The following is a 57671-nucleotide window of genomic DNA, read 5'->3' on the forward strand; positions in this document are numbered from 1 at the left end:
GGTGATCTTTGCCTCGCTGTCCGCGTAAAAAACAAGCCGGCCGTCAATCAGTTCGGCCGCCAGCCATAGCCGCGACTGGCAGTCATTGATCAAATTATCATCCGTCCGCTCCGCTTCTGACAGACGGGGCATTTCGCTGCCGAAAGCGATGAGCCGCTCGTATCGGTCAAACCACTCATTTAACGGGGCGAATTCTTCGATTATCTGATCCTGAATGTCATCTATTCCCGCCAAAACATCCCTTTCACACAAGCATCGCTTTCGCCCTGCCGATCCCGTTTACCAGCATATCAATATCCTCAGGAGTATTATAAAGCGCGAAGCTTGCCCGGATGGTGCCGGTGATGCCGAAATGCCGCATCACGGGTTCTGCGCAGTGCATGCCGGTGCGAATGGCAATCCCCAGTTTGTCAAGCAGCACGCCCACGTCATAGTGATGGACGCCTTCGATATTAAACGACACCACGCCGCAGCGCGGCATTAGATTCCCGTAAACCGTCAGGCCCTCTATCTGACTCAATTGCCGGAGTGCATAGTCCAGAAGGTCATGCTCATAATCCGTTATGGCATCAAACCCGATGCCCTGGATATATTCGATGGCCGCCGCGACGCTCACCGCACCCGCGATATTCGGGGTGCCGGCTTCAAACTTAAGGGGCAGGTCCGCGAACGTGGTTTCATCAAACCGAACCCGGTCAATCATTCCCCCGCCGGTCTGATAGGGGGGCATGGCCTCGAGGTATTTCTCCTTGCCATAGAGAACCCCGATACCGGTTTCCGCATATATTTTATGACCGGAAAAAACCAGGAAATCGCAGTCAAGCGCCTGCACATCAATGGGCAGACGGGCGGCGGACTGGGCCGCGTCCACCAGTACCGGGATATTGGCCTGATGCGCGGTTTCCACGATTTCCCGGATGGGATTTACGATGCCGAGGGCGTTTGAGACATGTGCGCACGCGATCAGCTTGGTCCTCTCTGTGATCAACTCTGACAGCTTTTCAATTAATAAGCCGCCGTCCGGGCCCATGGGCAAAACTTTAAGCCGGGCCCCCCGGCGCAGGCAAACCACCTGCCAGGGCACAAGATTGGAATGATGCTCCATTTCGCTGATGATGATCTCATCTCCGGGATTGATAAACGCATGGGCAAACGAGTCGGCCAGAAGATTGATGGCGCCGGTGGTGCCGCTGGTAAAAATGATCTCCTCCGCGGATGCGGCATGAATAAAATGCTGAACGGCGTGCCGGGCGTTTTCATAGGCCTCGCTGGCCGCCTCGCTTAAGAAGTGAACGCCGCGGTGAATATTGCTGTTTTCCTGGGTATAAAAAGAGACGATCCGGTCCAGCACCGCTTGCGGTTTATGCGTGGTGGCGGCGTTATCCAGGTATACCAGCGGCCGGCCGTAAATTTTTTGCCCGAGGATGGGAAAATCGGACTGGATGTTTTCCGGAGCCATCATTTTTCCGGCCGGCATCTTTTTATTCATGCTAATCATGATAGACTCCCCGTTTCACGAGGATTATTCGGGTCATTGCTCCATTCGAACCACCCGCCGTCGTAAACCGCCACCTGCGGCCATCCCATCAGCCAGGCATTGAACCAGGCTTCGCTGCCCCGCCAGCCGGTGCCGCAGTAAAAAGCGAGGTGTTTATCCGGCGTGATGCCGGCGGCTTTCCAGATCGCTTCGATCTCATGGAACTCCCGCGTGGTATGGTCCAGATTCCGGTAGTTTTCCATGTGATAGGCGTCGCTTCCGCAGTCGGCAAAAACCGCCCCGGGAATCCGGCCTTTAGCGGCAATATAATTGTAGCCGCTCACTTCGCCGATATATTCGGGATAGCTGCGTACGCAGACCAGGTCGGCATCCGGGGCGGAAAGCATCTCCCTGGCCCCTGGCGTATCCACGGCAAGCTGCGGATTGGCCGGTATATCCGCCCCGAAATCCGAAACCGGCTGTTTGGCCTCATCCGCCGTGCTGACCGGAAAACCGGCATCCTGCCAGGACTGGAATCCGCCGTTTAAGACGCGAACATCCTTAACACCGGCATAGATCATGAGAAACGCCGTGCGGATGGCCCCGAGATGGCCGGCCGCGCTTCCCGGAAATTGATCGGCATTATCCGGGTGCATGAACTTGCCGTACACCACAACGGTGGTATCCGCAGTAATGCCGTGTTCCTGAAATGCCTTTTTTAACTCATCCGGGCTCCGGCGGTTCCACGTGTCCGTGTCCTCCAGTGCCCGGGTGTCCATGTCAACGGCGCCGGGGATATGCCCGCTTAAATAGGCATCCCGGTTGCGGTAATGGGCGTGCACGACCACATAGTTGTCGTTATCGTATTCTGCGGGCGTCCTGCCTGAAATCAGATCATTTCCCCATTCGGCGGAGACGAGGTGTTTATAGTTGGCCAGTTTTTCCATGGGCAGCCCGTCATTTACCGCCCATTCTTCAGGAAAATGCGGATAAAGGGAAACATTCGGATACCCCGCCCTGACAAATAATTCGGCCACCGGCCGGCTGTCCTGCAGAGAATTGCCGTAAACAATCAGCTCATCATCGGGCTTAATCTCTTTCTGCCGGACGATTTCAATCCAGTCCATGTAATCCGCCCATTTGGCCGGCAAGGATTTGGCGCCCCGGATATGGCCGCCCCTTGACGCCCCCGCAAGCTTCCAGCCGTTGTACGCCTCCACCGGCCGGACATCGATGATTTTCGCGTTGTTTCGGCTGCGGCTAACCAGTTCCTCTGTCGATATTTCCCTTAACTGCGTCATGTGACTTCCTCGCCCCGAAATGAAAATCCATATTTTAGCCCTTGACCGTCTCCACAATAAAAATATCATTTTCATCCGGGGCTTCAAACAAAGGCCCTGTCAATTCATCCCCCGGCACCGCCGGGATGCGGATATAATCGGCTTCCGCGAGACGGTGTTTTCTATTTTTTTTCTCAGGTGCGCGCCCATTTAAAAGATTTACCCATCCAGCCGAGCAGCTTCTCCGGCGCATTGGCTTTTTTCCATTCTCCGGCGGCGAATTTGTTCGCCTCGGCGAGTGTCGGATAGACGTGGATGGTACCCAGTATTTTGTTTAAGCCCAGTCCGTGTTTCATGGCCAGCACATATTCGGCGATCACATCGCCTGCATGGACGCCGACAATGGTGACGCCCAGAATTTTATCGGTCTTTTTCCGGGTTAATACCTTAATAAAGCCGCTTTCCTCGGATTCCGCAATGGCCCGGTCCAGTTCCTTTAAATCGTAGCGGGTCATTTGATATTCAATCCCCTTTTCCATGGCCTGGACCTCGTTTAACCCCACCCGGGCCACTTCCGGGTCGGTAAACGTGGTCCACGGGATGACCCGGTAATCGATCTTGAATTTTTTGAATTTGCCGAATAAGGCGTTTACGGCGGCAAACCAGGCCTGGTGGGCCGCTGTATGCGTAAACTGATAGGGCCCGGCCACATCCCCGGCACAGAATATATTGGGGATCCGGGTCCGGAGATATTCATCAACGGCAATGGTTCCGTCCGGATTGAGCGTGACACCTAACTCCTCAAGGCCAAAGCCCCCGGTATTGGCTTTCCGGCCGACGGCCACCAGGATCGCGTCGAACCCCACCCGGACCGTCTGTCCGTCGTGTTCACATAAAAGCGTTTTTTCCCCGTTTTGCACCTCAACCGCCTTTGCCTGGTGATCGGTCAGGACGGCAATGCCTTCGGATTCAAACTGCTCCCGCATGAATTCGGCAACGTTCGGATCCTCCCGGCCCATGATCTGGGCGGCCATCTCCACCTGGGTGACCTGGGAACCAAGACGGGAAAAGGTCTGCGCCATTTCGCATCCGATGGGCCCGCCGCCCAAAACCACCAAACGGGGCGGCAGTTCTGTCAGCTGCCATACCGTATCCGAAGTCAGGTAGTCGACCTGGTCAAGACCCGGAATCGGCGGAACAAACGGCCGGGCGCCGGTGGCCACCACGATGTTCCGGGTGGTGAGGGTTTTTCCGTTAACAGAGACGCGATAGGGCGTCTCGATTCTGGCTTCGCCCGTATAGCAGTCAACGCCCAGCTCTGTGTAGCGCTCCACGGAATCGTGCGGTTCTATTTTTTGAATAATGCCCTTCACCCGATCCATAATACCGGCGAATTCGTAGTCCGCATGGGCGCTCTTCAAGCCGAAATCCCGGGCCCGCCGGGTGTAGTTTATAATTTTGGCGCTTTTGATAAGGGACTTGCTCGGCACACAGCCCGTGTTCAGACAATCCCCGCCCATTTTGTGCTTTTCAATCAACGCCACTTTCGCCTTAACCGTTGCCGCGATATAGGCGGAAACCAACCCGGCCGATCCCCCGCCGATCACCACCATATTATAATCCGCGGATTTCGGCTTCCGGTATGCCGCCATAACGCGCCTCCGTTTAATGAATCCGGTAAATATTTTGGCAATCCAGGGAAACAGGCCCAGCAGCACAAAGGACAGAATCAGATCCGGGGAAAGGATACCGCCGGTGGATTCGATCTGGGCCAGCTGGGTGCCGGCATTGACATAGACAATGGTTCCCGGCAGCATGCCGATCTGGCTGACCCCGTAAAACATCCCGGCCCGAATCGGGGTCAGCGCCATGGCCAGGTTGATCACAAAAAACGGAAAAATCGGAACCAGCCGCAGGGTAAACAGATAGAACATCCCGTCTTTTTCAATGCCCTTGTTGATCGTCTTCAGCTTTTCCTTAAACCGGGCCTGGACATAGTCCTTGAATAAAAAACGGGCCGCCAGGAAGGCCAGGGTGGCGCCAATTGTGCTGGCAAAGGAAACCACGACGGTGCCCGCGAGCAGGCCGAATATGGCGCCGCCGGCCAGCGTCATCACCGCCGCACCCGGCAGCGATAAGGCGGCCATGACAATGTAGACCGCCATATATATACCAATGGTGAGCAGCATGTGGGCTTCGTAAAATTTCATCAATGCCGTCTGCTGGTCCTTTAGGGTCGCCAACGTGAAATAGCGGCCCAGGTCCAGGGTGAAAAACAGGGCGGCAAGCACCAAAATAACAAGGATAATAAGCCATCTGGTCCAGTTTCGTTTTCGGGTATGCAGATTCTCCATGGGGGAAGCGCCTATTTTTGGGTTTTTCAGGTTGATGCCGATTATCCGGATGTCCTCCGAAATATGAAACCGACTGGTTCTCGGCTCAGCCGGCAAAAAATTTATCCGCTTGAAGCAGCTTTAAAGCGTCTTCAAATAGGCAGTAATCGCATCAATCTGCTCTTCGGTCAGTTTATCCTCGAATGAGGGCATCTTTTCATAGGGATCGACGAGCTGGCTGCGCACGTTTTCAGCAGTTGCCGCACGCCCGCTTTCCGGCAGGTTTTCCCGTTCAAAAAGCCCCTTCAGGCCCGGACCGAACTTGGTTTCTTGGCTGTCGGTGAAATGACAGCCCACACAGCCTTTTGACTGAAAAAGTTTGGCGCCTTGATCCGATGGCGTTTCCGCTGTCACCCAGGACCGGAGCCCTGCCAGCACGATGATTGACACGGCAATAACACTTAAGGTACTGAGTGTCGCCTGTTTAAGCTGAACTTTTCGCATAACGGTTTTCTCCTTTAATTAGAATTAATCCAGGAATGAAAAAATCTCGATGCGGATCTGCCGGTGCGCCACGCCCATATTCAACAGCGCATTAACCACACCGGTGACCAGCGGCGGGGGCCCGCAGACGTAGAAGGTTTTGCCGGAAAGATCCGGGCCGCAGTAGCGGGTGATTTTTTCAGCATCAATATGGCCGCGCTCCCCGCTCCAATCCTCTTCCGGGGTGGACAGCACGTGCACTACTTTCAGCCGAGGTGTGCCGCCGGCCTCGATTTCCTCAATCTCCCGGCGGAATGCGATCTGTTCGGTATTCGGGTTGCCGTATAACAGCAGCACGGACCGGTTCTCCTTTTTATCGCGCATGTACCGGAGCATGCTCATCAGCGGCGTAATTCCGATACCGCCGGCCACGAATACCAGATCGGTTTCCCCGGGATGCAGGACATGGGAGAACCGGCCGAACGGCCCCTGCACCGCCGCCTTGTCGCCGGGCCGGGTATCCTTTATGGTGGCGGTAAAATCGCCCAGGGCCTTGATCGTGGAAGAGACAAAATTTTTTTCCATCGGGCTGGAAGAAATGGTCCAGTGGTGTTCTTCCACCGGAAGACCGCGGCCCCGGTAAAAGGTGATGAACTGGAACTGGCCGGGCAGATAGTCGTAGACGCGCCCGCCTTCCGGCGGCGAGAGCTTCACCGTCCAGACATTGGGGGCCTCGGATGTAACGTCAACCACCTGCCATGGCCGCTTTTTGAGGCTAATCGGCCGGATAAACCGATGCCAGACATACAAACCAAGGGCAATGATCAGCAAGGCGATCCAAAGGCCCCGCATCAGCGGATGCTGCAGATCGTCCCCGGCCACCAGGGAATGGGTGAACGCCATGACGATAAGCACCGGCGCCAGGATATCATGGATCAGGCGCCAGGCCTCGAACTGCAGCTTTAACCGGTATGAATAAAGACTGATGGCGATATTGGCCAAAAGCAGCAGCAGGCCGATCTTTCCCAGCCAAATGAACCAGGGCTGATCCAGCGAAATCAATAGATCCACGCGGCCCGAGCCGGCGGCCAGAAGCAGCGGATGCAGCACCAGAAAGGCGACGGCCGTCATTCCCATGTATTTGTGAAACCGGAGCAGAATATCCAGGCCGAACGGGCGTTCGATCCATTTAATCCGGGCGGCCAGCAGCACCTGGCCGAAAATGAGCATAAACGCCGCAAGCGCCGTATTTCGGCCCAGTTCATAGACGATCCCCTGGGTAACCCCGCCCGCGATCGTGACGATCACCATCGGAAGAATGATGATACCGATATAAAGCAGTATCCGAGATACTCCCCCAACCATAAAGACTCCTCTTCCTCTTTTACGAACTGACTCTATTCAGAGGACCACGGACTTCGAAAATCCGGGTAAAGCGTCAGCCCGCCGTCCACATAAAGGGTCTGCCCGGTGATATAGGCGGCGTCATCCGAGGCCAGAAAGGCAGCCGCAGCCCCCATTTCATCAGCTTCACCCGCCCGGCCCATGGGAATGTGGCTGAGCACCTGATCCCGCTTGTCCGGATCATCCACCCAAGCGCGGTTGATGGGCGTAATCGTGGCGCCCGGGGCCACCGCATTGACCCGGATGCCGCGGTCGGCAAACTCAAGAGCCAGGGTGCGCGTCAGGTTCTGCATCCCGCCCTTGCTCATTGAGTAGCCGAGATAACGGGGCTTGGGGATTACCTGGTGCACACTGGATATATTGATAATCACGCCGGGTTTGCCGGTATCCAAAAAATGGCGGATGGCCTCCTGTGCGCAGTAAACCGCACCCTTGAGGTTCACATCCAGAACCGCCGCGATGTTTTCCGGCTTTGCCGCATCCGAGTTTTCGGATATCTGAATGCCCGCATTGTTGATCAGCACATCAATGCCCCCCAGGCTGTCAACAGCAGTGGCAAACATGGCCGCCACCTGGTCCGGACTGGCGACATCCGCCTGGACGAGCGCGTCGCGGACGCCCTGCTGATTAACCTTGTTGACGCAGTCTTGGATCTGCTGTTCGGTTTCGGCGGCTTCTTCCGGCTGCTTGCGGTAATTAATGGCGATATTGGTCCCGTATTCCGAAAACCGGACGGCGATGGCCTGTCCGATGCCCGAGGTGCCGCCGGTAACCAGCACGTTTTTCCCTTTGAGTCCCCGCATTTTTTCCCCTCTAATACTGCTCCCCCACCCGGATCGCACATCCGATCACATCACTGTCTGTTTCAAATGCAAGTGGCGCCAGCTTTTCCGGTGATTGAAGAATGGAAAAGGCCGCGACATAGCCCGCGCAGGTCCATGTCTGGTAGCACCGGGCTTCCCGGCCCACCAGGCGGCTTTTTCTGCCGTCGTAATATTCCGGCCATTCGTCGGCTTCCAGGCGCTTTTCCGCAATTTCCAGGGCGCTCCGGCAATCCTCTGCTCTGCCGGCTTTAACCCCGGCCGCCGCCAAAAGCCACAGCAAAAAGGGCCAGGCACCGCCGTTGTGATACGACCAGGAAATGTTTTTCAAATCAGACCCGGTCACGGCCTCCCAATGGGTTCCTGTGATGGCCGGATAGCAGACTTTAACCGGCATATGTCCGATCAGGTCCGCCCACCGGGCCTGGAAAAGATTCATCACCGCATCCGCTTTTTCCGAATCCGCTAGGGATGAAATCACCGCCATGAGATTGCCCGCGGTAAAAAACCGGAAATCCATCCGGCCCGGCCCCAGGTTGCCGGCAAAATAGCCCGCCTCCGCGGGCAGCCATTCAAACAGCCAGTCCGGGATGGAATCCGGATAGATATTGAACTGATTGACCGTGTCCGCGCCGTAGCCTTCCACCGCGTAGCGGTACATGGCAGAAAGCTGGCGGAAATCCATCCAGTAATTATTGCGGATGTGATAGGTCAAATGCCCCAACCGCTCCCGGACGGCTTCCGCATAGACCTCGTTTTCCGCATCATCTGCTTCCAAAAGCTCCCGGGCCGCGCGCAAAGCCATGTAAAATAGGGCCTGAATATCCATGGGATAGCCGTATACGCCCATGCGGCGGTCGATCATGAATGAACCGTCCGGCACAAACAGGGTGGGGAACATATCAAACCGGTTGGTAAGGGCCAGTTCCAGTATCAGCCGGATGGCCCGCTGAAATTCCGGGCGGCTTGAAAGCTCCCGGTCGCCGGTCGCACTCACATAAACCCGCAGGATATAGAGCCACCAGAATCCGGAATCTACGGGCGCCACCCGGGCAATCGCCTTTTCCCCGAAATCCGGGATGAGGTGCTCTTTCCCGGACGCATCCGTGTCCACCTTGAAGCTTGCCGGCATCAAACCTTCCCCGGCCCGGAAGCAGTCCAACTGCTTTTCCCGGCTCTGCAGCTCCACCGCAATGGAGAGGAAGTTTTTCACAACATCCGCTCTGCCGTTTAAGAGAAAGGCAATGGCGGATACGGCAAAATCCCGGGTGAACACCTGGTCGTAATTCAATGCCGAAACCGCCGGATCCCTTGCCGCCACTGTGCCCACGGGTTTTCCATCATAGGCGACGACCGCATCTTCCAGTATGCGCCACGCCTTATTGAAAAGCTCCGTATCCATAAAGCTATAAGGCCCTCACCACCGCCCTTACCGGGGCGCCGTCGCTTTCTGCCAGCCGGATGGGCAGACAGATCATTTCATAGTTACCGGGCGAAACGGCGTCCATGTAAAGCCCTTCAATTACCCAGATACCGGCCCCGAGCAGCGCCCGGTGCGCTTCGGCCTCGTTTTTGCCATACCCGGCGACAGACAGGTAATCCACACCGATGGTCCGAACCCTGCTTTCGGCCAGAAAGCGGGCGGCATCTGTTTCCAGGTAAACAAAGTCGGCTGTAAACGGCTCATCCGGCCAGTTTCGGGTCGAATTACGGGTTTTAAACAAAATCCGCTCGCCTGGCAGAATATTTTCTTCTGCCAGGACTTCCTCCCGGACTAATTCCGGGTCGGTGATCTCTATAACCCGGGCCGGCCCGATCAATGCGGAAAACGGGATTTCCTCAATACTTTTTCCGTTTTCATAGAAATGCAGCGGCGCGTCCACATGGGTCCCGGAATGGGCGCTCATATTGATTTGGGTAAGATTTGCGCCGTCGCCGTTTTCCATATCCGAGACCCGTGTAATGCGCACCGGCGGATCCCCCGGCCAGGAGGCCATACCGGTGCGCAGCGGGACTGAAATGTCAATCCATTCGGACATCACGGACTACTTCGGCTCGGTCACCACGTAGTCGCCGCCGCCCATTGATTCGTGGCAGGAAATGCAGCCCGCGACCTTGCCGGCCTTCATGACGCTGCCGTCCGACCCCAGTTTCGCCCAGTGCCAGTCATCGGCATTGGGATCATACCCGGCGGCCTTGTACATGGTGGTAATGGCCATCAAGGACTTCTTGTCCTTGCCATAATTTTCCTTGACCAGTATCGCCCCGTCCGGCATGGGCTCACCGTTTTTGGCCGCCTGATAGGCCGCATCATTGGCATAGAGCTTCAAATACGCCCCGTGCGGGCTTTGTCCCGGATACATCCCTTCATAACCCGGAAAGAATTTCCAATCCGTGTAGTCATGGGTCTTTGTAATGTAGCTCCATACAGAATCCGCATCCGGAGACGGCATGCCGCCGCCGGTATGGGCGGTGTTCTGGAAGGCAAGCACCGCAAAACCGGCCATAAAAATAACAGCAAGTACAGAGATTTTCTTTTTCATGATCATACCTCCTTTAGTTTAGACTCTCTCGGGCTATCAGTTTTAGGCGGGGCTATTCCAGCGGCTCCATCTGACCCAGCACCGTGGGGACCAGTTCCGAAACCGTGGGATGAATGTGCACCGCCCGTTGAACAACCTTATAAGATACATCCGCATACATGATATCCGTTATCAAATGTATCGCCTCATCCCCGCCGACGCCTAATATGGCGGCGCCGAGGATTTTTTCCGTTTCCGCATCCACGAGTACCTTAATAAAGCCGCGAGTATCCCCTTTTGCCTGAGCGCGGTTAACCCGGGTCATCGGGCGTTTGCCGACCAGCGCTTTTCGGCCCGAATCCCGGACCTGCTGCTCGGTCATACCCACACGGCCTAAAGGCGGTTCGGTATAAAGCGCGTAAGTGGGGATTCGGTCGGTCACACGCCGGGGATCACTGTCCAGCAGGTTGGCTGATACGATTTCGCTGTCATTGTAGGCCGTATGTGTAAATGCGCCTTGGCCGTTGCAGTCGCCCAGCGCCCAGATGCCGGCCACAGATGTGCGAAGCTGGTCATCCACCACAACATAGCCCCGCTCATCAAGTTCCAGCCTGACTTTTTCGCCGCCCAGGTCATCCGTGTTGGGCCTGCGGCCGACGGCGACCAGCAGGTGCGAGCCATTCACCTCTTTTCCCCCGTTTCGACAATCAAGCTGAAGGGAAACCTCGTCTCCCTTTTTGCCGACCCCGATGCATTCGGCGTTCAACCGGACGTTCACGCCTTCCCCGGCAAGAATGTCATGCACGGCATCCGACACATCCTTATCTTCACGGCCGATCAGCCTCGGGCCTTTTTCGATCACGGTCACTTCGCTGCCGAAACGGCGAAACATCTGGGCGAATTCCAGGCCCACGTAGCTGCCGCCGATGATCACCAGGTGCGCGGGCAGCTCTTCCAGCCGCATCATGTCCGAATTGGTCAGATAATCCACTTCCGAAAGGCCCGGCAGTGGAGGGACAAAGGCCCGGGCCCCGACATTGATAAATATCTTATCCGCGCTCAGACGCTGTTCACCGACCCTTACGGTGCGGGTATCTTCAAACCGGGCGTGCCCCTTGTAAACGCTCAGGTTCGGCAGATCCGTCATCCACTGCGGAATCTGATCGTTTGTCGTACCCACGATGGCGTCTTTTCTCGCCTTGACCTGTTTCAAATCCACCCGGACATCGCCATTCACCGTCACCCCGTAATCCGCGGCGTGCCTGGCCATATGGGCGGCCTTTGCGCTGGCGATCATGGTTTTGGTGGGGATGCACCCCGTGTTCACGCAGGTGCCGTAAAAAAGGTGGCGCTCTATGATGGCGGTCCGATACCCCGCCTGTGTCAGCCGCACGGCTAGCGCAGGCCCCGCCTGACCGGTCCCGATAATGATGGCGTCAAACTGCTCCATTGCTCCCCCTCGAGCGTTTTATTGGATCGATCATCAAGGATAAATCTTTGCTGCTGTAAATATCGGTAATCCCAAACATTAAAAATGCAATGCCTATGGGAGAAAATGAATACTATTTGCAGTTATATGGCTCATCAGATGGCTCTCAAAAACAATAACGTGATTGTATACCTGAGATTAATCATCGCGCCAGAAATTACCAATATTTTAGAATCATTTTTCCAAAAAAATATATAACAAGCTAAAAAATCGATAAATAATAAATATCCATAATTGACAGGCCAAATGTTTTTCGCGTGAACAATAGTCTATTGACAATTACGTAAGCGTATGCTTAATTTTAAGATATGGAACATACAACAAACAAACATCTAAATCAAATTGGGGAAATTGCGGAAAAAGCCGGTGTTACGCCCCGGACCGTCAGGTATTACATGGAAGAAGGGTTTATTGAACCCGCGGGAAGGAGTGCCGGCGGATTCTACTTGTTTACCCCGGAGACCGCGGAAACCGTTTTCCTCGTGCAGAGACTGAAAGACGCCGGACTGGCGTTAAAGGACATTAAAGCCATTTACCGGGCCCGGCAAAACGGACAGACCGGGAGCGAGGCGTACAGAGAAGTCTTCGCCCATCTTAAAAAACAAAAGGCATTGGTTGAACAGAAAATCGCGGACTACCGGCAGCTGAAGGCGGAAATCGAGGAAGCGATGGAAATGGTGGCCCACTGCGACGGCTGCCAGCTTAAACCAACGCGCGAAAACTGTGCATCCTGTCCAGTAGTGAAAAACGCAAAAAAAATCCCGCTTCCGGTAAAGGCCATCTTATGACTCCCGGGAGCAGAATAAGGCGTTAAATCTTTTTTACCGTCGTCGGTATCAAGACGATTTTTATTCGGCTATCGAAATCTTTGGGGCTATTTCCCCAATAGCCCCAATTTCGAGCATATTTGCCAACGCATCTCCCCTCACCATTTTTTCAACTTGACGCTTTTCACACAATTCTCTATTTTTACGGATCTTGAAGATTTACGGATTTTTGGAAGATTTAACAAGCTATGTAATCAAGGGCTCATTTGAGAGCCTCGCTGAATTTAGAGAATAATGAACGCCTTTTATCGCAACTGGTTTCTTGCCAGCCGGCCGTGGTCCTTTATCATGACCGCCATCTCTATCGGGGTGGGCGGCGCGATTGCTGCCATTGACGGCCATTTTTTCTGGGGGCTTTTCGGGCTGACGCTTCTGGGCGGGGTCTTTCTGCATGCGGCCACCAACCTGATCAATGACTACTACGACGTCCGAAGCGGGGTCGATACCGTGGATGTCTCAACCGCCATATACCGGCCCCATCCCCTGGTGGAGGGAAAAATCCTGGCATCCAGCGTGCACATGGCCGCCTATATTCTCTTTTTCGCGGGCGCGGTCATCGGTTTTTGGCTGGCCGCCACCCGGGGCTGGCCGATTCTTATCATCGGCGCGGTCGGCGTTGCCGCCAGCATCGCCTACACAGCCCCGCCGATCAGCTATAAATACATCGGCCTTGGGGAGTTCTCCGTCTTTCTGATGTGGGGGCCGCTGATGGTTGAAGGCACCTATTATGTGCAGCAGCAGGCCTTTAGTTCTGAGGCGCTCTGGATCAGCATTCCCTTCGGCGTGATCGTGGCCCTGGTGCTGCTGGCCAATAACCTGCGTGATATCGCGCACGACAAAAGCCGCCATATCCGAACCATCGCTATTGTCCTGGGCGCACAAAAAGGCTTCTATCTTTATACCGGTTTGGTCTGCCTGGCCTATGCCTGCATTCTGCTGCTGATTATCGCCGGAGTGCTGTCTTTTTGGTCTTTGATTGTCTTTCTCTCCCTGCCGATTGCGGTCAAGCTACTTCGCCTTATGCGGGAAAAGATCCCTGATGATGCCGATGCCCGGACCGCGCAGCTGGATACGGCATTCGGCATACTGCTCCTTATCTCCCTGGTTCTGGAGGCCCTGATTTGAGCACATCGCCATTTAACTGGAAACCGGTCGCCGGCACCGTACTTTTGGCAGCCGGCCTCTGGTTTGTCACCTTCTACCTGGACTGGGGGGTGTTCTGGTTCAAGATTTCTGTATCCGCGCTGCTGCTGGCCGCGCTCTCCTTTCTGCTCCAGCCGAGGGGGGCGTTCCGGTTTTCGCTGAACCTTAAATCCATCGGCCTGGGGCTTTTCTCCGCCATCCTGCTCTATCTCATATTCTGGGCGGGCAAATCCGTCTCCACCATGATCTTTCCGTTTGCCGGCGATCAGATCGGCGCCATCTACGGCAAGGGTGAAGGCACGCCGGTATGGGTGATTTCTTTATTACTCTTTTTTGTGACCGGCCCATGCGAGGAGATTTACTGGCGGAATTTTCTTCAGAAAAAACTCATGCTCCGATTCGGCGGCTTAGGCGGCTGGCTTCTGGCCACCCTCCTCTATGCAGGCGTGCACATCTGGTCGTTCAACTTCATGCTGACCGGGGCGGCGGCGGTGGCCGGCGCCTTCTGGGGGGCCATGTACTGGCGGCTAAATGACATTTCGCCGGTCATTATCTCGCACGCCATCTGGAGTACGTTTATCTTCGCGGTTATGCCGATTCCTTAAGTCGAAGTCTTCCGAAGCCCGATATAGACGGTAAACACCAGCGGCAGCAGGGAGACGGCGGCACCGGCAAAAAATGAAGTGCGGACGACGGCATCCTTTACAAAAAGGGCGAAAAACGGCGGGGAGACGGTCTGGCCCAGATATATCAAAAGCGTAAACACGGAAAGCACCCCGGCCCGCAGCTCCGTTGAAACCAGCCCGGCGGCGGCCGTGTTGAGCGTCGGCATAAGCGTGCCGAAGCCAAGCCCCCAGACGCCCATGCAGAGCAGCAGCACCGAATAGCTGTCCGCAAACCCCACCAGTAAATGGCTCAGCCCGCAGCCGATAAAACCTAAAAACACTCGCCACGCTTCTGAAAGAACCCCGCTCAACCGTCCGCTCTGGGAGGCAGTTAGTGCCGAGACCCCGGCGGCCGAAGATATGGCGAGGCCAGAGTGCAGCGTGCTAAGCCCGAACTGCTGAACCACCAATATCGGCATGTACACCACAATCCCATAGAGGAGCACAAACCCTATAAAATTTGAAAAAAACAGCCATATGGCGCGGGCATTGGCCAAGGCACGCATGGCCTTCACCATATACTGCTGGGTTTTTCCGCTGCCTGCCGGCTCTTTTAACTTCCAGGCGGCAAGCAGGGATAGAAAAATGGCCATGGCATGGATATAGAAAGGCAGAAACCATGCCATAGTGGCGATGGCGCCGGAGATGAACGGCACCGTAGCATTGGTCAGCGACTGCACGGTGACCCGATAGCCCATGGCCCGGCTTCGCTCCGGCTCCTGATACATATCCCCGATGGCGGCCACCACCGTATTCATCATCCCGCCCACGCCGATGCCCTGAAGTGCCCGCCAGACAAGCACCAGCCAGAAGGATCGGGTAAATGAAATCAGCAGACCGCCCACGCCGAAAAGCATGACCGCCGGGACAATAACGTTTTTTCTGCCGAACCGGTCCGCCACCGGCCCCAGCAGCGGCGTTGCCACCATGGCACAAAAGGTGTAGGCGCTCAAGGCCAGACCAATGTTTTTGCTGGTCGCCCCCTCAAGGGCCAGCATCTCCGGCAGAATAGGCCCGACCAGGCTGCCGCCGGTGACCGCAAACATCACTACGGCCAGAAGGATCAATAGGTTCGGATCTCTTAAAATGCGCATGGATTCATCCAGCCTAACGGATCAAACACATCCGGTAGTTATCCAGTTCCCTATCGACCTGCCGGGCGCTTGGTACGTATTTTTCAAGCTCCGCCCAGAAGGCGGGGCTGTGGTTTTTAATCCGGGTATGCACCAGTTCATGCAAAATGGCGTAATCCATCAGGTGATCGGGCAGGCGCACCAGGTTGACGTTTAAATTGATGTTGTTTTGATGGGAACAGCTCCCCCAGCGAGTTTTCTGGTTCCGCACGAATGCCTTATGAAAGGAAAATCCATATTGGTCAACCAGCTCATGCAGCCTGTCGATAATCCGCCGGCGGGCTGCCTGGCGGTTTATCGGCGCGGTCCGATTCAGATAATCGGCCATTTCTTCATCAGACTGGACCCTTGAAAGGTGCTTGCAAATCCATTCCTTTTTGGATTCAGCAAAGGCTTTGGCCGCCTGAAACGACATGCCCCTGGGCACCGCCACCCGGACCCCCCTTAGCGGCCGCACGGAAATGTTCACATACTTGGCCCGCTTGCTGCGTTCAAGCAGAATTTCGCCCACGCCTTTTAAATTAACGGTTTTTGATTCCATGGCGCCCTTTTTATATAAAGGAAGGTTTTTTGGTTAAATTAAGATTAAGATTATGACGGCTGGTGGCATAAACCGATTTTTCCGAAGCTTTACTTATCCCCGGAATCGGATCAGCCCCTGCTGGGAGGTTGAGGCGACCAACGTTCCATCCCGGGCGTAGATATGGCCGTGGTTCAGGCCCAGGGCCCGGCTGGCATTCGGGCTGTACATGGCATACAGCAGCCAGTCGTCCATCCGGAAATCCCGGTGAAACCACATGGCATGATCCAGGCTGGCCACCTGCATTTTCGGATCCCAGAAGGTGCGGCCATGGGGGTATAAAGACGTGCCCACCAGCCCGAAATCCGAAGCATATGCCAGCATATAGCGATGCACGGCCATGTCATCCGGCATTTTGTGGATAGCCCGGAACCAGCTGTAGCGTTCGGGATTTTCCTTTTTCGGGGCAAAGGGATTGACCGGGTTAACCGGGCGGACTTCAATCGGTTTTTCACATAAAATGCGGTTTCGGATCGGCTCGGGGATTTTGTCCTGAACCCGCCGCGCCCGCTCCATCTCGGATTCAATGCCCTCCGGACCCGGGATATCAGGCATTTCCGCCTGATGGTTAAACCCGGTTTCCGCCACCTTGAAAGAGGCGGACATGGTAAAAATCGCCCGGCCCTTCTGAATGGCTGTTACCCGGCGGGTGGTAAAACTTCTGCCATCCCGGATGCAGTCCACGGTATAGACGATCGGCCGGGCGGGGTCCCCTGGGCGCATAAAATAGGCGTGAAGGCTGTGCCCCTGCCGGTCATCCGGCACGGTCTGAGAGGCGGCGGACATGGCCTGGCCCAGCACCTGGCCGCCGAATATATTGCCGAATCCCAGATCCTGGCTCTTGCCCCGGAAAATATTCTCCTCAATCATCTCAAGCTCTAAAAGTTCCAGCAGTTCATCGAGTACGTTACTGATCGGCGTACATGTGGTCGATTCTGTCATGAAGGCTGACTCCCGGGGACTTTGATAGGTCCCCCAATTCTGATAGTCTCGTAAAAAGTCAGTATAACGAACTTTACCGCTATATTCAAATAATGTGAAACGCCATGCTTACCCTGAAATGCGCGGCATGCAAAAAGAAGCTCTGGCGCTACGACAAAATCGGGCCGGGTGAGGTGCTGCGGTGCCACAAGTCGCGGATCGATAAAATGTACCAGCCGATTGAACTCACCGGTAAGGTCTCCTGCCAGTGCGGCAATGTGGTGGGAATTGACAAGGGCCGGTTTATCAAAATGGTGGCCAAGGCCTTCACCTATTCGGGCACCAAACGGAACGTCTGAACGGCAAGAAATGCAGGAGATATTAAAAACCGTAAACACCGTCTTAGAAACCCGTAACATGGAATCTCTGAACCCCAAACATAGGCGGGGGCGCTAAATCCGTTACGCCTATTCGACCACCGGAATGCCTCTCTGCTTGAAATCCGCCAGAATATCCGCCAGCTGGGCGGCCGTGCAGTCGTCAATCTCGTAGACATTTTTCACGCCGTCCTGGAAATACAGCACAAACCGGCCCTGGTCATCCAGGTAGGCCTGCCGGATATAATCGCCGTCCAGCCAGGGCTTAACGGCCTCCATAAAATTGTTCAAACTGCAAGTGATCATTTACACCCTCTGATTTGGTTTTTAGTCCACCGTATTAATCGGTATGGTTATCAACGGCAGGGCCAGTGAATCATTGCGGACCCGCGTCTGGATCACATCGCTTTTGGCGATGATCTGCTCCCTGTCATCCACAATATAATAGTAAAGTTCCGTGATGCCATGAAACATTTCAAGGGCGAGCAGATCAATGGAGGACAGGCCCATGCCCGGTATGGCGATCCCCGGGGTGCTCAGCCCGAATTTATCCGAGTCCGTGCCAAGAGAGGTAAAGAACACATATACCTCCATCTCGGCATCCACCGGATCCGAAACCAGCCGGCACTGATATTTGTCCATAAGTTCCAGCTCCAGCCGTTTTTTGGCATAGGCGATCGGTTCGATATCGTTTAGAAAATAACATTCCAAGTAGACCGGTTTATTCTTAAGCCGGGAAAAATCCGTCTCCGGTATCGCCGCGATCATATCGTTTACGCTGTGCGAGGTTAAGCGCTGGGCTGTGGAGCCCTGATACCGCTCGATCACCTGCCTGGTGGAGCACGCCGTCATCAGAACCAGAAAAATAATGAACAGAAGTCCAATTGCCGATCTTTTTCTCATCGATTTTTTTTTGCCTTTCGCGATTTTTAGTTCAAATTCAGCTCCACCCGGGATGCTTTGAATTTCTCAACCCTGGGCGGCGTAAGGCTTTCTGCCTCCCGTGTGAACAGACGCTTGCCCGCAATCCGGTCGTCATTCAGGAGATAACCCTTTACCGCCTGCACCCGATTCTCTGCCAGAAGCCGGAGCCTGGCATCCTCTATTTCAATCCGCTGCCGGATCTCTGCCGCCATCTCTTCGGCTGTCAATGGTTCATCATCCAGCGGCTTGGCGTCTTCCGGGGCGTCCGAGGCATCAAGCACCTCAGCCTTATAAACCCGTCGGAGATATTTAACGTGTTCTTCCGCTGTCAACTCAATCTCTTCAAACGGAATGGTTTCGGTCTCGGTCTTCTTGGTGGTTTTGGCCCATTTGGCGGCCCGGATTTTGCGCTCAAGCGCCGCCGCCTTAAGCGCCGCCCGGTCATCTTCCGGCGCCACATAGCCGGTCAGCTCCAGATTAAGGGCCGGCCGCTCATAGAGCAGCTTGATAATAGCATCCAGCTTGTCTTTGGATGCCCCGTCCAGATCCGTACTCCCGGCCTCAAACTCAATGTATCTGAGTTCCTCGCCGCCGGACACAATCGAGCTTACCAGGGCAAACGGCGAGGTGGCCGCCTTGGTGAACAGACTTCTCAACGACTGAATGATCACGCCGGTTAAACTGAACTGCGGGTCATCCAGCCGGCCGGATACCGGCAGATCCAGCTCGATTCGGCCCTTTCTGTCTTTTAAAAGGGCGATCGCCAGGCCTATCGGCAGATTCACGGCCGTGTCGCTTTCAACCCGGTGCCCCAGGTTGAACTGATCGAGCAGCACGTGGTTTTCAGCTTCCAGTTTTTTATTCTCAATCAAGTATTTCAGATCCAGGTTGAGCTTTCCCTTTTCAATGGCCTTTCCGATATATTTTCCCGAATAGGCGGAAACCGGGCTTAACTCCAAATTTTGCAGCTTAAAGGTAATATCTAAGAGCAGATCCGCCAGGAGCGGATTGATCCGGCCGGAAATATCGATCGGCGCGCGTTCATTAACCGCGCCCTTGAGCGAGACCTTCGCCCCTTCAAACGCCTCGGTGGAAAGCCCCGTAATGCTGCCTTCATCAAATGTCACCCGGGCGGAATAATTGGGCTCAATACTGTAATCCGCAAAGGAGACGCCGATATCCCGGAGTTTGATTTCCCCGATGGAGACCGGAAACGGCGCAGATGGGGCCTCGGTTTGCTCTGGTTCCGATTTTTTCGCCCCCGCCTTTTTATCTTCTGCTGCGGATTTTTCCGGCGCCTCGGATTCGGCCGCCTCTGCGGTATAGATCTGGTTCACGTTCAGCCGGCCGTTTTCCTGCACAATAAGGTTCTGCTTTAAGCCGTTAATCTCCAGCGTTTTCAACCGAATGCGGGTGGGATTCCAGGACACGTCGATTCCGTTTAAATCAAGCGCCTGGCATTTGAGAAACTTCTCCTCGGCTTGACTTTCCAGAAGCGTCAGCTCCTTCATCCCGGCATCGCCATTAAAGTGCGCACTCAATCCGGCCTCCGGATCCGAGTTCATCCGGGCATTGCCGGAAAGATCAAAGCTTCCGCTGGTGACGGCCAGTTTCAACGGATCGGGGAAATAGGGCTGGGCGAGATTAAGGGGCACGTCCTCAATGTTGACCGTCGTATCCACGGTCAGGGGCGTTATTCCGAATTTGCCGTTAACCGATAACGCGGCATCCGGATCAAGCCCGGCGGACAAATCCACCTGTGCGGTCTGATCCTTCTGTGTGGTAAAGCCGGTAACAGTTAGGTTGAGATCATTTACGGTCATTTGCACCGGCCCGCCGTGCGGCGTGGCGGATGCCCCGGGGGCGGCGAAATCCTGATAATTTAGGGTGCCGGATGAGAGGTTTAATTCGTCCAATTCAAATATAAAGGGGTCCTCTTCAGAGGCCGCTTCCTCGGCTTCCGCTTTCTCTTTGTCCGCCTGAGCCTGCGATTCAGCCTTTGATTCGTCTGCACCCGATTCGCTGCTTGACCTGTTTTCTGACTGCGGCCCGAGCCGGGCAAGATTCAGGCTGCCGTTAAAATCGCGCACCAGGGTCACCACCGGCTCGGTGAGCGAGACCGTGGCCAGGCGAATCTGCTTTTCCAGCGGCCGGGACGGCGCCATTTCCACATGGAGACCCGACAATGCCAGTATTTCATCCGCCGCCGTATCGGTTACCTGAAGATCCGCCAGATCGGCAACTGCGGAAACTTCAAGATTGGTTTTTCCCTCGGAGGCTTTTTTAAAGCGAATTTTGGATTCCAGGTTGAGATGGCCGCCGGTGATGTCCAGGCCTAAGTCAGCCGGGACATAATCAAAATAATACGGCAGATCAACCCCGGCTAAATTGATATCCACAACCGTTTCCAGGGATTCGGCAAACGGTTTGGTGGATACATCCACTTTGAGCTGCGTATTATTTAACTCGCCCGCCAGCACGGGCTGGGAATAGGCGTCGATATGGGCCTCAAAATTGGAAAGCATGGGCACCGTGAAGCTTACCCTGTCAAAGCGGTGGGTTTTATCCATGGGCCGGTCATGGAACTCAAATTCGCCGTTGATGATCTGGATATTGGACAGGCGGAATCGAAACGGCTCAGACGGCGCCTCATCTTCCGGCGCCGGACTCGGTTCTTCTTTATCCGCCGGCATCAGATCGGAAAAATTAAACTCGGTTTCCGAAATCCGGGCCACCCGGACAAACGGCGCCTTCAGGCGAAGCTCCTGGGCTACCAGCCCCAGCTTAAAAAGCGAGGCCCACTGGATATCGGCGAAAAACTCATCAAATGAGACAAAATCCGTATCCCCGGATTTTTCCCCAACTTTTAATCCCTGAACCGCCAGGGTGAGCGTATAGGGGTTTAGCGAAATGTTTTCCACGCTGACCGGCCGGTCCAGCTGCGCCGAGAGTTTGTCCGGCAGAATGGCTTCCGTGACCATGGGGATCACCAGAAAACCGGCAAGGGTGTAGAGTAGAATCAGAATACCCAGAATAATCCCCGTCTTTTTTTTCCAGCCCATCCTTTTCCAGCCCATTTTTCACCTTCTTTTCGAGCGCCGGCATCCGGCGGCAGCTTGCTAAGTTCACTTGACGGCTTCGCAAAAAGTCCAAAAAAATCTCAAATATTTTTTAATATTAACGTGAGTTGAAAAAATTTCAAGCCATACCCGGGGCAGCTTGCTTCTCCTAAGAGACTGCTTATTTATTATAAATGTGGATCAGGCGTAACCAATCGCCGCAAGCAAACCACTAACATAACAGAAAGCGGTTGAATAAGGCCATCCGGGATTACCAGGATGTAGAGGAATAAACCCCGGCCGCCGCGTGAAAACAGGCAGCCAAGGCTGCAACAGCGGGACAGGAAAGAAGGCAAGTAGCAATAAAAAAAGGGCATTTCAAAGCAAAACGCTTTGAAATGCCCTTACAGTTTTTTACTGAATCAAGTTATTCGACGGTAACGTCTACTGCCGCCGGGCCTTTTTGGCCCTGCTCAACAGTAAAGGAAACCCTGTCGCCTTCGTTCAGCGTCTTGAAACCGGATCCGTTGATGCCGGAAAAATGAACAAATACATCAGATCCATCTTCCTGCTCAATGAACCCATAGCCTTTTTTTTCGTTAAACCACTTTACGGTGCCTTTAGCCATAGTGTCGCCCCTCCTTTCTTACAAAATTCTCAAAGTTCCAACCGACCAGGGCTTCACTATCTAACAATAATGCTCCCTTTCGAACGAAACCGGCCCGCAGTCAGCCAAGGCCTTTCTAGATTATCTGGGATTTTAACGGTTATTTTATCAATGTCAAGCATAGATCGATCAAAAATTAGGTGGGGATCAAATTTTTTTCCTGAGGCCCGAACGCCGGAAGCACCTGAATAAAGCTAAAAACATCCCGCAGAGCCGCGGAAAACGCAAAGAAATATGGCTCTTGGCGCACTCAGCGACCGCTGCGAGACAAAAAAAACGGCGCGTGATTGGAGGTAAAAAACAAGGGATCTTTTTTCAAAATCTCCCGGATGGGCCCCGGCCGCTTAAACTCCTTGACCAGAAACCGCCGCACCCGGCTGCGGTCCCAGCCGCGGGGGTGGACAAACTCCCGGTACAGGGACAAATCCCCGGGATAAAAATCCACGGTATCCAGGGCATCCGCCTCCGGGCTGCCCACGGGCAGATTGAAGATGGCCAGGTTTAAAAAATCGATGCAGTCCGCATGGGCCAGTATAAAGGATCGCGTCTGGCAAGCGGCTTCATAATCTTCGGCCGGCGTGCCGAAAAGTAGGTATCCGTAGATTAAAATGCCGGCTTCGCTGACGGTTTTTAACGCCCGGGATACGGTGTCAATGGATATCCCCTTATTCAATGCATCCAACACATGCTGGGCGCCGGACTCGATGCCAAGCTTCAGCATCACACAGCCGGAATCTTTTAAGCCCCTGGCAAACGCCGGGTCGGTAAGATGATCGGTGATCCGGACGAACCCATACCAGGGCGCCCCGGGCGGATCAGCGATCAGGGCTTTTAAGAATGCCGGAGACAGGGCATTGTCCAGAAAATGGATGAGCGAGGGACGGGTTTCTTTTTGCAGCCGATTCAGATCGCTTCGGATGGCGGATCGATCAAAAGCCTGGTACCGGGTGTTTTCAAATTTTTCCGGGCAGAACCGGCATTTCTGCCAGTAGCAGCCGCGGGAGGCGGCATAAGGGAGCACCCGGCCGGGAGAGAGATACAAATTCATCGGGAAATCGGCATAGTCAAACCCGGGCTGAGGCGCGGCCGGGGTCTCTGAAAATCCAGCCATGGAGAAAAGGCGCCCCTCTCCCGGCCCGCAGACCAGCTCATCTATTACTGAAGCAAACGGGTTGTCAAAGCCTTTGACGGCCAACCACGAGGTTACCAGCCCGCCGCCCATAATAATGCGGATATTCGGCCAATGGTTTCTTATAAACCCCGCCATGGCGAATGCGCAGACCGCCTGGCTTATAAAGTTGACCGAAAAACCGACAATCCGGGGATGGCTCTTATCAATCAACTCGGGCAGGCGTTTTTTAAAAAAGGAATAAAAGGGGTTTTCGTGAAACCGGGCCGCCGCGTCCAGCAGATCTTTGCTCTTAACCGGCGAAAATCGGGCGTCCCCATAGTTTGCCAGGGTGATATGGCTGCCCGCGGCTTTTCCCGCCATCTGCAGCACCCGGTTGATATCCATGACCGCCCGCTTGTAACGGTCCAGGCTACGAGAGATTTCCGGTGATCGAAGCGCGGCCAGATTTTCAGTCACACGGGCCACCGCCCGGCGGGTCCAGGTATCCCGGGCAGCAACCGGCCGACCCAGGAGATCCAGCAAACCTTCCAGGTTGGCATCCCAAACCCGGCAGCCAATCCCCCGGGATCTTAACGCAAATGCCAGCCGGGCCGGGCCAGCCGGGGGTTCGCCCGGCTTGGCGACCGGCGGATGGATCAGAAGCATATATTAGAAGCCGGGCGGCGGCACGAATCCGCCGATAATTTCACTGATCAGCCGGGCCACATGAATCGGGGTGCGGTCCTCCAAATACGGCCCGATTACCTGCATGCCAACGGGCAGGCCACCGGACGTTCGACCCACAGGCAAAACCGTTGCCGGGAGCTTGGCTACGCTCGCCAGATTCGACCAGCCCATGATATCCATATACGGCCGGTCATGCCCGTTAACCGGGAGCGTGCGGTCAAAAATATAGCCGTGATCATGGGCAAATGATGGCAGGATCGCCGGCGGGCAGATCAGTACATCATAGGTTTTGAAATAATCCGCCCACTTCTGGCGCAACAGCTCCCGCATGCCGTCCTGTTCGATCCAGCTCCGGTGCCGCTGGGTAGCCCCGCGGATCTGGCTTGCCAGGTAGGAGCGGTCCTCAGGCGAGAGGTTTTCCGCTTTCTCCGCCCATTTCTTAAACATCTTTTCCGGCACGGCAGCGCCCATGACCGCCGCATTCAGAATTAAAAATGCCTCATAGCTGCCGTTAAAATCGACTTCCGGACGCACCTCGGAAACTGCGGCCCCGTTTTGAGTCAATTGATCCACCGCCGCCTGGATCGTATCCCCCACGCCGGAATCCACGGGGCATGCCGGATCATCCAGCCACAGGCCGATTTTATAATCCGCAAGCGTCTGTCTGCGGGGCGGGGGCAGCTTGACGGTCCAGGCTCGCTGATCCGGCGCCTCCGGACCGACGATAATCTCTAAGGCCAGCTCCACATCCTCAATATTCCGGGCCAGCGGCCCGGCCGCCATCATATCGATAGCCAGGCTATACTCGCCGGTAAATATGCCCGGCGGCGGGGGGACATGGCCTTTCTGGGGCACGATCCCGTAGCTCGGCTTATGCCCGTAGAGGCCGCAGAAATGGGCCGGCACCCGGATGGAGCCGCCCAGATCGCTGCCGATCTCAAGGGCGCTGAGCCCGGCCGCCAGGGCGGCCGCCGCCCCGCCGGATGAACCGCCCGGAGTTTTGCGGATATCCCATGGATTGTTGGTCTGGCCGTAAATATCATTGAAACTCTGAAAATCCCCGGCATAAAGCGGCACATTGGTTTTTCCAAACACAATGGCGCCCGCATCGACCAGCGCCTGAACCACCGCCGCGTGTTTTTGCGGCACATGGTCTTTCAAAGGCGGCGCCCCGGCTGTGCACGGCATACCCGCCACCTCCAGTGTGTCCTTAATCGTCATGGGCAGACCATGGAGCAGACCCCATGTTTCATTTCTGGCCAACGCCGCATCCGCAGCCCGGGCCTGCTCCCGGGCCTTTTCAACATCTGTACAGACAATGGCGTTCAAATCCGGATTCCATTTATCAATCCGCTCCAGGTAATGGTCCAACAGCTCGCTTGATGAGATTTTTCCCGACTTGATCGCCCCGACCTGCTCAATTGCCGATTGAAATTCAATTTTACTCATTTGATATTCCCTGATTTTTAAGGTATTGAAAACATGGTTTGATGTGTTTGGTAAAAAAATTTATCAGGTCAAACGTCATTTTCCAGTCCTGAAATTTCATACAAAAGAGGCGTTTGCCAGTGAAAACGGATCTTGAAGCTTTTACCACCTTAATCGTTGGTCTGCTTTAAATTGGTCTGCTTTAAACTTGACAAAAACATAATAATAGGTATCATATATATAGTCTCATCTGCCACGTGTAGAAGGAGCAATCGAAGCCGTCAAAACAATTTGGCGGCTTTAGCCTTTTTTGGCCCTCCAATAATTTTCATATTCCCTCTGCAAACTCGCTTTGCGGTGTGATTTTGTAACATTATACGCGGTTTTTAAAAGATAATAATTCCGCCGTTTAGCCAAAATGACCGCGAATTCATGCGATTCCAGCCATAACACCACATGAGTGTTATTCCGCCTTTTATTCTCCCACCATTTAATTCTATCATCTGTATCAGCCATTCGAATAACCCAGCTAATCCACCGTATTCTTTCGCAACGGCGAAAATCGGGCAGCCTATCTTCTTCAACGGGGCCATCGGAAATCACATGCCAGAAACCATACCCTTTACCGTCGGTGGGTGGCCGATACTGACTTTTCACCGGCAGACCTTTAAAGGTAATTCCGCTATGAACAATCTCATTGAGATAAATTTCATAGAGTTGTTCAATATATGCAGACCAATCGCCGTGAAACGGAAAAAGTTCAGGTAAACCCATTACCACTCCCGCGCAGTCCAGATGAGCAGGTTAAACTTTTCCTCTCTGGGCAAGGTGGTATGGAGCAGACTAAAATTTGTTTTTTGGCGAACTCTTTCAATCAAATTCAACTTAGCCTGATTGGTTTTCAGACCCCGATGCAGATAGCCCAGCATGCCGATCAATAAGTCTGTGAGTTGAAGTATTTCTACTTCATTAGAACGAACATGCTGCACCTTATTGATAATAGATTTGTCAAAATCATAAATATTACTGCCTAAAATATCATGCAGGATTTCCACTTTTTTTTGACTGCGGGTATCCTTGATATCCAGATAGATATTATAGTTGGCTTCGGGGGATAGAATTTGCTTCAATAGGACAAAAAACATTTTATAATACCATGAATCATGATCCTGTTTAAACGCTGCATGGTCCAGTTTACGTTTATCCGGAATCACCACTGCCCGAAAATGCAGATCCGGTTCATCAAAAAAATAATCCACCATAGCCCGATAAAACGAATATTTCGCATTGGATATCTTTGTCCACTTGATTTCAAAACTCCTGGCAAGTCCGTACGCCTCCTTAAGACTTCTAATTTTTTCAGATATTTCCCTGACTCTATCTTTCGGGCACCAGACGGCACCAACGACCATGGCCGGAATTCGATCAGCTTCAAGATGACAGGATTCATCACAATAGATATTATAAGTTATCGCCATTACGAAATTCCCCATTCTCCATGAAACTATAATAGCCGCGATGGTTGAATATGATATGATCCAAAAGGCTTATACCCAGGGTATCGCCGGCCGCTTTGAGCTGGCGGGTCACGGTGATATCCTCGTCGCTGGGCTCAAGGGTGCCGGCCGGATGATTGTGGGCCACGATCACAGCGGCGGCCCGGTCGGTGATGGGATCGGCAAAGACTTCCCGGGGATGAACCTGGGTTTTGTTGACCAGGCCCACGGAGACAGTGCGCACGGCGATCACCTCATGGCCGCCGTTTAATGAAATGCAGAGGAAATGCTCCTGCTTCCGGTCTGCCAGGTGCTGGATCAAAGGAAGCACATCCGGCGGAAACGCCACCTTGAAGCCCTCGGGCTGGATGCGCCGGCGGGCGAATTCCAGGGCGGCGGCGATCAGGCCGGCCTTGGCCGGGCCGATGCCGTCTATGGTGGTCAAATCCTCAACCGATGGCCTGGCATTGGTTTCATCGGTTTTTTTCACCACCTTTTCCGCCAGGGTCATCACATCCTGCCGGGGCGTGCCGCTGCCCAGCAATACAGCCATCAATTCAAGATCAGACAACGCCTGTGCGCCCTTATTCTGCAGCTTCTCCCGCGGCCGGTCCCATTTGGAAAGGGTTTTAATTTTTCCCATCTAACTTTATCCCTATGTTGAAAAGCGATCAGCCCTTATTTTTAAACGCCGGCGGCGGATCTATGGGGTAATGGATGTCTTCATATTTTTCCACCATTTCCGCCAGCCGCATCAATTCATCAGCTTCAGGACTGCCGGCTTCCGAATCCATCAACACTTCGATCCGTGCCAGGGCCGTTTCGTATTCGGCTTCGGTTTCCATTGAATCTTTCAAACTGCCGCCTTTTTACTTGCCCGTCCCTTTTTGGCTTTGGGCTTGCGATTGGGTTTGCTTTCCGCTTCCTGCCGGGCTTTTCCCGCCTTGATGCGCTTTAACAGCTCGGATGCGGGCTCGTCATTCGGGTCCTGGGGCACCAGTTCCCCCCGAAACGCCTTGGCCAGGATGGATTGGGTGAGGTGGTCGATGTGGGTTTTAGCTTTTTGGTAGCGGTGGTCGAGCTGATCGGCGATTTGAAAAAGCTGCCTTGTGCGTTCAGTAATTAACTCCCTTTCTTCTGCTGGCGGGATATTTACGCTTATTGTTCGGATGTTATCCAAATTCAGGCCGGGCTTTCCGGCACCATAGGCATCTTTCAGTAACTTCTGGCGGCCATGCTTGGGGCTTACTATCCATAAATAAAGGTATTCGGACAAACCTGTATCTTTCGGCCGGATCAAAGCAACATGCTGATTAACATAAGCCTCCCCGATATCTGAATCCACAAGCGCTGTCTTTGTAACATTAGCGCCGGTAATTGTGACAAGAATATCTCCCTTTTGGACCTTTGTGCGCTTCCCCTCTATGTGCTCCGGCAATTCAACATGGGCCGCATTTTCAAGATTAAGAGAATCGGCTTTAATGTCCTGTGCACGTATAAAGTATGGACCTTTGTCGGAATAATATTTCGCCCATCCCCTTGATCCACTTGTTACATAGTGGGATAAATCTTTAATCTTGTGCTCTTCCCAATCAACAGGCGCATCAGGACTACCATCCCTATCCTGATTATGTTTTTTGAGGCGCCACTCCCTTGTCAATCCTCCGGAACAAGCCGCGGCAAGCACTGCCATTCGAAATTGTTTGAGAATGCCCGGAATTTTTTCCAGCCGGGCCTGGGCTTGATCGACTTTGGCCAGTAATTTTTCCAGTTTGGCGACGATGCGATCTCTCTCTTTATCAGGTGCAATGACTATTTGCATTGATTTCGCTCGACCTGAAGTAAGATGAACACCTGAGACAGCCTTCTGAATTTCTTTTAAACCCATTTTCGAAGAGAAAAAGAAATACAGCCATTTTGCAAGACTCTCATCTGAGCAGCTGCGAATATTTAATAATTCACCTGTGAAATAAAAATTAGCATACTTTTCAGGCATATTTTTAACTATCGCACACTTTTTACCAATGTTTTCTCCAGAATGTGCTGCCGAAGTAATCAGAATATCGTTTAAGTTTAATCTTCTTAAAGATTTTAATAAATTTGAATCATTAAGCACAAAGCCTTCTTTATTATTATCAAAATCTACTTGACCTTGTTTTATGTCACGAAATTTGATTATCTTATTATTACCCTCTGAAAGGTATTGGCTTTTTTTGGGTGTCTTACCTAAAAAAACCTCGGCCACATCACTGACACTACATTTTTCCCAGTTTATCGGCCAATTCAAGGTTCTACCCCATTATTTTCAGCAAGTTGCAAAATATCCCTTAAATCATCCACCACCGCTTCCAACTCGGTAATCGCCTCGGAGACCAGCACCTCGGGCTCGGGCAGGTCATTGGCATCTTCCAGGGATTCATCCCGGAGCCAGGTGATGTCCAGCTTGTACTCCCGCTCCTTGATTTCGCTGATGTGGAACTTCCGGAACCGGCCCTCCGGGCCGAGGTCGGTTCGGTCGCTTCTGCCGTCCGGGTCGGCACCGAAACATTTTTCAAATTCCGCAAAATGGTCCGGGGTCAGGGGCCGCTCCTTTTTGGTGATCCCGGGCACATTGGACCGGGCATCGAAAATCCAGGTGTTTTCCGTGGGCAGCCCCTTCTGAAAAAAGACCACGTTGGCCTTGACCCCCGGACTGTAGGGGGTGAACGTGCCCCGGGGCAGGCGCAGGATGGTGTGCACGTTGCAGTCCTGCATAAGGATCTCAAACACCTCTCCGGCCTTGCCCTCGAACAGACAGTTGTCCGGCAGAACAATGGCGCACCGGCCGCCGGGCTTTAAGATGTTCATGCAGTGCTGGACAAAATTGAGCTGCTTGTTGCTGGTGGCAATGGTGAAATCATCCCGCTCCGGCACCTGGTTGGCGCCCTTGGTGCCGAAGGGCGGGTTGGTGAGCACGCAGTCGTAACGCTCGCCCCGGTCCGGCTCGTAAATGGTGTCCCCGTAATAGATGGTGGCCTCAATGCCGTGGAGAAACAGGTTCATCAGGGCCAGGCGCCTGGGCCGGGGAACGAATTCCTGGCCGTAATAGGTTTTCTGGCGGATGCGCTGAATCTCGCTGATGGGCAGGGCGGCGCGGGTCCGGTCCATCAACCATTCATAGGCCGCCACCAGAAAACCGCCGGTGCCGCAGGCCGGATCGCAGATAGTGTAAATCTTTTCATTTCGGGGATCCGGCCGGGTCACCCGGACGATGGACTTGATCAGTTCCCGGGGCGTGAAATACTGGCCTGCACCTTTTTTCCCCTCGCTGGCGGAGCGCTCCAAAAGCCCCTCAAACGCCGCTCCTTTGACATCCACATCCATGGCCGACCAGTTCTCCTTGTCGATCATGGTGATGAGCTGCTTTAGGTTCACCGGATTGTTGAACCGGGCCATGGCCTGGGTAAAAATGTCGCCCAGCAGGCCGGGCTGCTCCCGGAGATGGCGCAGGATATCCGCATAATGATCCAGCAGGGCCTGGCCGGATTCCTTTTTCAGGGTTTCCCAGTTGTATGCCTTGGGAATGGCCACGCCCCGTTCATCCGCCATCTTGAGAAACAGCAGGTAGGTGAGCTGCTCGATGTAGTCGCCGTAATCAATGCCGTCATGGCGGAGGGTATGGCAGAAGCCCCACAGCTTGTTAACAATATCAGACATTGGGTATCCTTAGAAAAAGGCAATTGTCGCCGCGTCAGGCGGCCACTTCGTAGTTGAGATCCGCAACCAGGCGCTCCAGGTCCGCCTCAAACAGGGTGCGGGCCCTGCCCAGGCCGCCCTTTCGCTCAAAGATGGGGGCTATATCAAAGTGCTGAAGTTCAATGGCCAGGTTCACAATCATGTGCTCTCGGATCAAATCCAGCCACTGCTGCTGCTCAGCGGTGAAGGTGCGCCCCGCGGTCACCCGGGCCATGGCCCGGTCCACCCTCTCCTCTGCAGTCAGGAGCGGCTGCGTTTCATTGGCGCTGTGCTTGACCATGGAGATGATATCCGCCAGGGCCTTGTTATAGACCAACTGGTGCGCCCGCTGAAGGTCCGTTTCATCAAACCGGTGGCGACGAAGGGTCTTTCGCAGTTCATCCAGGGCATCCGTCCGCCACTGCCGGGGCCGTTCCAAAAGAATGCGGATGGCCTCGACCTGCTCCGGATTTTCTGTCACAAACCGGGCAAAGGCGTCAAGATAGTCTTCGGGTTTTTGATAGGTCCCGCCGGATTGAAACACGGTTTCTGAGGATACGGTATCTTCGGCCTCATAGGCAACCAGAAAGCTCCGCTTGGCCCGGGGATAGTTGACCAAAAGCTCCTGAAAGGTGTTGTTTCGCAGGATCTGCATGGTATCCATGAACGCATCCTGCAGGCGCTTGGGCAGCTCGGAGGCGAACCGGCCCATGTCGCCCTCCGGAATAAAGGCGGCAAACTGTTCCCGGGCCTGACCGCTCATGGTCCGGTCAATGCGGCGGAGCCGCCGGACCAGGACCTTGGTATAATAGGCCCGGTCGACGTTCTGATAGATGTTTTCGATTACCCGGGCGATGGACACCGGCTCTTTTTGCGGCGGTTCGACCCTGAAATCCGTAGTGTTCTGAAAGTACTGAATCAAGGTCCCGTCAAAGCAGTCGAAAATGGCAAATTTTTCCTTATGGATTTCCGGACAGCGCCGTGTGCCGCGGCCCAGCATCTGTACCCAGAGGATGCGGGATTTGACCGGCCGGAGAAACACCAGAAACTCCAGCGGCGGAATATCCACCCCGGTGGTCAGCATATCCACGGTGACCACGATCTTGGGATTCGGCCGGTTGCGGAATTCCCGGATTTTCTGAAGCGGCCGGTCCACGCTGGGGCTCCCGGTGATCTTTTTGACGGATTCATCCCCCAGCCCGAATTCCTCCTTGCAGATCTGCACCAGCTGGTCGCAGTGGGAGGTGTGGGGCAGATCGTTGGCGGCAAAAATCAGGATCTTGGGAAACCGGCCAGTCTCTTCCTGATACTGATACGCATACCTGGCAATCTCACGAATGATTTGCCGGTTGCTTTCCGGTGCGGTGACTTTCTGCTCGATCTCCTGGGTGCCGAATTCCCGCTCATCCTCCAATTCGTCATAGGCTTCATCCCCGGTTTCCGTGTCCACAATGCCTACGGATTCGCCGGGCTTCAGGAAGACCCCGTTCATGCGGATATTAGAGGCGATTTTGACCGCATCATAATCCACCAGGTAGCCATCCTGGATGGCCTGCTCCGTGGTATACCGATAGGCCACCTCCCGGAACAGAGCCAGTGTATGGGCCGCCGGCGTGGCGGTGAGGCCGATCTTGACGGCATCAAAATAGTTCATGGTTTGTCGGCGCACCGCGGTTTCCCGGGCGGTATAGCCCCGGTGGCATTCATCCGCGATGATCACGTCAAACGCATGGATGGGGATATCGAGCTGGCTCGTATCCGCCTCATAATCCGGATCGCTTTCAGACTGGGAAAAGGCATTTTCCCAGCCGAACAGATTGATGGTCATCCGCTGGATGGTGCAGACATACACAAAGGTATGCGCCGCATTGGGCGCGGTGAGATACTCATTGGGAAGCACCCGGCAGTCAAAGGGTTTGTCGTCATCCAAGTCCTCCTTGCGGAACCGCTGGCTGTAAACTTCGTATTCCTTGTTGAATTTGCTGCCCTTGGGAGTGGTAAATGCGGTCAGTTCCCGAACCGCCTGGGCGGCCAGGGCCCGGCGGTCCACCAGAAACAGGATGCGGCGGGCGGCCCTGGCTTCAAGCAGCCGGTAAATCAGGGAAACAATGGTGAAGGTTTTGCCGGTGCCGGTGGCCATGGCCAGGAGCATGGCGCGTTTGCGCTTGGCGATGGCGGTTTCAATGGCTTCGACAGCGTCCAACTGATAGGGACGAAGATTTTTTATGGTTGGGGGATGGTTTTGGAGCGCGTCATACCCGGCAATGATGTCATCATCAAAACATTCCGTGAGGGCCTCGGGGGTATGAAAGGCGCTGATCTGACGGGCGATATTTTTGGGATCACGGACATCCAGAAACCAGATGACCTCGCCGTTGGAAGCATAGAGAAAAGGCACCTTGTACCCGTTCCAGGCGCCGATGTTGTTGAAGACGCCTTTGGCATAACGCTTGGCCTGCTCCAGAACATTCTGGGGGCCGACCTTGACTTTTTTGGCTTCAATGATGCCCAGCAGCCGGCCGTCAACAATAAGGGCGTAATCAGCCGGGCCGTTCGCGGTGGGATATTCTTCCACCGCATGGCGGTCAAGGGTTTCGAGATCCAATTCATCCGTATACTTGATAATCGACCACGGCGGATTGAGCGACTGTAGCCGCTTGTTAATTCGGTCCCGGCGGGTCTGCCATTCCAACTCATCGACCATTGGATGCCCACCTGTTCAGTTTCAAGATAGTCATCAAATTTTATCCAGGTAAAGCCTATCAAAACAAAAAGCTTTATCCCCGCAACCATGATACGGAATTTTCTACTTTGTCAAAAAAACGACCAAATGTAAAGCCTGTTCATTTTTTAACAAGCCGAAATTTTAAGACAAATAAAAATACTTGCAAATTTCGGCGTAAAAACCGAACTTTGTATGAAAATTATCCAGCATTTAAAGAAATCGTTGAATTGATTGCTGAAAAGTTATAGATAATAACATTGGATTTAAAAAATATTTAGGAGAAAACCATGAGGGCCATATACAAATTTGTGCTGATTCTATTTATATCACTGGCAATTGCCTTGCCGGGACAGAGCTATGCGGCCGGCACCTCGGATGCCTGTGCCACCAAATACCCCATAATTCTGGCCCACGGCACGGGCGGTGCGGCGGAGATGATGGGAATTGTGGATTACTGGTGGGGGATACCCGAGGCCCTGCGCAATGAAGGGGCGGAAGTGTATGTGACCTCGGTCAACGGCATGGACGGAACCGATGATAAAGCCGAACAGTTCAAAAAGAAATTCTTCGAAATTAAAGCGGCCCTTGAAAAGGACCTGCCGACCGAGAGCGCCCCAAAATTCAATATTATCGGCCACTCCCACGGGGCCCTGTACACCCGGTATGCGATCAGCAACCTGGGAATTGCTGAAAATGTCGCCAGCTACACGAGCATTGCCGGTCCGCACCATGGGATGTTTCTGGCGGATGCCCTTGTTCAAGCAACACCGGAACTGATTCAACAGCTGACCGGCAAAACCCTGGATTTTGTTTACGCCTATTTTTTCGGCAATACCCAACCGGACTCGCTGGATAACGTCTATGACGTCACCCGGGCTCAGATGGACTTTTTCAATGACAATTGTCCCAATGATGAAAATATTTATTACCAGAGCTATGCCGCCCGGGTGAAGCTGACCTGCCCCAATCCTGTGCTGGAGCCCACATGGCTCTTTCTCTTATCCCATGAAGGCCCCAATGACGGTCTGGTCAGCGTAGAAAGCGCCCAATGGGGCACATTCAAAGGATCAGAATCCGGAGCCTGGTGGAGCCCCGGATGTGACCACCTGGCCATTATCGGCCACCTGTTCGGCATGACCCCGGGATTCAACGCACCGGAATTTTACATCGACATTGTCAGTGAGCTGAAACGTAAAGGATTCTAAATCAACCTGCCTCTCCACGCTCCGTATCGCCCCAATCTCAATGCCATTAATACTTAAGGAGTAGTAATCCCGCCCCAATGACATACCCCGCTGCAATACCGGCAGAATTAATTGCCTTCAACTTCTCCAGCGAAAAACACTAGTTATTACCTGACAAAAATACCGTTGCCTTTTAGTATTGAATAACGATCAGAGTTTGTCATTATACCCATGTTAGTTTCTGTAAACGTCGTTTAACAATTTTTTCATCATCTAAGGAGGTTGCGTAATGGACGGCATCAGTGGCGCCTATCCCGAGTTTGTCGATTCCATTGACAGCTTTTCCGAACTGCTTCAATACCGGGCAAAAGATGCCCCGGACCGGCTTTTGTTCACCTACCTGGAAGACGGGGAGAATGAATCCGCGCAAATGACCTACCGGGATCTTGACCAAAAAGCCCGGGCGATTGCGGCCGAGCTTCTTTCCGTCTGCCGCCCGGGAGACCGGGCGCTTCTGCTGTACCTGCCCGACCTGAACTATATCGCGGGTTTCATGGGATGCCTGTATGCCGGCATTATCGCCGTTCCCGCCTATCCGCCGGACCCCTCGCGCCTGGCCCAGACACTTCCGAGATTAAAAGGAATTATTGAGGATTCCGGTGCAAAAATCGCGCTCAGCACCCAACTGGTGGTTGGCTTTGCCCAGGACCTTTTTGAAAAAGAGGCTGCCTTAAAAAACATTCAGTGGCTGGCAACCGACGACCTGCCGGCAGAGCCCGTATCTTCGTATGAATTGCCCGCACTCACCCCGGATTACCTGGCCTTTCTGCAATATACCTCCGGCTCCACCGGAATTCCTAAAGGGGTGATGGTCAGCCACGGCAATCTTCTGAAAAACGCCGCCCTGATTCAGGCCGGATTTGAGGATACGCCGGAGACTTTCGGTGTGTCCTGGCTGCCGCCCTATCATGACATGGGGCTGATCGGAGGCATCCTCCAGCCCATCTATCTCGGCGCGGGCACCGTTTTGATGTCCCCCATGATGTTTCTTCAAAAACCCTTCCGCTGGCTTTCCGCCATTTCCAAATACCGCGCCACCACCAGCGGGGGGCCCAACTTTGCCTATGACCTGTGCGCAAGGAAGGTTACGCCTGAAGAGAAAAAACAGCTGGATTTAAGCTGCTGGCAACTGGCCTTCAACGGCGCCGAACCGGTCCGCGAAGAAACGCTGACCGCTTTTGCCGAGGCGTTTTCCGAATGCGGATTCAAAATGGAAGCGTTTTATCCCTGTTACGGAATGGCTGAAACGACCCTGTTTGTCGCCGGCGGCCAAAAAGGCGTCCGGCCGAGACAGACCGCAATTAACAGCAGCGCCCTGCAATGCCACCGGGCGGAAAAAAATCCGGAATCCGGCGATGCCAAAAAGACACTGGTCAGCAGCGGGCAGGCAAAATCACCGGAACAAATCATCATCGCAGACCCGGAAACCTTCAGGCGATGCCCGGATGGAGCGGTCGGAGAAATCTGGGTGGCCGGTCCCAACGTGGCCCGGGGCTACTGGAATCAGCCCATCGCGACCGAAGAGACATTTCATGCCTATCTTGCCGACACCGGCGAAGGGCCGTTTCTGCGAACCGGGGATTTGGGATTTCTGGAAGGCGAAGATCTTTATGTAACCGGCCGGATAAAGGACCTGATCATTATCCGGGGGCGCAATTATTACCCCCAGGATGTGGAGCTGATCGCCGAAAAAAGCCATACGGTGCTCCGCCCGGGATGCGGGGCGGCCTTTCCGGTGGATGTGGAAGGCGAAGAACGGCTGGCATTGGCCTATGAAATAAGAGACAAGGAAATCGGTCAGCAGGAAACAAATGAAATCATCAACGCGATTCATCAGGCCGTCCTTGATGCAGCGGCATTGAATGTCTATGCCATCTGGCTTCTTCAGCCCCGAAGCATACCAAAGACCTCCAGCGGCAAACTCCGACGGCATGCCTGCCGGGAAGGCTATCTGAGCGATACCCTTGACGTGATTGCCAAATGGCGGGAATCCGATGGCCTGAAATCCACGGTGCCGGATCAGGCGCCCCAGCATCAAAGCCGGCCCCATGCCCCGGCCGGCAATCTCCGGACAGCGGAAGCCATTGAAAAATGGCTGAAAGAACGGCTGGCAAAAACCCTGCGGATTCTGCCGGAAGAAATTGATATTCGAACACCGTTTTCCCGCTACGGCCTGGACTCCGTCGAGGCGGTGGGTCTTGCCGGCGAACTTGAAACCCAGTTGAACAGACGTCTGCCGCCCACTCTGGCCTATGATTATCCGACCATTGAAGCGCTTTCCAAACACCTGGCGGAGGGCCCGGAAACGGCTCCAGACCGCCAACAGCAGCCGGATTCCCATGCCGCGGCGAATCCGAGCATCGCCATTATCGGCATGGGCTGCCGCTTTCCCGGCGCGGACGGTCCGAAGGCCTTCTGGGATCTGATCCTCAATAAAATCAACGCGGTCACCGAAGTGCCGGCCGACCGCTGGGACCGGGAGGCGTTTTATGCTGAACAGGCCGGCACACCGGGCAAAATGAACACCCGGTGGGGCGGATTTTTAACGGATGTGGATCAATTTGATCCGAAATTCTTCGGCATTTCGCCGAGAGAGGCCACCCACATGGACCCCCAGCAGCGGCTTTTGCTGGAAACCGCCTGGGAAGCCCTGGAAAATGCCGCTCTTCCCGAAGAAAAAGTGGATGACACCCTGACCGGCGTATTTATCGGTATCAGCGGCAGCGACTACTCCCGGAATAATTTTAACACGCCGGCCGCCATGGATGCCTATGCCGGCCCGGGAAACGCCCTTTGTATCGCCGCCAACCGGATTTCCTACTGGTTAAACCTCCATGGGCCCAGCTGGGCGGTGGACACCGCCTGTTCATCCTCCCTGGTCGCGCTTCACCAAGCCTGCCGGAGCCTTCGCACCGGCGAATGCGACATGGCCATTGCCGGGGGCGCCAACATGATTTTAAGCCCCCAGATTACCGTGAGTTTTTCGCAGGCCGGCATGATGGCGCCGGATGGCCGGTGCAAAAGCTTTGACGCGGATGCTGACGGATATGTGCGGGGCGAGGGCTGCGGGGTGGTGATCCTGAAGCGGTTTTCAGACGCGCTCGCAGATGGCGACGAAATCCTGGCGGTCATCCGCGGAACCGCCGTCAACCAGGACGGCCGCAGCAACAGCCTGACCGCGCCCAGCGGGCCGGCCCAGCAGCGCGTACTTAAAACCGCTCTTGCCGATGCGGGCGTTGACGCCCGCGAACTCGGCTATATCGAAGCCCACGGCACGGGAACCGCCATCGGCGATCCGATTGAACTGGGGAGCCTGAAAAACGTCGTTGCCAATGGTAGAAGCCCTGAGGATAGATGCTGGATCGGATCCGTAAAATCAAACATCGGCCACCTTGAGGCCGCCTCCGGCACCGCCAGCTTGGCCAAGGCGGTGATGAGCATTCAAAACGGAATCATCCCGCCCAACCTGAATTACCGGACCCCCACCCCCCATGTCCCCCTTGACGATTCGCCGATTGACGTCCCCACCGAGAACCAATCATGGCCGGCGGACAGGCGCCGTTTGGCCGGAATCAGCAGCTTCGGCTTCGGCGGAACCAATGCCCACGTTATCATTGAAGAGGCCCCGATCCGGCGCAAGACAAAAACCGCCGCAGTACGCCCGTTTCACCTTTTAACCCTTTCGGCAAAAACCGATGCCGCGCTGCTTGAACTGGCCGACCGATACAGCCGCAGACTTTCCAAGCATCCGGATACATCTATCGGGGATTTATGCTATTCGGCAAACACCGGCCGAACCCATTTTGCCAACCGATTGGCCATAGGGGCTGCAACTGCCGGTGAATTAAAAGACAAACTGGCGGCTGCGGCCGCCGGCAATGCCGATACCGGCATCCTCTCCGGAAGCGCCGCCAAAAACAGCTCTTTGTCCGTGGTTTTTCTGTTTACCGGCCAGGGGGCCCAGTATCCCGGCATGGCCAAATCGCTTTTTGGCTCCCAGCCGGTCTTCCGGGAACATATCACGGCATGCGACGCCCTGCTTCGCCCGTATCTTGACGGATCGCTGATGGATGTAATTTTCGCCTCGTCTGAGGCGGCCGAAGAAATCCATCAGACCGGCTATACCCAGCCGGCGCTGTTTGCCGTTGAATACAGCCTGGCCCGGCTCTGGGAGTCCTGGGGGATCTTTCCCGCGGCCGTAATGGGGCACAGTGTGGGGGAATACGTGGCAGCCTGCCTTGCCGGCGTGTTTAGCCTTGAAGACGGTTTGCGATTGATCGCGGCAAGGGGCCGGCTGATGCAGAGTTTGCCGGAAAACGGGGCGATGGCCGCCGTCATGGCAACCCGCGAGGCGGTTTCCCCGATTCTGGAAAAATATGCGGACGATGTTTGCGTCGCTGCCTATAACGGGCCGAAAAGCATGGTTATTTCAGGCGTACAAAAACGCGTGGAAGCCGTTGTTCGTGAACTTTCCGCAGAAGGCATCCGATCTAAGCCCCTGTCCGTGTCACACGCGTTCCATTCTCCGCTGATGGCGCCGATTTTGGATGAATTCTCTGAAACAGCAGCCGATATACAGTACGGTCCGCCGCAGATGCCATTGATTTCAAACCGGACGGGACGGCCCGTGGATGAAAACATCGCTTCGCCGCAATACTGGCGCCGCCATATCATGGAGCCGGTACAGTTCGCCCGGAGCATGGAGACCCTTTATGAATCCGGGCACCGGATGTTTCTCGAATGCGGGCCACATCCCGTGCTGCTGGGAATGGGGAGACAATGCATTCCGGACAAAGACTGCCTGTGGCTGCCAAGCCTCCGGCGGGGGCGTGCGGACTGGCAGCAGATGCTGACCAGCCTTGGCGAACTCTATGTGCGCGGCGCACGGATCAATTGGGACCAGGTGGACCAGGCCCATGCCGAACGGCGGGTGAATCTGCCGAATTACCCGTTTCAACGCAAACGATACTGGCTTGAAGCCCGGCAGAATCCCGCCTCCGCCGCCCCGGACCATCAAGCCGACACCGTGCACCCCCTCCTGGGAAGGCAGGTCCCCACCGCTTTGTTAAAGAAAGAAGAAAGCCTTTACGAGTCCGTCATCAGTCCGGACAATCCGCCCTATCTCAAGGATCACAGGATCTTTGACCAGGTGATCTTTCCGGCGGCCGCTTATCTTGAAATGGGACTTTCCGCAGGCGCCCGGGCGCTTGACACCCAGTTCCTGTGCCTGGAAAACGTCTCGTTCCACCAGGCCTTGTTTCTGGACGAGAATGCCCCGCGGACGCTGCAGGTAGTGTTATCAGAAAATCCGGATGCCGCCGGCTACGGGTTCACCATCTATAGCCGTTCGCAACAAAACGGAGATAATGCGCATTCGGATCAAGGCGACTGGATGCTTCATGCCGAGGGCGAAGTCCGCGAACTTCAGAGGGATGAATCAAACGAAAATATCGAAAACTGGGGACAGGTCAAAACCGCTTTTACCGAGGAGGTCCCGATCCCCGCATTTTACTCCCGGCTGCGGCAACAGGGATTAAACTACGGCATCAATTTCCGGGGGATTGAACAATTATGGCGTAAAAACGGCAATGCCCTGGGCAAAATCGGGCTGCCGGCAAAACATCAGCAGCCGCCCGGCAGTTATATCTTCCCGCCCGCTCTTCTGGATGCCTGCTTTCAGTCCCTGGGCGGTGCCATGAATGGCGATACCGAGGCGACCCTTTTGCCGGTCGGTATAAAGCGGATGAATGTGCGCAAAATAAACAGCGACGGTCTGTGGTGCCGGACGGGGCAAATTGCGGAAGCGGAGAAAAACAGTTTCAAAGCGGATCTCGATGTTCTGGATGACAGCGGCAATACCGCGGCCCGGGTCGAGGGGTTGACCCTGCGCAAGGTAGCACCCGAGATGCTGTTTACCGGCAGCCGGCCGAATACGGAGAACTGGCTCTATGAATTAAGCTGGACAGGGCAGGAAAACCCGCTTGGTGAATCCCCCTTTGCCGAAGCGCCCGGCTTTTGGCTGCTTTTTGCAGACAGCACCCAATCGGTGCGAGAAGTTGCAGACCGCTTGGAAACACGGGGCGCCGCATGCCTTTGCGTGACCCCGGGTAAAAATTTCAAGTACGATGCAAAGCGCTGTCACGCTACTGTTAATCCGGAATCACCGGAGGATTTTAATCAGCTTCTTAGCCGGGCCGGCAAGCAGGAACTGCCGATTCAGGGCATTGTTTATATGTGGCAGGCCAAACCGGCTTCCGATGTTTCCGAAATTTTGACCCAAAACCCCCTGCTTGGCTGCGACAGTCTGCTGTACCTGGTCCGCTCACTGGCAACCACAGCCCATTCTCCCCGGCTCTGGATCATCACACGCGGCAGCCAGGCCCCTGACGCACAAATGGACGCCCAAACGGACGCCCAAACGGAAGTTCCGGATCCCGGCCAGGCCCCCCTATGGGGACTGGGGCGGGTGATCGCCCTTGAACATCCGTCTCTTCACTGCACCCGGATTGACCTGGATCCAAATGAAAAATCCACAGATTCCGAAACCCTGGTCAACGCGCTGTGGCACCCGGATGCAGAGGACCAGATCGCTTTTCGCGGCGGCAGCCGTTTCGCGGCCCGCCTAACAGAATACCATAAAAATGACGGAAATAAAGCGGACAGCCTGTCTATTCCGGAATCCGCGTCGTATCGGCTGGCCACCCGTCAATACGGTATTCTGGAAAATCTGTACCTGGCGCCGCAGGACCGAGCCCAACCCGGGCCGGAGGAAGTCGAAATCCGGGTCTGCTCGGCCGGCTTAAACTTCCGGGATGTGTTAAATGCGCTTGGCATGTTGCAGCAGGCCGCCGAAGAACTCGGCATTGAATCCGCGGAAGCCCTGCCGTTCGGCGGGGAATGCACCGGCGTTGTCGCCGCGGTGGGCAGGAATGTCAAACGGTTCAAGCCCGGGGATGAAGTCATCGGGGCCTTTGCCGTAGGCAGCCTTGCCCGGTTTGTCTGTGTGGATCAGGCGTATGTGGCCTTAAAGCCGGAGAATATAACCTTTGACGAAGCCGCCACCCTTCCCGTCACGTTCCTGACGGCATGGTACGGCTTGTACCGGCTGGCCGGATTAAAGTCCGGGGAGAGCGTTCTGATTCATTCCGCCGCCGGCGGGGTGGGCCAGGCCGCCATCCAGCTGGCCCAAAAGGCGGGCGCCGAAATATTTGCAACAGCCAGCCCGGGCAAATGGGAGTTCTTAAAATCCAGGGGCGTAGCGCACGTAATGAATTCCCGCACCCTTGATTTTGCCGATGAAATCCAAACCCTGACAAACGGCAGGGGCGTTGATGTGGTATTTAACAGTCTGAACGGGGACTTCATTGAAAAATCGCTTTCCGTTGCCGCCGAAGGCGCGCGGTTCGTGGAGATCGGCAAAATCGGTATCTGGGATGAGGCCCGGATGAACCGGGCGCGTCCGGATGTCGCCTATTATCCGTTCGACCTGATTGAAGTTGCCGGAAAACGCCCGGAAGCAGTCACTGACATGCTATCCGAAATAATGGCCCGTATAACCGAAGAACAACTCAATGCATTGCCCTGCAAGGTGTATCCCCTGGAAAACACGGTAAACGCCTTCCGGTTCATGGCCCAGGCCAAGCACATCGGAAAAGTCGTCATCTCGCTTGCCCCCAAAGATGTTGAGTCAGAAAAAGCAATGGTTCATGATACCGCCTGCTACCTGATTACCGGCGGCTATGGCGCCATCGGTCTTCAGGCCGCCCGTTGGCTTGCGGAAAAAGGGGCGCGGCATCTGGTGCTTATCGGCCGCAGCGGGCCATCACCAGAAGCGGAAAAGGAAATCGAAGGATTGACCCAGGCCGGGGTGCACGTTTTCCAGGCCCGGGCGGATGTCTCCCGCCGCGAGGATCTCTACGGTGTTCTGGCATCGATAAAAACAAATATGCCGCCGCTTAAGGGAATCATCCATGCCGCCGGCCTGCTGGAAGACGGCATGCTGGCCAACCTGTCCAGGGATGCATTTGACCGTGTGATGGCGCCGAAAGTGGCCGGCGCCTGGCACTTGCATCAGCTTACCCGCGAGATGGGACTCGATTTTTTTGTTCTTTTCTCATCCGCGGCAGCCCTTCTGGGGTCACCGGGCCAGGGCAACTATGCCGCAGCCAATGCCTTCATGGATGCACTGGCCCATTATCGGAAAAGCCAGGGACGGCCCGCATTAAGCGTGAATTGGGGCCCCTGGGCCGGGGCCGGGATGGCGGCGGATAGCTCCGGAGCGGCATTTTCAGGAATGGATAGAATCCCCCCGGACAATGGATTGGACATACTGGACCGGCTGCTTGCCGAGGATGCGGTCCAGGCCGGTGTCCTGCCCATCAATTGGCCCGAGTTTCTGGACCGGTTTCCCGAAAATCTGACGCCGCCGGTTTTCAAAAATTTCACCAACCGCCGAAAGCAAAAGAGCACCGGCAACTCCGCCGTTGTTCAGGAAATATCCGAGGCCCCGCCGGCGGCGCGCCGGGATATCATCGCCCGGTACCTGACGGATCGCGTATCCCACGTGCTGGGTCTTTCCGATGATGTCCCGCTTGACCCTGAACAGCCGTTAAAGGAAACCGGCCTGGATTCATTGATGGCGGTTGAACTCAACAATATAATCCAGACCGATCTCGATGTGGGCCTGACAGCTGAAAATTTTATGGAGAACCCGAGCATCGCCATGCTCTCGGAAACCATTCACCAGCTTCTCGAGTCCGCGGGCCGGTTCAAATCCGATGCGCCCAAAGAAAATGATCAAACAACACCGCACGGGCAGACGGCTTCAACCCCCGAATCAAACGGCTGGCTGGCCTACCGCAAGGAGAAACCGGACGCCCTGATCAACCTCTTCTGCTTCCACCATATGGGGGGCGCGGCCTCCCTGTTTCAGGGCTGGCCGGAGGAATTGGCGGATGCCATTGATGTGTGCCCGGTACAGCTCCCGGGACGGGAGGGGAGACGGCATGAAAAAACCTTCGACAGGTTCGACCATCTAATCGAGGCCCTGCTGGAGATGATTCAACCCCACCTCGACCGGCCTTTTGCATTTTTCGGCCACAGTATGGGGACATGGATCGCCTATGAACTCACTCATGCCATCAGACAAAAGATCGGCCAATCCCCCGTCCACCTTTTTGCTGCCGCTATGCCGCCGCCTTGCGAAAACGGGGCATTTATGAAGAATAGACCCATTGATGAATCCTTGATGCCGCACATGGAAATTCCCGAGCCGTTGCGGGGTGATGATACTTTCATGAACGAATGGCTGAACCTTTTTAATGCCGATGCCGGATTGTTTCAAACCTACCACTGCCAGGTTAAGCCGGCGCTTGACTGCCCGATAACCGCTTTTGGGGGGGCATCGGATGAACTGGTGAGCCGTGCGGATCTTTCCGCCTGGCACCAGTATACCTCGGATACCTTCAGGCTTCAGCTTATGCCCGGCCAGCACATGTTTCCCGTCGGAAGCAGAAACCGCTTAATGGCGGCGATTAAGCAGGATTTGACGCCGTTTCTCTATTCCGGGCATTAAAAAGCAGCCTACGCCCGGGCCTGGGAAAAACTTTTGGGCACGCCTTCATAGGGGGTTCGCTTCTTGGATTTGAGCGTCCTGGGATCCCGCATGGTTTTAAGAATTTCGATGCTGTCCTTTAAGCCTTTATGAAGCCTTGCCATATCAATAGCCATAGCGGTCATATTAGCCACCGCCTGGACAAAATTCACGTCATCCATGTCAAAATCCACCGGCTCCGCGGTATACACCCGAAGCGCGCCGATAATCCGGTCGGCAGTGGTCATGGGCACTGAAAGTATGGACGCAATCCCCTCCTTTTTAGCCTCATCCGGATACTGAATCCGCGGATCATCCGATACATCGCCGATGGCCACCGGACCTTCGCTCAAAGATTCGGCAATGGAATGCATGGCGCTGACCGGGCCTTTGTTGAGATACTCCTTGCTAAGACCAAAGGATGCGGCGATTTCCAGTTCATTGGTATGCCGATTGATCAGAAAAATGCTGCATCCCTTGACATTCAGCGCATGGGCAATGCTTTCTGCAGTCAACAGCACCACTTCCTCCGGGTCCCGGGAATGGGAGATGGAATTGGTGATTTTGAGCAGGGTTTCGTAATTGACGACTTGTTTTTTCATGGTGTGACCTCCTTGTGGACGGTTGCAATTTATGGCTTGAGCCATAAACCGGATAAAAATCTTTCATGTGGCAGCCGCTGGGCCAATACGGATCAGAACAAAACAGAACCAACCGGAAACCCTCAGCCGGTTAAACAGAAGAAGCAAAGAAAGCTTCGGATTCAGAATCCGGAGAAGAAGAGCTGATTGAGAATTATGAAGAAAAGACTTTTGTCAAATAAAACACGTACAAACCAGCCAGAAAGCCTTGGAACGTGCCCCATGAGATATCAATCAGCGTAATCGGCAGCGGGTAGTCCTTTACAAACGAAAGGTTGGTGAGATCATAGGTACAGTAGAGCACGAATCCGGCGAAGGCCCCAACCCCCAGGGCTGCGCCCAGGGTATTTTGTATAAGCAGGATTAGGGAAATAAAAACCACCAGTCCAAGCGCGATAATCACCTGGACAAGCAGTCCCGCCGGCAGATTGAAAACGATCCGTCCATTTTCCACTGCGGCCAGATAGCCCAAATGCTTGAAATAAATGCCCCGGGCCACCACGGAGAGCCAGAGCAGATCCAGGATGATGAAAATGGGAATGGATAAAATGGCCACCTTGAAAAATGTTGACGTCAAAAAATACTGCATGGCTTTTTCCTCGGCCCGGTTCATGGTTTATATCTTTAATATATTCCTGTCTGCCGGACCGGTCAAATTTTACGCATTTTAATTCGATTATACAAAAATTTCGCATGCTGATGCATTATTTCGGTTTGACCTTTAAGCCGACGGATCTACATTATAATAAATGTCATTAATTTTAGCCTTCCGCCGCTGTCATTTCGAGGAACGACAGTGACGAGAAATCTTAAAAAATCATCAAATTATAAAATTTCTCGCTGGCGCTCGAAATGACAACCGAGCCGATTTTCAACCTTAAATCAATGTGGCATTGACATTATACTCAATGTCGTGAACTGGAGAAGGTCGGGATGAGGGTAAAAATGGCTTAAGCGAATGGTTTTGACATTATACCTGAATACGCCCTCAATTTAGGGGCAAATATTAATGTGTGAGGCGCGGATGCATAAATTTTTCGTGATGTTGATTGTTTTTGGTTTCCTGGCGGCGGCTGCCGTCCCCTTGACCGGTGCAGCGGAAATCGAGGGGGTGACATTTGAAGAGCGCATTCGCGTTGACGGCAAAGACCTGCAATTGCGCGGAACTGCGCTATTGAAGCACCTGATTGTGATCAAGGCCTATGTGGGGGCACTTTACCTGCCGAAGGAGACGGCCGCCGCAAAGGTGCTCTCGGATGTCCCCAAGGTCCTGGTGCTGCATTATTTTCACGAAATTCCGGCGGCGGATTTTGCCAAGGCGACCACGAAAATGATTGAAAAAAACGTGGATGAGGCCGAATTTCAAAAGTTAAAGCCCCGGATCGAACAGATGAATGCCCTTTACCGGACGGTTTCGCCCGGCGATGAATATCAGGCGGCATATATCCCGGGCAGCGGCACCTCTCTTGCCTTAAACGGCGAAAGACTCGGCGTGGTTCCCGGCGAACAGTTCGCCCGGGCCTATTTTGCCATGTGGCTGGGCAAAAACCCCATCAGCAAATCCTTCCGGGATCGGCTACTGGACCGGTAAACGGGCATGAAGACGCTTTCCGCCGGCAAAAAGATCGCCTACTCGGCCCCGGCATTCGCCCTGGCCGTGGTGGGGATTCCGGTATACGTCTACCTCCCGAAATTCTATACCGACGTGGTGGGCGTGCACATCTCCGCCCTGGGCGTGATCCTGCTTTTGGTACGGCTCTTTGATGCGGTGACGGACCCGGCCATCGGGCTGATCTCGGATCGCATCCAGACCCCGTGGGGCCGGCGCCGGCCGTTCATCCTGGGCGGGGCGGTGTTTACCGCCATGGCCATCATTCTGCTATTCAACCCGCCGGATGTGGGACCGGATGCCGCCACCCTGTGGTTTTTGATGCTTATTTTCGCGCTTTTTCTCTTCTGGACGGTGGTGATCGTCCCCTACGAATCCCTGGGTCCGGAGCTTACCTTTGACTATGATGAGCGTACCACCCTTTTTTCCATGCGCGACGGGGCCCTGATTGCCGGAACCCTCGTGGCCGCCGCCTCGCCGGCGGCCGTGAAATGGTTGTTTACCATTCCCGAAGGCGGGGCCGGTGAACGCGAAACGTTTTTTATTCTGTCGCTGGTCTATACGCCCCTGATCATCCTCACGGCTGTCTGGTGCGTTCTGGCCTTCAGGGAAAAAGCCGTGGAAATCAGCGCCAGAACTGAAAATATTTTTTCCCGTGTGCTATCCAGCCTGCAGAACCGGCCCTTTCGGATTCTGCTTATCTCCTATACCATCAGTGCCATCGGCAACAACCTGCCGGCCACCCTGATCCTCTATTACGTGGAATATGTGCTCCACTCCCCGCGGGCAGATCTATATCTGCTGCTCTACTTTGTGACCGGCATCCTGTTTCTCCCCATGTGGGTGGCGGGCTCCGGCCGCTTCGGCAAGAAAGCCGTGTGGCTGGTCTCCATGGCGGTCAACACCGGCGCCTTTTTCTGGGTGTTTTTTCTGGGCCCCGGCGATGAAATGATTTACGGCATCCTGGTCTTTATCTCCGGCATCGGGTTCGGGGCGACTCTGGCGATTCCGTCGGCCATCCAGGCGGATGTAATTGACTATGACGAGTTAAAATCCGGTGAGCGGCGGGAAGGGCTGTATATCGGCCTCTGGTCTATTGCCAAAAAGCTGGCCGCCGCCCTGGGGGTGGGCGCAGGTCTTGCGCTTCTGGGCGCATCCGGATATGTGCCCAATATTCAGCAAACCGAATCCGTGGTGTTTACCCTGCGAATGCTCTATGCCCTGGTACCGTGTCTCTGCAATGCCGTCGCATTCGTGATTGCCCTTTACTACCCGATTTCGGGCGATCTGCACCGGGCCATCCGGGAGGCCATTGCGAGACAGGCTGAAGGCGAAAGCGTCCATGATCCGCTGGCACCCGGGCATTTGATTCATCAGGAGGATTAAGACGCAATGGAAAACTTATGGATTTTCGGGGTCAACCTGTTGGCGGCGGCCGGTCTTATGGTGATCGGCTGGCTGATCAGCCTGGCGAATAAAAATGTGACCATTGCCGACAGCTTCTGGGGGCTGGGGTTTATCCTGATCGCCTGGCTCACCTTTTTTGCCGCAGACGGCTATTTTGCCAGAAAGCTGATTCTCTCGCTCCTGGTGACTGCATGGGGCGTCCGGCTTTTTATTCACATGAGCCTCCGCAGCTGGGGCAAGGGCGAAGACCCCCGCTATGCCGAGTGGCGGAAAAAACACGGGGAGAACTTCTGGATAGTCAGCCTGTTCAAGGTATTTCTGATCCAGGCGCTCTTTCAGTGGATCATATCGCTGGGGGTCCAATACGGGCAGCTATCTGCCGTGCCGGCAAATCTCACATGGCTGGATTTTCTGGGCATGGGAATCTGGGCCGCGGGCTTTGTCATTGAGACCGCGGCGGACCGACAGCTGGTCCGCTTTAACGCTGATCCGGCCAATAAGGGCAAAGTCATGGACCAAAAGCTCTGGCGATACAGCCGGCATCCCAATTATTTCGGTGAAGCCCTGGTCTGGTGGGGACTGTTTTTAATAGTGCTGGCCGTGCCCGGGGGCGTCTGGACAATCGTCAGTCCCATGGTGATCACCTATACGCTGCTGCGCATCACCGGCGTGACCCTGATGGAGCAAACGGAATTTTCAGAAAACCCGGAGTATCAGGCTTATATCCGAAAAACCAGCGCATTTATTCCGTGGCCTCCCAAAAAATAAGCGCTTTGATCGCTCACAAAGGTAGCACCAGGAAAGGATTCAGGAAATTGCAGCCAGATTCCCGCCCTTGAATTTAATTCTGCCTGACCTCGGCCGGGCCACCTGCCCGGATGACCCCATGCCGCACCCAATTTATTGTGGTCTATTTAAAACTCGAAAAATGAGGATTCTGTTTGAGTTTGTTGAGCGGATAATAAAATGCCCGCATAACTGAAGCTTCATCGCCGCATGGTGCATAATTGTCCAAGCGGATCAGAGAGTCATGCCGGTTTTATTGTTATTGACTTGCTCATAATGCTTTGATATAAATCTCAAAAATATTTTTAACCGGATAAGCGAATCGTTTCGGTCGTCTTCGCCTTCATATTCCTATTAGCATTCTTCCCGTCAGCGATCTTGCGGACCGTATCATAAACCCGTTTTCTCGTACCGCGGGCAAAGCACATGAGGATGCCCGGACTTATTGGCGTTTGTAAACCGTCATCGGCTTCTCATGGTCGGCCCACCCTATACAATCCAGAAAGGATTCGCGGGCAATCTTCGAACAGACAGCGATTTATCCATAATCCTTTTCCACTCTCTGATTTTTGAAAAAGGGGAAAAGCATGACAGATTCCCAAACATCTGAAGAGGAAGCCCGGGAATACGCAGAGAGCATCATCAACACCGTGCGTGAACCCTTGATCGTACTGGATCAAGATTTAAAGGTGGTTTCCGCCAGTCGGTCTTTTTATGACGCCTTTAAGGTAAAGCCTGAAGAGACCGAGGGGCAACTGATTTATGACCTGGGCAACAAACAATGGGATATCCCCAAGCTGCGAGAACTGCTCGAAACCCTCCTTCCCCAAAAAACAACCCTTGATGACTATAAGATTGAACACGAATTTGCCGACCTCGGCAGGCGTACCATGCTTGTCAATGCCCGGGAAATTCACAAAAAGTCCGGAAAAGATCGGCTTATCCTTCTTGCCATAGAAGACATCACCGAGCGCAAAAAGGCCGAAAAGCAATTAGAGGAAAGTAAAGAAAAAAGCGAGGAAAAAGAAAGATGTTATCGCCTGTTGTTCGAGCAGTCCCCTCTCGGCGTGTTTCATACCGACAAAAAAGGCGTTATCGTTTCATGCAATGACAATTTTATCAAAATTATCGGTTCATCTAAAAAAGCGCTGATCGGCCTGGATATGAACACGCTGCCCGACCAAAAAATCGTTAGGAATCTGCGCAAGGCCCTGGATGGCAGTCGTGGTTATTACGAAGATGTTTATCATTCCGTGACGGCAAAACAATCCACGCCGGTGAGAGTTTATTTTTCGCCATTGAGGGCTGAAGACGGCACAGTTATCGGCTGTACGGGTATTGTTGAAGATATTACAGAACAAACACAGTCTGAACAAGCCCTTCGCCGATCTGAGAACTACTATCGCGCCATATTTGAGACCACCGGCGCAGCAATGTTTATTATTGAAGAAGACACTATTATTTCGCATGTTAACACCAATTTCGAAACCCTGGCCGGATATTCCAAGCAGGAGGTGGAAGGGAAAAAATCCTGGACCGAATTTATTCACGCCGATGATGTTGCCCGGATGAAGGAATACCATTATTTGCGCCGGAGCGACCCTCGCACAGCACCTCTTAATTATGAGTTCCGTTTCTTTGTCCGCAATGGCGGGTTGCGCCACGGCTTTCTGACCGTCGACATGATTCCCGACACTACACAGACCGTGGTTTCTCTTATAGACATCACCGAGCGCAAGCGGGCCGAGGATGCACTGCGCCAGCGGGAAAGCCTGCTGCAGAGAATTTTTGATATCCTCCCGATTGGACTCTGGTTCGCTGACGAAAAGGGCAGACTCCTGCGGGGTAACCCTGCAGGAGTGGAAATATGGGGTGCAGAGCCCTTAGTTGATCCGTCTGAATACGGTGTTTTCGCGGCCAGGAGATATCCTTCCGGAGAAGCTATCACACCGGACACCTGGGCTCTTGCCCACACGATTCGAGGCGGCGCTACCATTCTGGATGAGTTGCTGGAAATCGACGCATTTGACGGGAAGAAAAAAATTATTCTCAATTCCACTGCGCCGGTTCTGGATGAAAAGGGAAATATTGAAGGGGCCGTGGTTATCAACCAGGATGTGACAGAGCGTGAGAAACTTCAATCTCAGCTAAATCAGGCCCAGAAGATGGAATCCGTGGGCCGGCTTGCAGGCGGGGTGGCCCATGATTTTAACAACAAGCTTGCCATCATCAACGGATATGCCGAAATGGCCATCGACATGATGGACCCGTCAGATCCCCTCCGCGAAACGATCCGGGAAATATATACCGCTGGAAAAAAATCCGCCGACATCGTCCGGCAGCTAATGGCTTTTGCCCGGCAGCAGACCATCAATCCGGTGCAGCTCGATTTAAATGAGACCATTTCCGGCATGCTGAAAATGCTGCAACGCTTGATCGGCGAAAATATTGAGCTTGTGTGGCACCCGGGCAACAACCTCTGGCCGGTAAAATTAGACCCCTCCCAGGCGGACCAGACCATGACCAATCTTGCCGTCAATGCGCGGGATGCAATTGCCGATGTGGGCAAAATTAAAATAGAAACAAACAATGTCGAGGTTGATGAAAATTATTGTACACTTTATCCTTATTTTGTTCCCGGACAATACGTCATGCTTTCCGTAAGCGATGATGGTTCGGGCATGGACAAGGAGACGCTGACGAATCTGTTTGAACCGTTTTTTACCACCAAAGAGATCGGGAAAGGAACCGGACTCGGCCTGGCTATGATATACGGCATTGTCAAACAGAACAACGGCTTTATCAATGTAGACAGCGAACCCGGAAAGGGAACGACTGTTAAAATATACCTGCCCCGTCTTGAAACGGAAGAATCCGCTTTGGAGCCCGCAAAAGAATCCACACCCACACGGCAATTACCTACGGGAACGGAAACCATCCTGATCGTCGAAGATGAAATACCGGTGCTGCAAATGTCCAGACAGATCCTCGAAAGGCTGGGTTACACCGTTCAGACTGCTGGGAATCCATCTGCGGCATTGCAACTATTTGAAGCATATAATGGAACAATTCATTTGCTCATCACCGACGTGATTATGCCGGAGATGAATGGGCGGGATCTGGCCTCGCAAATGGCCATGAGCCGGCCCGGACTCAAAATTTTATACATGTCGGGCTATACGGCTGATGTGATTGCCCATAAAGGGGTGATAGATGAAGGCGTTCAATTCATCCAGAAACCGTTTTCGATGCAGGAATTAGCGGTCAAGGTGCGCAAAGCGATAGAGCCGGGCTCGGCGTATTGACCTGGTATAGGGTACGAATGCAACTTGCCATAATGTTGATCAATAATTTCAATAGGTGACTGAAGACTGTAAAAAGCTATACGTAGCTATCCGCCCAAAACCCGACATGCAAGATGTTGGGGCATGTTCTTCGCGCAATGCCCGGCGCAGTTTGTGATTCAGGATCTGGATAGCGGTGGGGTTGGGTTTGTTTGAAGTCGCCTGTTTGCTGTAACTTGACACGTAAAATTAGAAAAATTTGCAAATGAAAATAGAAAAATAAAGTGGGGCTGTCAATAGGACGTAAAAAACCTGTCCGATGCGGGGGTGTATCATCGGTCAGGCTTTGGTTAGCTCGTTTTAGGGTAAACTAAAAGCGCCAGCCGGCGCCCAACGTTAAGGCGCTGCGCTCCATTCTTATTTCTCGCCCACCATTCGGCCCTGGGACCCTTTGGTCAAACCGGGCAATCGTGCTGCGCATGTATGCCAGCCAGTTCTTATAAAACCGGTATTTAAACGTGGCTGAGTAACCGTATGTGTTGTTTTCCGTGTCATCTGGCCAATAGTACGAGGCGTATGCCGCCCAGGTTTCACCATTCCAGCCGGCGCTAACTGCCGGGCCCCAGTCACCCTTCTCCCAGGTTGACCTGTCTCCCTTCGATTTATATCCGGAATAACCCAAACTACCACCAACAAATATATCGCGCCACGGGTATATTCTGATTCCGGCCCCGTACCACTCATGGTGGCCGGAGTCGTGCGGCGTCTTGTGTATCCAGGCATATTGGCCATACCCGCGAACTGATGCCCATTTGATCGGCCGGCATTCGATTTCCGCCCGGCTGGCCGGTCCGGGATCAAAACCCAGATCCCCGCCCATGAAAAGCCCGTAAACCTCGGCCGTGGTTTCGGCCTGGCAAAGTTTAAAGCCCGCTATTCCCGCGATTAAAAAACATACCAGCCCAATGATCAGGCAGTTTTTCTGGAACCTGGATTTTTTCATTTTTTTTGGGGCTCCAGGGTTTCCACGGCCTCAAAGTCCTGTACTTTTTTGTCCGCCGCAGCCTTTAGCTCTGTCACCCGGTCCTCCTCGATGGCGCGCACTACGGTCTCAAGGTCGCCATAGCTCAGCTCGTAAAGATACCGTTTATTCTCCTTTACAAACTGAGACCGGTTTTGATGCACCTTCTGCCCTACATCCTTCACGTGGTAAAGGGTGCACTTCCAGTTGGTTGTCACCCCGCCGTCATCGTGGCGGATCGTCACCTCTTTAATGTCGGCCGGAAACAGGATCGCGCCCTGGAGCCGCTGGATTTTAGGGTAATGATCAAAATAGGCAACCTCCTCGGCCGGGGCTGCGGTTGCCGTAAAAATCAGTAGCGATAATATAATAACCGTCCGCACGATTGGCCTCATGGTAAAACCTCCGTCATGTCAGTAGATAATAACGATCCACACGCTTTATGGTCGCCAGAAAAGGTAGTTTTTCGTGGTATTTTTCAAGTTGGTTGATCAGCACGTCGGACCCGGTAAACACCACCCGTCGCTCGCCGGTTTTCGGGTCGATAAACTGCAAGGTCAGACACTTGCCGCTTTTATTTTTTGAAAACTTGCTTTCAGCGATCTTGCTGCCAATAAACTCGATTTCCTGATTTAATATATCGTCAATCCGGGCTTTTGCCCCATCCAGTATTTTCGGTTCATCGGCAAACTCGGAAAACCGCTTTTTTCGCTTCGAATTAATTTCAGTTACCTGCATTACATCCTTCCCATTTTTAAAAAACACATTTACTAAGGGGGTCGGCCGTGCCGCCGGTCGTCGCCGCATTGGCCACAGCTGCTCTCAGTCTATCGTCAAAATATGCCTTTTTAAGATTCAGGCAGTTGGCGTGCCGCATCCAGCCCTCGTAGCTCATTACGCTGCTCATGACAGACACCGGGGCCATCTGGCGGTGATGCCTTTTAATAAAATCCATTTTCTTTTGAAATTTCCGGGCGATGGATTTTCTCAAAAGGGTATAGCCGTGAAAAAACCGATAACCCAGAAAATCAATGCCGCGGGCATCCACCGGAAACACCTGCCAGTTTTTCTTAAGCTTTAATTTCAGCCTACCGGACCAGTAGGCGTCGGTCATGGCCTTTAACTCATGCAGCCATTGCTTGTCGGCGCCTAACACCACCACATCATCGCAATACCGAAAATAGTATCGGCACTTGTTTATTTCCTTCATCCAGTGATCATATCCAGACAAATAAAGATTTCCGAAAAACTGGCTCAAATAGTTGCCAATGGGCACGCCCGGCCGGAAACTGTCAATAATTTCAAAAATTAAAGCCAAAAGGTCCGGATCCTTTATCTTTTTTTGGATAATGCACTTTAAAACCTCGTGGTCCATGCTCGGATAGAATTTTTTCACATCCATTTTAAGGCAGTAGCGGGTTCCAAAGACATCGCGCAAAGCCTTTTTAATCCGCCGGGCCCCGTCGTGGATGCCGCGGCCGCGGATGCAGGCGTATGTATCCCGGATCAGCGTTTTATCCCAGACAGGAATAATTACCTGAACAATGGCATGGTGCACGATCCGGTCCGGAAAATAAGGCAATTTGTGAATAGCCCGGGGTTTTCCGTACTCATTTTTATTGATGGCGGTGTATGTGGAGGTCTGAAAAAACCCGTCCATAAGCTTTTCTTGTATCTGCCGCAGATACGCTTCCGGATCCGCGTCCACCATCTTTACCTCCCGGTAATGGCGTTTGCCGCGCCTGGCATTTTCATGCGCCCTGGCCAGGTTTTCCAGGCTGCACACATCTTTAAATAAATTGCCGTATCGTTTCATAATCTGCTTATTTCACCCCGAAGCCTTCCGTTTTGTACCAGCATCTATGGGGCTTTGCTTTGTGTTTTGCCAAGCGGCAGGGACCGGGCCGCCATCGCAGCGTAAAGTTTAAACCGAAACAAGCTGAGCTGCCTGCCGATATTCGAATTCGAATTCGACGAGCCGTTATTCGAGTTCACGTAGAACGGACCTGCGTTCGTGCCGTTATTCACGTTCCCGCCGAAATGAGCGACCCGAAACAGCCCGGCCCCAAAAAAATCGCGACGCATACGCATTTAAAAGCAGAGCCGCCCGCCGAAATGCGAAATCGAAAACGACGAGCCGATAGACGAGTACACGCAGAACGGACCCGCGGGCGCGCCGTAATACACGTACCCGCCGAAAGGAGCGACCCGCCAGCCGGAATCTGCATCACTGTCGTAAAAAGTGTAATAATAATCGCACAAATAAGTCGCTGACCCGCCGCCAGTTGATACCGGCCAGAACCCGACCGCATCCACCACGTCCGTAATGTAGCCGTCAGACTCGGCCAGGCTGCCGGCCAATGTATAATTGGTATCCGTGTCATCCGCATAATTTTCATAATTGCCGCATGTATAGAGCCGCGATCCATTGGCTGCGCTGTTGTGGATATTGGCCGCGTCAATAAACTGCCAAATGTGGCCATACCAGTTTTCGATGCCCCGATAGCTCATGTACTGCGTGGTTCTGACGCATTCCCACGTAACCGCGCCGTCAACCACCGTATTGCCCAGGGTGGTCGGCCAGGTCGGCTCAGTCGCCCCGGTGGTCCCGGCAGATGTCACGCGGTAGGTATAGCCGGTCTGCGAGGCGTCCGGAATGCACTCATCCCCTAAGCTGTACGCTGTCTCCGCGCTCCATTTATTTACGGCCCACGTATCGTTTCCGGTAGCGTTGCCGATACCGTTTGAGTTGCCGCCCAACGCCTGCGGCCCACCTGGCCAGGCAGCATAATCCGTGATGCCCGCGCCGATTTTATCCTGGGCGTTAAGATCCGCGTACTCTGTAACGTAGAGCAGATTTACCGCCGCCCACAAATTGGCATCTAATTGATGCCAGCCGCTGCCCCGGTTTTCCGCCAATGTGCGGCCATCGCCGCGATCGAAATCAACGGCCGGCAGAACACCGGATACAGACGCCATCTGATCGTTAGCTGTGTCCCAGCCCACGTCGCCGCCCACATAGCCGGATGCCGAATCATCGTATATATTGGCCTGATATGCGCCCACATAACGATAATCAACCGAGGCCCCGGCCTTGGTAAACGCCGGGTGTAGAGATGCCTCCACCTCGGAACTATCCGGCAGAGTCAGCGTAAACGGCCCGTCAGCCACGAAAAAATAGCGGTAGTCGCTGTATTGCGCCTGGACATAGTAAAAGTCCGGAATCTCCACCATCACCTGGCCGTCCGTGCCATCCAGCGTGGCCGCATCGCCATTGGCTTTTTTAGTGGAGTCCGAAGCGCCCAAATAATAGTTTACCGTGCCGCTGTCCTGCAGCACGCAGCGGCGCATCTGCTCCTGCACCGGAAAGGTCGTCACGTCCTGGCCGATAAACGTGCCGGAGTCGATTATTCCCTCGGTGTACGTGTCGTTTGCCTGGTCCCAGCGGACGCCGTATGCGATCGCAGACTCCTCGGCACTGCTCTCATGCCAGCGCGTCCCGTGCCATCCGCTCTCCCCGTTCCAGGCCGCGGCCTGAAACGCGGCGGCAAATACTAAAAAAATTGATAAACATATAATTTTCCGCATTACTGCACCCCCAGTCGCGTGGTCAGGGTTACGCTGTCAGATAAGCCCGTCTCGGTCGCGTTGATTTGAATATATGGGGCCAGCATCAGATCCGAAATCGGAAACGCGTCGTTTCCGTCCGAGGCCGTTCCGGCGGTATTGGTAAGCCCGGTCTCGATGTCGTTTCCCTCGGAGGGCTCCACAAACGTCCCGTCTTCCCCGGTCATTGAGACCAAATACTCAAATTTAACCGTGCCGTCTCCGGTGATAGCCACCTGCAAAGAAAAATATCCGGCCGCCTTGCCCACGTAGATGGCATCCGAGGTGGCTGAGCCGCCCGCCGCGATTGTGGTTCCATCAAACAGCGTATAAACGGTGGTGCGCGGGCCGGTGTCAAAATTGCCGATGTCCAGGCCCTGGCCCCGGCGGTCCAGTTGCAGCACGCGAATTTGTCCGTCGGAAACGGTCTCATCAAAATCGATGATCAATTTATCCGCCACCGCCCGGATATCGTCAAAATTCCAGCGCGAGTCGGCCGGTATCGGTGTGGCCGGCGTGTTTGTCCGGCTGCCCCAATATACTGACAACGCCGCGTCCGAATCGTTTATCACCACAACCGTATCAGCGGCCGTATCAACAGATACTTCGGTGCCGGATGCGGTGATCGACGCCTGGGCGATCACCGGATTATAGCGCGGCGCATCGCTCGTTTTGGTTAAATTGTCGATGTCATAGTATTGGTAGGTCTGGCCGGATTCGCCCGGGGCGAGCTGTATAGTGCGGCCGTCGGTTGACTCGATGCTGATATAGCCGTTCGAGTCGTTTCGGTAGGTGGCCGCGTCCGCCATGCCGGCGCCGAAAACCATAATCAGCGCCAAAATAAGTATTAAATATCTGCTGTTTTTCATAAACGCCTCCATTTATATTTCGATCATCTCAAACTGTTTGGCGGCATCCGAGCGGTCGCGACGGTCGATGACGCGGAATTTATCGGTTTCGGATGTCACCAGGTTTAAAAGCGCGTTGTCTAAGGCGGAGCCCGAATCAAACGAGAACTGCACCACGTCGCCCGGCTCCAGGGCGGTCAGAAAATAGCCGCCGGCAAACTCGATCACCAGCTTTTGCGCGGCCCGGCGCGAGACCTCCCAGTCCAGCACATCCTGGGCCTGGGCCTCGGACCCCTCCGGAATGTATGGGTAGCTCCGCTCATCGCCGTATAACGTGCCGTATTTGGTCACGCTGGCGCTGTCAGTT

Annotated in this window: 46 protein-coding genes (1 of these 46 running past the window's edge); 10 read left to right on the forward strand and 36 right to left on the reverse strand. The window is 54.1% G+C overall.

The annotated features are described in order from the left end of the window. The 11 genes from U5L07_07485 to U5L07_07535 form a co-directional block, all read right to left on the reverse strand. Positions 1-234: SufE family protein (locus tag U5L07_07485; protein MDZ7831578.1), on the reverse strand; the 234-nt coding region annotated here is incomplete at its 3' end. 10 nt (positions 235-244) lie between these two features. Then, a complete protein-coding gene (locus U5L07_07490) occupies positions 245-1498 on the reverse strand; it encodes a cysteine desulfurase (GenBank protein MDZ7831579.1) in 1254 nt (417 codons plus the stop codon). Then, positions 1495-2778, reverse strand: a complete 1284-nt coding sequence (locus tag U5L07_07495) for a rhodanese-like domain-containing protein (protein ID MDZ7831580.1) — start codon at positions 2776-2778, stop codon at positions 1495-1497. The genes U5L07_07490 and U5L07_07495 overlap by 4 nt, the downstream gene beginning before the upstream one ends. A gap of 173 nt (positions 2779-2951) precedes the next feature. Next, positions 2952-5111 carry a dihydrolipoyl dehydrogenase gene (gene lpdA, locus U5L07_07500; GenBank protein ID MDZ7831581.1) on the reverse strand — a complete coding sequence of 720 codons (2160 nt, stop codon included), beginning with the start codon at positions 5109-5111 and terminating at the stop codon, positions 2952-2954. Positions 5112-5231: 120 nt separating this feature from the next. Continuing rightward, positions 5232-5594 (reverse strand): cytochrome c, encoded by a 363-nt coding sequence (locus tag U5L07_07505; protein MDZ7831582.1) that lies wholly within the window; start codon positions 5592-5594, stop codon positions 5232-5234. Positions 5595-5618: 24 nt separating this feature from the next. Beyond that, the gene (locus U5L07_07510) at positions 5619-6938 is read right to left on the reverse strand and encodes a ferric reductase-like transmembrane domain-containing protein (protein ID MDZ7831583.1); all 1320 of its coding nucleotides are present in this window, start codon (positions 6936-6938) and stop codon (positions 5619-5621) included. Between the two features lie 32 nt (positions 6939-6970). Beyond that, positions 6971-7780: a glucose 1-dehydrogenase gene (locus tag U5L07_07515; protein MDZ7831584.1), complete on the reverse strand. Its 810-nt coding sequence runs from the start codon at positions 7778-7780 to the stop codon at positions 6971-6973. Positions 7781-7790: 10 nt separating this feature from the next. Then, complete coding sequence (locus U5L07_07520; GenBank protein MDZ7831585.1) at positions 7791-9200, reverse strand: glycoside hydrolase 100 family protein; 1410 nt, start codon at positions 9198-9200, stop codon at positions 7791-7793. 4 nt (positions 9201-9204) lie between these two features. Next, entirely contained in the window at positions 9205-9837 is a 633-nt protein-coding gene (locus U5L07_07525) for a cyclase family protein (protein MDZ7831586.1), read from the reverse strand. Positions 9838-9843: 6 nt separating this feature from the next. Beyond that, the gene (locus U5L07_07530) at positions 9844-10341 is read right to left on the reverse strand and encodes a cytochrome P460 family protein (GenBank protein MDZ7831587.1); all 498 of its coding nucleotides are present in this window, start codon (positions 10339-10341) and stop codon (positions 9844-9846) included. A 52-nt stretch (positions 10342-10393) separates the two neighbouring features. Beyond that, entirely contained in the window at positions 10394-11770 is a 1377-nt protein-coding gene (locus U5L07_07535; GenBank protein ID MDZ7831588.1) for an FAD-containing oxidoreductase, read from the reverse strand. 347 nt (positions 11771-12117) lie between these two features. On the opposite strand from U5L07_07535, the gene U5L07_07540 reads away from it, so the two are divergent. The 3 genes from U5L07_07540 to U5L07_07550 all read left to right on the forward strand — a co-directional run bounded on the left by U5L07_07540 (position 12118) and on the right by U5L07_07550 (position 14384). After that, positions 12118-12597 (forward strand): MerR family transcriptional regulator, encoded by a 480-nt coding sequence (locus U5L07_07540; protein MDZ7831589.1) that lies wholly within the window; start codon positions 12118-12120, stop codon positions 12595-12597. 273 nt (positions 12598-12870) lie between these two features. Continuing rightward, entirely contained in the window at positions 12871-13761 is an 891-nt protein-coding gene (gene menA / locus U5L07_07545) for a 1,4-dihydroxy-2-naphthoate octaprenyltransferase (GenBank protein MDZ7831590.1), read from the forward strand. Next, entirely contained in the window at positions 13758-14384 is a 627-nt protein-coding gene (locus tag U5L07_07550; protein MDZ7831591.1) for a CPBP family intramembrane glutamic endopeptidase, read from the forward strand. Before menA ends, U5L07_07550 begins: the two co-directional genes overlap by 4 nt. Here the strand turns inward: U5L07_07550 and U5L07_07555 are convergent. The 3 genes from U5L07_07555 to tesB form a co-directional block, all read right to left on the reverse strand. Then, positions 14381-15538, reverse strand: coding sequence for an MFS transporter (locus tag U5L07_07555; GenBank protein MDZ7831592.1), 1158 nt, complete (start codon positions 15536-15538; stop codon positions 14381-14383). The two genes, U5L07_07550 and U5L07_07555, sit on opposite strands and share 4 nt — an antisense overlap. 13 nt (positions 15539-15551) lie before the next feature. Further along, positions 15552-16118, reverse strand: a complete 567-nt coding sequence (locus tag U5L07_07560) for a YgjP-like metallopeptidase domain-containing protein (GenBank protein MDZ7831593.1) — start codon at positions 16116-16118, stop codon at positions 15552-15554. Between the two features lie 93 nt (positions 16119-16211). Then, on the reverse strand, positions 16212-17099 hold the full coding sequence (gene tesB / locus U5L07_07565) for an acyl-CoA thioesterase II (protein ID MDZ7831594.1): 888 nt from the start codon (positions 17097-17099) through the stop codon (positions 16212-16214). 104 nt (positions 17100-17203) lie between these two features. Here tesB and U5L07_07570 point away from each other — a divergent pair, with 104 nt between their 5' ends. Beyond that, positions 17204-17437 (forward strand): hypothetical protein, encoded by a 234-nt coding sequence (locus U5L07_07570; protein ID MDZ7831595.1) that lies wholly within the window; start codon positions 17204-17206, stop codon positions 17435-17437. Between the two features lie 108 nt (positions 17438-17545). Here U5L07_07570 and U5L07_07575 read toward each other — a convergent pair whose 3' ends face one another. The 13 genes from U5L07_07575 to U5L07_07635 all read right to left on the reverse strand — a co-directional run bounded on the left by U5L07_07575 (position 17546) and on the right by U5L07_07635 (position 33245). Continuing rightward, positions 17546-17761 carry a hypothetical protein gene (locus U5L07_07575; GenBank protein ID MDZ7831596.1) on the reverse strand — a complete coding sequence of 72 codons (216 nt, stop codon included), beginning with the start codon at positions 17759-17761 and terminating at the stop codon, positions 17546-17548. A 21-nt stretch (positions 17762-17782) separates the two neighbouring features. Next, a complete protein-coding gene (locus U5L07_07580; GenBank protein ID MDZ7831597.1) occupies positions 17783-18358 on the reverse strand; it encodes a hypothetical protein in 576 nt (191 codons plus the stop codon). 26 nt (positions 18359-18384) lie between these two features. Beyond that, complete coding sequence (locus tag U5L07_07585) at positions 18385-21456, reverse strand: DUF748 domain-containing protein (GenBank protein ID MDZ7831598.1); 3072 nt, start codon at positions 21454-21456, stop codon at positions 18385-18387. A gap of 409 nt (positions 21457-21865) precedes the next feature. Then, positions 21866-22066 carry a cold-shock protein gene (locus U5L07_07590; GenBank protein ID MDZ7831599.1) on the reverse strand — a complete coding sequence of 67 codons (201 nt, stop codon included), beginning with the start codon at positions 22064-22066 and terminating at the stop codon, positions 21866-21868. Positions 22067-22355: 289 nt separating this feature from the next. After that, positions 22356-23882: a radical SAM protein gene (locus U5L07_07595; protein ID MDZ7831600.1), complete on the reverse strand. Its 1527-nt coding sequence runs from the start codon at positions 23880-23882 to the stop codon at positions 22356-22358. A 3-nt stretch (positions 23883-23885) separates the two neighbouring features. Next, positions 23886-25352 carry an amidase gene (locus tag U5L07_07600; GenBank protein ID MDZ7831601.1) on the reverse strand — a complete coding sequence of 489 codons (1467 nt, stop codon included), beginning with the start codon at positions 25350-25352 and terminating at the stop codon, positions 23886-23888. Positions 25353-25631: 279 nt separating this feature from the next. Next, positions 25632-26105: a hypothetical protein gene (locus U5L07_07605; protein ID MDZ7831602.1), complete on the reverse strand. Its 474-nt coding sequence runs from the start codon at positions 26103-26105 to the stop codon at positions 25632-25634. Continuing rightward, positions 26105-26809 carry a DUF3800 domain-containing protein gene (locus tag U5L07_07610; GenBank protein MDZ7831603.1) on the reverse strand — a complete coding sequence of 235 codons (705 nt, stop codon included), beginning with the start codon at positions 26807-26809 and terminating at the stop codon, positions 26105-26107. Before U5L07_07610 ends, U5L07_07605 begins: the two co-directional genes overlap by 1 nt. Next, positions 26793-27470, reverse strand: a complete 678-nt coding sequence (radC, locus tag U5L07_07615) for a DNA repair protein RadC (GenBank protein MDZ7831604.1) — start codon at positions 27468-27470, stop codon at positions 26793-26795. Before radC ends, U5L07_07610 begins: the two co-directional genes overlap by 17 nt. A gap of 28 nt (positions 27471-27498) precedes the next feature. Then, positions 27499-27684 (reverse strand): hypothetical protein, encoded by a 186-nt coding sequence (locus U5L07_07620; protein MDZ7831605.1) that lies wholly within the window; start codon positions 27682-27684, stop codon positions 27499-27501. Beyond that, a complete protein-coding gene (locus U5L07_07625; protein MDZ7831606.1) occupies positions 27681-29114 on the reverse strand; it encodes a restriction endonuclease subunit S in 1434 nt (477 codons plus the stop codon). Before U5L07_07625 ends, U5L07_07620 begins: the two co-directional genes overlap by 4 nt. Further along, positions 29111-30523: a class I SAM-dependent DNA methyltransferase gene (locus tag U5L07_07630; protein ID MDZ7831607.1), complete on the reverse strand. Its 1413-nt coding sequence runs from the start codon at positions 30521-30523 to the stop codon at positions 29111-29113. The genes U5L07_07625 and U5L07_07630 overlap by 4 nt, the downstream gene beginning before the upstream one ends. Before the next feature lie 34 nt (positions 30524-30557). Continuing rightward, positions 30558-33245 (reverse strand): type I restriction-modification enzyme R subunit C-terminal domain-containing protein, encoded by a 2688-nt coding sequence (locus U5L07_07635; protein MDZ7831608.1) that lies wholly within the window; start codon positions 33243-33245, stop codon positions 30558-30560. A 308-nt stretch (positions 33246-33553) separates the two neighbouring features. Between U5L07_07635 and U5L07_07640 the strand changes: the two genes are divergently transcribed. Both U5L07_07640 and U5L07_07645 read left to right on the forward strand, forming a co-directional pair. Then, a complete protein-coding gene (locus tag U5L07_07640; GenBank protein MDZ7831609.1) occupies positions 33554-34471 on the forward strand; it encodes an alpha/beta hydrolase in 918 nt (305 codons plus the stop codon). Between the two features lie 268 nt (positions 34472-34739). Then, positions 34740-44084 (forward strand): SDR family NAD(P)-dependent oxidoreductase, encoded by a 9345-nt coding sequence (locus U5L07_07645; protein MDZ7831610.1) that lies wholly within the window; start codon positions 34740-34742, stop codon positions 44082-44084. Positions 44085-44092: 8 nt separating this feature from the next. Here U5L07_07645 and U5L07_07650 read toward each other — a convergent pair whose 3' ends face one another. Both U5L07_07650 and U5L07_07655 read right to left on the reverse strand, forming a co-directional pair. Then, positions 44093-44704: a GAF domain-containing protein gene (locus U5L07_07650; GenBank protein MDZ7831611.1), complete on the reverse strand. Its 612-nt coding sequence runs from the start codon at positions 44702-44704 to the stop codon at positions 44093-44095. A 193-nt stretch (positions 44705-44897) separates the two neighbouring features. Next, positions 44898-45356, reverse strand: coding sequence for a DUF2177 family protein (locus U5L07_07655; GenBank protein ID MDZ7831612.1), 459 nt, complete (start codon positions 45354-45356; stop codon positions 44898-44900). A gap of 411 nt (positions 45357-45767) precedes the next feature. Here U5L07_07655 and U5L07_07660 point away from each other — a divergent pair, with 411 nt between their 5' ends. The 4 genes from U5L07_07660 to U5L07_07675 all read left to right on the forward strand — a co-directional run bounded on the left by U5L07_07660 (position 45768) and on the right by U5L07_07675 (position 51850). Then, entirely contained in the window at positions 45768-46334 is a 567-nt protein-coding gene (locus U5L07_07660; GenBank protein MDZ7831613.1) for a chalcone isomerase family protein, read from the forward strand. A gap of 6 nt (positions 46335-46340) precedes the next feature. Then, positions 46341-47738 carry a glycoside-pentoside-hexuronide (GPH):cation symporter gene (locus U5L07_07665; GenBank protein MDZ7831614.1) on the forward strand — a complete coding sequence of 466 codons (1398 nt, stop codon included), beginning with the start codon at positions 46341-46343 and terminating at the stop codon, positions 47736-47738. A 6-nt stretch (positions 47739-47744) separates the two neighbouring features. Next, the gene (locus U5L07_07670) at positions 47745-48527 is read left to right on the forward strand and encodes a DUF1295 domain-containing protein (protein ID MDZ7831615.1); all 783 of its coding nucleotides are present in this window, start codon (positions 47745-47747) and stop codon (positions 48525-48527) included. A gap of 605 nt (positions 48528-49132) precedes the next feature. Beyond that, positions 49133-51850, forward strand: coding sequence for a PAS domain S-box protein (locus tag U5L07_07675; protein MDZ7831616.1), 2718 nt, complete (start codon positions 49133-49135; stop codon positions 51848-51850). Positions 51851-52199: 349 nt separating this feature from the next. On the opposite strand, the gene U5L07_07680 is transcribed toward U5L07_07675, so the two are convergent. The 7 genes from U5L07_07680 to U5L07_07710 form a co-directional block, all read right to left on the reverse strand. Beyond that, positions 52200-52832 (reverse strand): hypothetical protein, encoded by a 633-nt coding sequence (locus tag U5L07_07680; protein MDZ7831617.1) that lies wholly within the window; start codon positions 52830-52832, stop codon positions 52200-52202. Next, positions 52829-53245, reverse strand: coding sequence for a hypothetical protein (locus tag U5L07_07685; GenBank protein MDZ7831618.1), 417 nt, complete (start codon positions 53243-53245; stop codon positions 52829-52831). Before U5L07_07685 ends, U5L07_07680 begins: the two co-directional genes overlap by 4 nt. Positions 53246-53258: 13 nt before the next feature. Continuing rightward, positions 53259-53588, reverse strand: a complete 330-nt coding sequence (locus tag U5L07_07690) for a hypothetical protein (GenBank protein ID MDZ7831619.1) — start codon at positions 53586-53588, stop codon at positions 53259-53261. 16 nt (positions 53589-53604) lie between these two features. Beyond that, complete coding sequence (locus U5L07_07695; protein MDZ7831620.1) at positions 53605-54666, reverse strand: RNA-directed DNA polymerase; 1062 nt, start codon at positions 54664-54666, stop codon at positions 53605-53607. A 275-nt stretch (positions 54667-54941) separates the two neighbouring features. Beyond that, positions 54942-56438 carry a hypothetical protein gene (locus tag U5L07_07700; protein MDZ7831621.1) on the reverse strand — a complete coding sequence of 499 codons (1497 nt, stop codon included), beginning with the start codon at positions 56436-56438 and terminating at the stop codon, positions 54942-54944. Then, the gene (locus U5L07_07705) at positions 56438-57325 is read right to left on the reverse strand and encodes a hypothetical protein (protein ID MDZ7831622.1); all 888 of its coding nucleotides are present in this window, start codon (positions 57323-57325) and stop codon (positions 56438-56440) included. Before U5L07_07705 ends, U5L07_07700 begins: the two co-directional genes overlap by 1 nt. 12 nt (positions 57326-57337) lie before the next feature. After that, positions 57338-57671, reverse strand: the final stretch of a protein-coding gene (locus U5L07_07710) for a hypothetical protein (protein ID MDZ7831623.1). It continues 2375 nt past the right edge of the window; only the last 334 of its 2709 coding nucleotides appear in the window; the start codon falls outside the window, past its right edge; it ends in the stop codon at positions 57338-57340.

This window comes from Desulfobacterales bacterium, from assembly GCA_034520365.1.
In the GTDB taxonomy this organism is placed as follows: domain Bacteria; phylum Desulfobacterota; class Desulfobacteria; order Desulfobacterales; family Desulfosalsimonadaceae; genus M55B175.

Coding starts and splice junctions, on each gene's coding strand:
- U5L07_07675 (MDZ7831616.1), top strand. CDS start 49,133: ATGACAGATTCCCAAACATCTGAAGAGGAAGCCCGGGAATACGCAGAG.
- U5L07_07650 (MDZ7831611.1), bottom strand. CDS start 44,704: ATGAAAAAACAAGTCGTCAATTACGAAACCCTGCTCAAAATCACCAAT.
- U5L07_07560 (MDZ7831593.1), bottom strand. CDS start 16,118: ATGGAATCAAAAACCGTTAATTTAAAAGGCGTGGGCGAAATTCTGCTT.
- U5L07_07595 (MDZ7831600.1), bottom strand. CDS start 23,882: ATGCTTCTGATCCATCCGCCGGTCGCCAAGCCGGGCGAACCCCCGGCT.
- U5L07_07530 (MDZ7831587.1), bottom strand. CDS start 10,341: ATGAAAAAGAAAATCTCTGTACTTGCTGTTATTTTTATGGCCGGTTTT.
- tesB (MDZ7831594.1), bottom strand. CDS start 17,099: ATGACAGAATCGACCACATGTACGCCGATCAGTAACGTACTCGATGAA.
- radC (MDZ7831604.1), bottom strand. CDS start 27,470: ATGGGAAAAATTAAAACCCTTTCCAAATGGGACCGGCCGCGGGAGAAG.
- U5L07_07540 (MDZ7831589.1), top strand. CDS start 12,118: ATGGAACATACAACAAACAAACATCTAAATCAAATTGGGGAAATTGCG.
- U5L07_07515 (MDZ7831584.1), bottom strand. CDS start 7,780: ATGCGGGGACTCAAAGGGAAAAACGTGCTGGTTACCGGCGGCACCTCG.
- U5L07_07535 (MDZ7831588.1), bottom strand. CDS start 11,770: ATGGAGCAGTTTGACGCCATCATTATCGGGACCGGTCAGGCGGGGCCT.
- U5L07_07680 (MDZ7831617.1), bottom strand. CDS start 52,832: ATGAAAAAATCCAGGTTCCAGAAAAACTGCCTGATCATTGGGCTGGTA.
- U5L07_07665 (MDZ7831614.1), top strand. CDS start 46,341: ATGAAGACGCTTTCCGCCGGCAAAAAGATCGCCTACTCGGCCCCGGCA.
- U5L07_07630 (MDZ7831607.1), bottom strand. CDS start 30,523: ATGTCTGATATTGTTAACAAGCTGTGGGGCTTCTGCCATACCCTCCGC.
- U5L07_07635 (MDZ7831608.1), bottom strand. CDS start 33,245: ATGGTCGATGAGTTGGAATGGCAGACCCGCCGGGACCGAATTAACAAG.
- lpdA (MDZ7831581.1), bottom strand. CDS start 5,111: ATGGAGAATCTGCATACCCGAAAACGAAACTGGACCAGATGGCTTATT.
- menA (MDZ7831590.1), top strand. CDS start 12,871: ATGAACGCCTTTTATCGCAACTGGTTTCTTGCCAGCCGGCCGTGGTCC.
- U5L07_07705 (MDZ7831622.1), bottom strand. CDS start 57,325: ATGAAAAACAGCAGATATTTAATACTTATTTTGGCGCTGATTATGGTT.
- U5L07_07505 (MDZ7831582.1), bottom strand. CDS start 5,594: ATGCGAAAAGTTCAGCTTAAACAGGCGACACTCAGTACCTTAAGTGTT.
- U5L07_07495 (MDZ7831580.1), bottom strand. CDS start 2,778: ATGACGCAGTTAAGGGAAATATCGACAGAGGAACTGGTTAGCCGCAGC.
- U5L07_07670 (MDZ7831615.1), top strand. CDS start 47,745: ATGGAAAACTTATGGATTTTCGGGGTCAACCTGTTGGCGGCGGCCGGT.
- U5L07_07605 (MDZ7831602.1), bottom strand. CDS start 26,105: ATGGGTTTACCTGAACTTTTTCCGTTTCACGGCGATTGGTCTGCATAT.
- U5L07_07520 (MDZ7831585.1), bottom strand. CDS start 9,200: ATGGATACGGAGCTTTTCAATAAGGCGTGGCGCATACTGGAAGATGCG.
- U5L07_07590 (MDZ7831599.1), bottom strand. CDS start 22,066: ATGGCTAAAGGCACCGTAAAGTGGTTTAACGAAAAAAAAGGCTATGGG.
- U5L07_07600 (MDZ7831601.1), bottom strand. CDS start 25,352: ATGAGTAAAATTGAATTTCAATCGGCAATTGAGCAGGTCGGGGCGATC.
- U5L07_07700 (MDZ7831621.1), bottom strand. CDS start 56,438: ATGCGGAAAATTATATGTTTATCAATTTTTTTAGTATTTGCCGCCGCG.
- U5L07_07555 (MDZ7831592.1), bottom strand. CDS start 15,538: ATGCGCATTTTAAGAGATCCGAACCTATTGATCCTTCTGGCCGTAGTG.
- U5L07_07490 (MDZ7831579.1), bottom strand. CDS start 1,498: ATGATTAGCATGAATAAAAAGATGCCGGCCGGAAAAATGATGGCTCCG.
- U5L07_07610 (MDZ7831603.1), bottom strand. CDS start 26,809: ATGGCGATAACTTATAATATCTATTGTGATGAATCCTGTCATCTTGAA.
- U5L07_07690 (MDZ7831619.1), bottom strand. CDS start 53,588: ATGCAGGTAACTGAAATTAATTCGAAGCGAAAAAAGCGGTTTTCCGAG.
- U5L07_07655 (MDZ7831612.1), bottom strand. CDS start 45,356: ATGAACCGGGCCGAGGAAAAAGCCATGCAGTATTTTTTGACGTCAACA.
- U5L07_07640 (MDZ7831609.1), top strand. CDS start 33,554: ATGAGGGCCATATACAAATTTGTGCTGATTCTATTTATATCACTGGCA.
- U5L07_07645 (MDZ7831610.1), top strand. CDS start 34,740: ATGGACGGCATCAGTGGCGCCTATCCCGAGTTTGTCGATTCCATTGAC.
- U5L07_07660 (MDZ7831613.1), top strand. CDS start 45,768: ATGCATAAATTTTTCGTGATGTTGATTGTTTTTGGTTTCCTGGCGGCG.
- U5L07_07585 (MDZ7831598.1), bottom strand. CDS start 21,456: ATGGGCTGGAAAAGGATGGGCTGGAAAAAAAAGACGGGGATTATTCTG.
- U5L07_07510 (MDZ7831583.1), bottom strand. CDS start 6,938: ATGGTTGGGGGAGTATCTCGGATACTGCTTTATATCGGTATCATCATT.
- U5L07_07570 (MDZ7831595.1), top strand. CDS start 17,204: ATGCTTACCCTGAAATGCGCGGCATGCAAAAAGAAGCTCTGGCGCTAC.
- U5L07_07695 (MDZ7831620.1), bottom strand. CDS start 54,666: ATGAAACGATACGGCAATTTATTTAAAGATGTGTGCAGCCTGGAAAAC.
- U5L07_07580 (MDZ7831597.1), bottom strand. CDS start 18,358: ATGAGAAAAAGATCGGCAATTGGACTTCTGTTCATTATTTTTCTGGTT.
- U5L07_07525 (MDZ7831586.1), bottom strand. CDS start 9,837: ATGTCCGAATGGATTGACATTTCAGTCCCGCTGCGCACCGGTATGGCC.
- U5L07_07685 (MDZ7831618.1), bottom strand. CDS start 53,245: ATGAGGCCAATCGTGCGGACGGTTATTATATTATCGCTACTGATTTTT.
- U5L07_07575 (MDZ7831596.1), bottom strand. CDS start 17,761: ATGATCACTTGCAGTTTGAACAATTTTATGGAGGCCGTTAAGCCCTGG.